The organism is Roseibium sp. AWQ4_254, from assembly GCF_056161025.1.
Genome location: NZ_JBSWYH010000025.1, coordinates 1 through 57,671, shown reverse-complemented (window position 1 = coordinate 57,671; position 57,671 = coordinate 1). Strand labels below are relative to the sequence as shown.

The 57,671-nt window shown below is 59.6% G+C and carries 47 protein-coding genes (1 of these 47 running past the window's edge); 30 read left to right on the top strand and 17 right to left on the bottom strand.

Features of this window, described 5'->3' with window-relative positions; all coding sequences use genetic code 11:
* From ACXAIC_RS18560 to ACXAIC_RS18550, 3 genes are all read left to right on the top strand, one after another.
* Window positions 1-1,170, top strand: the 3' portion of a protein-coding gene (locus tag ACXAIC_RS18560) for a methyl-accepting chemotaxis protein (RefSeq protein WP_475183612.1). The gene continues 1,152 nt to the left of window position 1, outside the view; only the last 1,170 of its 2,322 coding nucleotides appear in the window; its start codon lies off the left edge, out of view; its stop codon occupies window positions 1,168-1,170.
* An 87-nt stretch (window positions 1,171-1,257) separates the two neighbouring features.
* Window positions 1,258-2,952, top strand: coding sequence for a cisplatin damage response ATP-dependent DNA ligase (locus tag ACXAIC_RS18555; RefSeq protein WP_475183610.1), 1,695 nt, complete (start codon window positions 1,258-1,260; stop codon window positions 2,950-2,952).
* A 139-nt stretch (window positions 2,953-3,091) separates the two neighbouring features.
* Complete coding sequence (locus tag ACXAIC_RS18550; RefSeq protein WP_475183606.1) at window positions 3,092-3,643, top strand: hypothetical protein; 552 nt, start codon at window positions 3,092-3,094, stop codon at window positions 3,641-3,643.
* 186 nt (window positions 3,644-3,829) lie between these two features.
* Here the strand turns inward: ACXAIC_RS18550 and ACXAIC_RS18545 are convergent, their stop codons facing one another.
* Window positions 3,830-4,699 carry an acyl-CoA thioesterase gene (locus ACXAIC_RS18545; RefSeq protein WP_475183602.1) on the bottom strand — a complete coding sequence of 290 codons (870 nt, stop codon included), beginning with the start codon at window positions 4,697-4,699 and terminating at the stop codon, window positions 3,830-3,832.
* Between the two features lie 476 nt (window positions 4,700-5,175).
* Here ACXAIC_RS18545 and ACXAIC_RS18540 point away from each other — a divergent pair, with 476 nt between their 5' ends.
* Together ACXAIC_RS18540 and ACXAIC_RS18535 are read left to right on the top strand one after the other, a co-directional pair.
* On the top strand, window positions 5,176-5,856 hold the full coding sequence (locus ACXAIC_RS18540) for a response regulator (protein ID WP_475183599.1): 681 nt from the start codon (window positions 5,176-5,178) through the stop codon (window positions 5,854-5,856).
* 598 nt (window positions 5,857-6,454) lie between these two features.
* A complete protein-coding gene (locus ACXAIC_RS18535; protein ID WP_475183597.1) occupies window positions 6,455-8,905 on the top strand; it encodes a putative bifunctional diguanylate cyclase/phosphodiesterase in 2,451 nt (816 codons plus the stop codon).
* A gap of 51 nt (window positions 8,906-8,956) precedes the next feature.
* On the opposite strand, the gene ACXAIC_RS18530 is transcribed toward ACXAIC_RS18535, so the two are convergent.
* Window positions 8,957-12,478 carry a NahK/ErcS family hybrid sensor histidine kinase/response regulator gene (locus tag ACXAIC_RS18530; RefSeq protein WP_475183713.1) on the bottom strand — a complete coding sequence of 1,174 codons (3,522 nt, stop codon included), beginning with the start codon at window positions 12,476-12,478 and terminating at the stop codon, window positions 8,957-8,959.
* Window positions 12,479-12,710: 232 nt separating this feature from the next.
* Between ACXAIC_RS18530 and ACXAIC_RS18525 the strand changes: the two genes are divergently transcribed.
* From ACXAIC_RS18525 to ACXAIC_RS18505, 5 genes are all read left to right on the top strand, one after another.
* Window positions 12,711-13,883, top strand: coding sequence for a pyridoxal phosphate-dependent aminotransferase (locus ACXAIC_RS18525; RefSeq protein WP_475183595.1), 1,173 nt, complete (start codon window positions 12,711-12,713; stop codon window positions 13,881-13,883).
* A 73-nt stretch (window positions 13,884-13,956) separates the two neighbouring features.
* Window positions 13,957-15,120: a two-component system sensor histidine kinase NtrB gene (locus tag ACXAIC_RS18520; protein WP_475183591.1), complete on the top strand. Its 1,164-nt coding sequence runs from the start codon at window positions 13,957-13,959 to the stop codon at window positions 15,118-15,120.
* Window positions 15,121-15,162: 42 nt separating this feature from the next.
* On the top strand, window positions 15,163-15,774 hold the full coding sequence (locus ACXAIC_RS18515; RefSeq protein ID WP_475183588.1) for a response regulator transcription factor: 612 nt from the start codon (window positions 15,163-15,165) through the stop codon (window positions 15,772-15,774).
* 159 nt (window positions 15,775-15,933) lie between these two features.
* Window positions 15,934-16,275: a response regulator gene (locus ACXAIC_RS18510; RefSeq protein WP_475183586.1), complete on the top strand. Its 342-nt coding sequence runs from the start codon at window positions 15,934-15,936 to the stop codon at window positions 16,273-16,275.
* Between the two features lie 679 nt (window positions 16,276-16,954).
* Window positions 16,955-17,668, top strand: a complete 714-nt coding sequence (locus ACXAIC_RS18505) for a Crp/Fnr family transcriptional regulator (RefSeq protein ID WP_475183584.1) — start codon at window positions 16,955-16,957, stop codon at window positions 17,666-17,668.
* Between the two features lie 430 nt (window positions 17,669-18,098).
* On the opposite strand, the gene hemN is transcribed toward ACXAIC_RS18505, so the two are convergent.
* Window positions 18,099-19,484 carry an oxygen-independent coproporphyrinogen III oxidase gene (hemN, locus tag ACXAIC_RS18500; protein ID WP_475183581.1) on the bottom strand — a complete coding sequence of 462 codons (1,386 nt, stop codon included), beginning with the start codon at window positions 19,482-19,484 and terminating at the stop codon, window positions 18,099-18,101.
* A 121-nt stretch (window positions 19,485-19,605) separates the two neighbouring features.
* Between hemN and ACXAIC_RS18495 the strand changes: the two genes are divergently transcribed.
* Complete coding sequence (locus tag ACXAIC_RS18495; RefSeq protein WP_475183579.1) at window positions 19,606-20,769, top strand: AbrB family transcriptional regulator; 1,164 nt, start codon at window positions 19,606-19,608, stop codon at window positions 20,767-20,769.
* A 468-nt stretch (window positions 20,770-21,237) separates the two neighbouring features.
* On the opposite strand, the gene ACXAIC_RS18490 is transcribed toward ACXAIC_RS18495, so the two are convergent.
* From ACXAIC_RS18490 to ACXAIC_RS18470, 5 genes are all read right to left on the bottom strand, one after another.
* Entirely contained in the window at window positions 21,238-22,344 is a 1,107-nt protein-coding gene (locus ACXAIC_RS18490) for a hypothetical protein (RefSeq protein WP_475183576.1), read from the bottom strand.
* On the bottom strand, window positions 22,344-22,952 hold the full coding sequence (locus tag ACXAIC_RS18485) for a 5-bromo-4-chloroindolyl phosphate hydrolysis family protein (RefSeq protein ID WP_475183573.1): 609 nt from the start codon (window positions 22,950-22,952) through the stop codon (window positions 22,344-22,346). Before ACXAIC_RS18485 ends, ACXAIC_RS18490 begins: the two co-directional genes overlap by 1 nt.
* 4 nt (window positions 22,953-22,956) lie before the next feature.
* On the bottom strand, window positions 22,957-24,540 hold the full coding sequence (locus ACXAIC_RS18480; RefSeq protein WP_475183571.1) for a substrate-binding domain-containing protein: 1,584 nt from the start codon (window positions 24,538-24,540) through the stop codon (window positions 22,957-22,959).
* Between the two features lie 12 nt (window positions 24,541-24,552).
* The gene (locus ACXAIC_RS18475) at window positions 24,553-25,632 is read right to left on the bottom strand and encodes a toxic anion resistance protein (protein WP_475183568.1); all 1,080 of its coding nucleotides are present in this window, start codon (window positions 25,630-25,632) and stop codon (window positions 24,553-24,555) included.
* A 255-nt stretch (window positions 25,633-25,887) separates the two neighbouring features.
* Complete coding sequence (locus ACXAIC_RS18470) at window positions 25,888-27,210, bottom strand: aminotransferase class I/II-fold pyridoxal phosphate-dependent enzyme (protein ID WP_475183567.1); 1,323 nt, start codon at window positions 27,208-27,210, stop codon at window positions 25,888-25,890.
* 101 nt (window positions 27,211-27,311) lie between these two features.
* Between ACXAIC_RS18470 and ACXAIC_RS18465 the strand changes: the two genes are divergently transcribed.
* The 9 genes from ACXAIC_RS18465 to ccoS all read left to right on the top strand — a co-directional run bounded on the left by ACXAIC_RS18465 (window position 27,312) and on the right by ccoS (window position 36,579).
* Window positions 27,312-28,199 (top strand): LysR family transcriptional regulator, encoded by an 888-nt coding sequence (locus tag ACXAIC_RS18465; RefSeq protein ID WP_475183564.1) that lies wholly within the window; start codon window positions 27,312-27,314, stop codon window positions 28,197-28,199.
* 232 nt (window positions 28,200-28,431) lie between these two features.
* Window positions 28,432-30,087: a cytochrome-c oxidase, cbb3-type subunit I gene (ccoN, locus tag ACXAIC_RS18460; RefSeq protein ID WP_475183561.1), complete on the top strand. Its 1,656-nt coding sequence runs from the start codon at window positions 28,432-28,434 to the stop codon at window positions 30,085-30,087.
* A gap of 14 nt (window positions 30,088-30,101) precedes the next feature.
* Window positions 30,102-30,836: a cytochrome-c oxidase, cbb3-type subunit II gene (gene ccoO, locus ACXAIC_RS18455; protein WP_475183559.1), complete on the top strand. Its 735-nt coding sequence runs from the start codon at window positions 30,102-30,104 to the stop codon at window positions 30,834-30,836.
* Between the two features lie 5 nt (window positions 30,837-30,841).
* Window positions 30,842-30,997 carry a cbb3-type cytochrome c oxidase subunit 3 gene (locus tag ACXAIC_RS18450; protein WP_475183557.1) on the top strand — a complete coding sequence of 52 codons (156 nt, stop codon included), beginning with the start codon at window positions 30,842-30,844 and terminating at the stop codon, window positions 30,995-30,997.
* A 3-nt stretch (window positions 30,998-31,000) separates the two neighbouring features.
* Complete coding sequence (gene ccoP, locus ACXAIC_RS18445; RefSeq protein ID WP_475183554.1) at window positions 31,001-31,879, top strand: cytochrome-c oxidase, cbb3-type subunit III; 879 nt, start codon at window positions 31,001-31,003, stop codon at window positions 31,877-31,879.
* 280 nt (window positions 31,880-32,159) lie between these two features.
* Entirely contained in the window at window positions 32,160-33,623 is a 1,464-nt protein-coding gene (gene ccoG, locus ACXAIC_RS18440; RefSeq protein ID WP_475183552.1) for a cytochrome c oxidase accessory protein CcoG, read from the top strand.
* Between the two features lie 10 nt (window positions 33,624-33,633).
* Complete coding sequence (locus ACXAIC_RS18435) at window positions 33,634-34,146, top strand: FixH family protein (RefSeq protein WP_475183550.1); 513 nt, start codon at window positions 33,634-33,636, stop codon at window positions 34,144-34,146.
* Window positions 34,147-34,159: 13 nt separating this feature from the next.
* The gene (locus ACXAIC_RS18430) at window positions 34,160-36,421 is read left to right on the top strand and encodes a heavy metal translocating P-type ATPase (RefSeq protein WP_475183548.1); all 2,262 of its coding nucleotides are present in this window, start codon (window positions 34,160-34,162) and stop codon (window positions 36,419-36,421) included.
* Window positions 36,421-36,579 carry a cbb3-type cytochrome oxidase assembly protein CcoS gene (gene ccoS, locus ACXAIC_RS18425; RefSeq protein ID WP_475183546.1) on the top strand — a complete coding sequence of 53 codons (159 nt, stop codon included), beginning with the start codon at window positions 36,421-36,423 and terminating at the stop codon, window positions 36,577-36,579. Before ACXAIC_RS18430 ends, ccoS begins: the two co-directional genes overlap by 1 nt.
* Window positions 36,580-36,668: 89 nt before the next feature.
* Here the strand turns inward: ccoS and ACXAIC_RS18420 are convergent, their stop codons facing one another.
* Complete coding sequence (locus ACXAIC_RS18420; RefSeq protein WP_475183545.1) at window positions 36,669-36,833, bottom strand: hypothetical protein; 165 nt, start codon at window positions 36,831-36,833, stop codon at window positions 36,669-36,671.
* Window positions 36,834-37,101: 268 nt separating this feature from the next.
* On the opposite strand from ACXAIC_RS18420, the gene ACXAIC_RS18415 reads away from it, so the two are divergent.
* The gene (locus ACXAIC_RS18415) at window positions 37,102-37,632 is read left to right on the top strand and encodes a response regulator (RefSeq protein ID WP_475183543.1); all 531 of its coding nucleotides are present in this window, start codon (window positions 37,102-37,104) and stop codon (window positions 37,630-37,632) included.
* A 41-nt stretch (window positions 37,633-37,673) separates the two neighbouring features.
* Here the strand turns inward: ACXAIC_RS18415 and ACXAIC_RS18410 are convergent, their stop codons facing one another.
* Window positions 37,674-37,874: a hypothetical protein gene (locus tag ACXAIC_RS18410; protein ID WP_475183541.1), complete on the bottom strand. Its 201-nt coding sequence runs from the start codon at window positions 37,872-37,874 to the stop codon at window positions 37,674-37,676.
* Window positions 37,875-38,077: 203 nt separating this feature from the next.
* Here ACXAIC_RS18410 and aroQ point away from each other — a divergent pair, with 203 nt between their 5' ends.
* Window positions 38,078-38,524: a type II 3-dehydroquinate dehydratase gene (gene aroQ / locus ACXAIC_RS18405; protein ID WP_475183539.1), complete on the top strand. Its 447-nt coding sequence runs from the start codon at window positions 38,078-38,080 to the stop codon at window positions 38,522-38,524.
* Window positions 38,525-38,570: 46 nt separating this feature from the next.
* Here the strand turns inward: aroQ and ACXAIC_RS18400 are convergent, their stop codons facing one another.
* From ACXAIC_RS18400 to urtA, 7 genes are all read right to left on the bottom strand, one after another.
* Entirely contained in the window at window positions 38,571-39,206 is a 636-nt protein-coding gene (locus ACXAIC_RS18400; RefSeq protein WP_475183537.1) for a sugar transferase, read from the bottom strand.
* 378 nt (window positions 39,207-39,584) lie between these two features.
* Window positions 39,585-40,892: a UDP-glucose dehydrogenase family protein gene (locus ACXAIC_RS18395; RefSeq protein WP_475183535.1), complete on the bottom strand. Its 1,308-nt coding sequence runs from the start codon at window positions 40,890-40,892 to the stop codon at window positions 39,585-39,587.
* Between the two features lie 162 nt (window positions 40,893-41,054).
* Window positions 41,055-41,750, bottom strand: coding sequence for an urea ABC transporter ATP-binding subunit UrtE (urtE, locus tag ACXAIC_RS18390; protein WP_475183533.1), 696 nt, complete (start codon window positions 41,748-41,750; stop codon window positions 41,055-41,057).
* Between the two features lie 71 nt (window positions 41,751-41,821).
* Window positions 41,822-42,568 carry an urea ABC transporter ATP-binding protein UrtD gene (gene urtD / locus ACXAIC_RS18385; protein ID WP_475183531.1) on the bottom strand — a complete coding sequence of 249 codons (747 nt, stop codon included), beginning with the start codon at window positions 42,566-42,568 and terminating at the stop codon, window positions 41,822-41,824.
* A gap of 3 nt (window positions 42,569-42,571) precedes the next feature.
* Window positions 42,572-43,831 carry an urea ABC transporter permease subunit UrtC gene (urtC, locus tag ACXAIC_RS18380; RefSeq protein ID WP_475183529.1) on the bottom strand — a complete coding sequence of 420 codons (1,260 nt, stop codon included), beginning with the start codon at window positions 43,829-43,831 and terminating at the stop codon, window positions 42,572-42,574.
* Window positions 43,828-45,447 carry an urea ABC transporter permease subunit UrtB gene (gene urtB, locus ACXAIC_RS18375; protein ID WP_475183527.1) on the bottom strand — a complete coding sequence of 540 codons (1,620 nt, stop codon included), beginning with the start codon at window positions 45,445-45,447 and terminating at the stop codon, window positions 43,828-43,830. The genes urtC and urtB overlap by 4 nt, the downstream gene beginning before the upstream one ends.
* A gap of 182 nt (window positions 45,448-45,629) precedes the next feature.
* Complete coding sequence (gene urtA / locus ACXAIC_RS18370) at window positions 45,630-46,913, bottom strand: urea ABC transporter substrate-binding protein (RefSeq protein ID WP_475183525.1); 1,284 nt, start codon at window positions 46,911-46,913, stop codon at window positions 45,630-45,632.
* Window positions 46,914-47,304: 391 nt separating this feature from the next.
* Between urtA and ACXAIC_RS18365 the strand changes: the two genes are divergently transcribed.
* The 8 genes from ACXAIC_RS18365 to ACXAIC_RS18330 form a co-directional block, all read left to right on the top strand.
* Window positions 47,305-48,624, top strand: coding sequence for a hypothetical protein (locus ACXAIC_RS18365; RefSeq protein WP_475183523.1), 1,320 nt, complete (start codon window positions 47,305-47,307; stop codon window positions 48,622-48,624).
* 240 nt (window positions 48,625-48,864) lie between these two features.
* Window positions 48,865-52,254, top strand: a complete 3,390-nt coding sequence (locus tag ACXAIC_RS18360) for a hybrid sensor histidine kinase/response regulator (protein WP_475183520.1) — start codon at window positions 48,865-48,867, stop codon at window positions 52,252-52,254.
* Window positions 52,244-53,158, top strand: a complete 915-nt coding sequence (locus ACXAIC_RS18355; RefSeq protein WP_475183518.1) for a response regulator — start codon at window positions 52,244-52,246, stop codon at window positions 53,156-53,158. Before ACXAIC_RS18360 ends, ACXAIC_RS18355 begins: the two co-directional genes overlap by 11 nt.
* A 602-nt stretch (window positions 53,159-53,760) precedes the next feature.
* Window positions 53,761-54,663: a metal ABC transporter substrate-binding protein gene (locus ACXAIC_RS18350; protein WP_475183516.1), complete on the top strand. Its 903-nt coding sequence runs from the start codon at window positions 53,761-53,763 to the stop codon at window positions 54,661-54,663.
* A gap of 108 nt (window positions 54,664-54,771) precedes the next feature.
* Window positions 54,772-55,644 carry a manganese/iron ABC transporter ATP-binding protein gene (locus ACXAIC_RS18345; RefSeq protein WP_475183710.1) on the top strand — a complete coding sequence of 291 codons (873 nt, stop codon included), beginning with the start codon at window positions 54,772-54,774 and terminating at the stop codon, window positions 55,642-55,644.
* Window positions 55,645-55,679: 35 nt separating this feature from the next.
* The gene (locus tag ACXAIC_RS18340) at window positions 55,680-56,549 is read left to right on the top strand and encodes a metal ABC transporter permease (RefSeq protein WP_475183707.1); all 870 of its coding nucleotides are present in this window, start codon (window positions 55,680-55,682) and stop codon (window positions 56,547-56,549) included.
* On the top strand, window positions 56,549-57,403 hold the full coding sequence (locus ACXAIC_RS18335; protein ID WP_475183513.1) for a metal ABC transporter permease: 855 nt from the start codon (window positions 56,549-56,551) through the stop codon (window positions 57,401-57,403). Before ACXAIC_RS18340 ends, ACXAIC_RS18335 begins: the two co-directional genes overlap by 1 nt.
* 69 nt (window positions 57,404-57,472) lie before the next feature.
* Window positions 57,473-57,671, top strand: a 199-nt coding sequence (locus tag ACXAIC_RS18330; protein ID WP_475183511.1) for a transposase, incomplete at its 3' end; no start/stop codon positions are given.

Genomic DNA, 57,671 nt, shown 5'->3' with positions numbered 1-57,671 from the left:
CGGCAGCAGCTTGAAGAAGAAGCGGCCAAGGAGCGGGACCGGGAGCGCATGCGGCAGAACCACGTGGAAGGCCTGATCAACCGCTTTCGCGGTCTGATGGAAAATGTAACGGCGGATGTGCACGAAAAAACCGGTGTCATGACCGAGATTGCCGCGCGCGTCCGTTCCATTTCCCAAGAGGCATCCGGCGCGGCGGCACAGGCGCGGGATGCTTCTGCGTCCTCCTCGGACAATGTCCAAACCGTGGCTGCGGCCGCAGAGGAAATGTCTGCCGCGATCCATGAAATCATGAACCAGTCCGAACGGGCCAGCGGTGTGATCGGGACTGCTACGGGCGTTGCCCAGAAAACGGACGATAGCGTCTCAAGTCTTGCGGCGGCCGTTGAAAAGATCGGCACGGTGGTGGAAATGATCCGTGCCATTGCGGAACAGACGAACCTGCTTGCGCTGAATGCGACGATCGAGGCGGCCCGTGCAGGGGAGGCCGGCAAAGGTTTTGCGGTTGTTGCCGCAGAGGTCAAGGAACTGTCGACCCAGACCGCCAAGGCCACGGAGGAAATTTCCAGTCAGATCTCGGCGGTTCAGGGTCTCACCAACGACGCTGTGGCGTCGATCCGCGAGATTTCCGGATCCATCGAGATGATCACCGAAGTCACAGGGGCGATCACCACCGCGGTGGGCGAGCAAAGCATTGCCACGCAGGAGATCTCCCAGAGCATCACCATGGCCTCAACGGAAACCGGCAACGCGGTGGCCAGTGCAGAAACGGTGGACCGTGCCATTCAGGCAACTGCCGGAGAAGCGGAAACGGTCGACACCGTGTCCAGCGAAGTCAAGAAGGTCGCCGAGGAGATGGCCAAGGGCATTGCCGGGTTCCTGGAAGAAATGGCCCACGATGTTCGGGAACGCCGCCAGGCGAGCCGGAAACAGGAAATGGGCCAGAGTGTTTCATTCACCCTTGCCAATGGCCAGGAGGTTTCCGCGCAGCTGCTCAACAGTTCAGAGGGCGGCATCGCCGTTGCTGCCTTCAGCGGAGCAACTGTCGGAGCAAGGGTGACCTTTGAGGACCATGACGGCAACCGGTCCCCCATGGAAATAAAATGGGTGCAAGACGGAACAGTTGGTCTGCAATTTTCCGCTGACACCAGACAGCAGCGTGCAGCAGCCTGACGGAAACGCGCCTTGAGGCCGTTCGGTTGACGCACACCTTGCCGGGAAAGACTTGCCCCACATGTCTTTCCCGGCTTTTCTTCTTGAATGCATGCTTTTGCCACCCTTCTTGACCGGTTGTCTCTGGAACCCCGCCGCCTCGGCAAGGAGGCGCTGCTGGTCCGGTACTTTCAGACGGTCCCGGATCCGGACAGAGGCTACGCCCTGGCAGCGCTGACCGGCAGTCTCAGCTTCCGCAATGCCAAACCTGCCGTGCTCCGGGCCCTGGCCGCCGAGCGCATGGATGAGCATCTTTTTGCGCTGTCCTATGACTTTGTAGGTGATCTCTCCGAAACGATCGCGCTGCTATGGCCCGCTCCCAACGCAGGTCCCGGCGCAGACAACGCAGCAGTCTCTCCGGCTTTGGCAGATGTTGTGACAACCCTGTCCGGCGCTGGAAAAGCCGATGTTCCGATGCAGCTGAGCGTGTGGCTGGACCAGCTCGATGAGACCGGGCGCTGGGCTTTGCTGAAGCTTGTTACCGGGGGCTTGCGGGTCGGGGTGTCCGCTCGTCTTGCCAAGGCGGCCGTTGCCCGGCTGGGCGCGCTGGAGCTTGCGGAGATCGAAGAAGTCTGGCACGGGCTCACGCCGCCTTATGACGCGCTTTTCGCCTGGGCTGACGGCCGGAGCGGGCGGCCCGTCAATCTGGATCCGGCTCCGTTCCGCCCTGTCATGCTGGCGCATCCCCTGGATGAGGAAAGGGATATTGAGCTGCTGGCCGCTGAAGACTTTGCTGTGGAATGGAAATGGGACGGCATCAGGATTCAGGCCGCAGCGGGAAAATCTCCGGAAGGGGATGAGGTCCGGCGGCTCTACAGCCGCACGGGCGAGGATATTTCAAAGGCGTTTCCGGATATTCTGGAGGTCCTGGATTTCGACGCATGCCTTGATGGTGAGTTGCTTGTTGTCAAAGGGGGGCAGGTGCGGCCCTTTGCCGATTTGCAAAAGAGGCTGAACCGGAAAACCGCCGGTGCGAAGTTGCTCAAGGACTATCCGGCAGCAATCAAGGCCTATGATCTGTTGTCTCTGAAGGGAGAAGACCTCAGAAACCTGACCTTTGAGGCGCGGCGCGCCAGGCTGGAAGACTTTGTTGCGGAGATCGGGCAGGAGCGGCTCAGCCTGTCTCCCAGGGTTGCGGTGTCAAGCTGGGCGGAGATGGCACATGCGCGCGCAAACCCGCAGGCCTTTCTGGACGAAAAGGAGGCCGGGGCGGTGGAAGGGCTCATGCTGAAGCACAGGACATCCGCCTATGTCAGCGGCCGTCCAAAGGGGTTTTGGTTCAAGTGGAAACGGGATCCCTATTTGATTGATGCCGTCCTGATGTATGCCCAAAGGGGGCATGGCAAACGGTCTTCCTTTTATTCCGATTACACATTCGGGGTCTGGCGCAGTCGGCCAGAGGAGGCGGGTCCGCACGGGGACGTGCAAAAGTTGGATGAGCTTGTGCCGGTTGGAAAAGCCTATTTTGGCTTTACCGATGAGGAACTGCGGGAGATCGACCGGTTTGTGCGCACCAACACCATCAACCGGTTTGGACCCGTAAGGGAGGTTGAGCACGGCAGGGAGGCCGGGCTTGTGCTGGAAGTCGCCTTCGAAGGGCTGAACCGCTCTCGTCGTCACAAGTCGGGCCTGGCGATGCGCTTTCCCCGGATCTCCCGTCTGCGCTGGGACAAGCCCCCGGCAGAAGCCGACCGGCTCGAGACACTGGAAAGCCTGTTGCCAGAAGACGGGAAGGGGCAGTGAGCTTTCCCCGGAAGGTCTGATCAAAAAACGGATTGGCCGTGCTTTGGCCATGGAAATGTGCCACAGATTTTGTCATCAGGGATTGGGACGGGCCGAAGGGCCCGTCAGCAGAGGCCGGAGAAAGGCCCGGAGACAGGTAATGACCGCGCGCAGCACGATTTTAAGGGCCCCCTTCGGCATCCTGGCAGCCTTTTGGGTGGTGTCCACAGGCCCGGTTTGGGCCGAGAGCTCCATTTCAGCCGGTGAGGCTGAGGCGGTGACGGAAGGGCAGCCTGGCCGCTATTCTCTTGTGAAGTCCGATGGCGATGTGCTCCGCATTGACCGGCAAAATGGCACTGTGTCCGTCTGCCGGGAAAAGTCGGGGGCTTGGCGCTGCGCTCCGGTGCCTCTGGCCGAAGACGCCTATCAGGCCGAAATCAGCGAGCTTGCGGCGGAAGTGGACCGTTTGACGGCGCGCCTTGAGACGCTGGACCCGGACGACGGTGCCGCTGAGCCCGGTGACGCTGGCAAGGCTCTGGGGGATGCCGAAACAACGGAAGGGCAGGGCAGCGGTGAACGCAGGGAGCACGGTAAGGGCAAGAGCGTGGAGGATGAGGAGCTGGAGCAGGTCCTCTCTTTCACGGAAAGCGCCATGCGCCGGTTTTTCGGAATGGTGCGCGATCTTCAGAAAGACTTTGAAGACAATAACTGACGCAAGCTGGACGAGTTCAAGGCCGCTTGCGCCAGCGGGATCTTTCTGATCCGCCTTTCAGGCGCTGACTGCAGGAGATGGATCCAAGAGCGTGCCGCGCCCATGCGGACGCAGACTGCTTTGTCTTTTGCGTTGAAATCTCTGATTCCAGGCTGCGAAAGACAATCCGGTCAAATGCAATCCGCCCTAGTCAATAAGCATCTTTGAGATGCTGCTATGGGCCTCTTCCGGCAGAGGAACGGCCTTGCGGGAGGCAAGATCCATGGTCATGGCGACCACATCCAGGGTGGCGGCCAGGCGCGCTGTCCTGCTTTCAAAAAGATGATGGCGCATCGTGAAAATGTTCGCGCCAACACTTGTAAAACCGGTGGCCACCACGACTGTATCGCCGGATTTGAGCGGCGTTGCCCAGGTCAGCTTCATCTCTGCCGCAACCCGGCCGTAGCCATTTTCCTGAAGATAGGAATGGTTCATGGGGGTGCGCTGCCACACATGGGCGACCCCGTCTGTGCAGCTGGACAGCGCATAAAGATCATCCGCCTTGCCATCCGGCCCGAGATCCCGGGGCAGCACAGTGCCCTTGAAGCAGACTTCCGCGCCCTGGGAAAGCAAGCCTTGTAAGGCGGCTTTCTGCCCGGCCGGCCCGGACTTGATACCACGCGGAGCCGCTTCGGCAATCATGGGGGTCTGGAATTGCTTGAACCGCTGACGCAGCGATTTGGCTGAGTTCGGGTTCGGCTCATAGCCGTCAAGAGCGGTGGCAGCCAGGACGCCTGTGCTGCCGTCCCGCATTTCATGGACGACGGTCAGCATATGCGGTCCGTCAAAAGCGATGCTGGAATGTACTGTTATGAGATCTCCGGTCCGCAATTCCTTGTGATAGCGCACATGCCGGACCCGGCGCGCGCCCACCAGCGTTTCACTCAGGCCGCACATCAGCCGGAACTGACGGTCGGCTTCCTCGAAGCGGCTGAAATAGAACTGGACGTTCAGGTGATCGTTCTCATCACATTCCCAGCGATTTACAAATGAATAAAGAGTATCATGAATGGACATTGTTAAATTCATCTTCTCAGTGATTTATTTATAGATTGAGAGGTCACCTAAGTTCATTAGTCGCGCCCTTTTGAGGCATTATCAATGAGAAATGTAGTCTGTGGAAAAAATATTTCTAAAAGTGCAAATGATACCTACTAAAATGAATAAGCTACTGCGTAAGTCTTGAATTAAACTTTTGGTTGCGATCTTAGGTGTCGAGAAGCCGGGTTTTTATATTAAAACTCAAAAAATCGATTGGTGTAAAAAGTTTCGCTAGGGAAAGAGGGGCTGGTTTGCGCTTTGGCGTCCGGCGCTTAGCCATCTGTCCGCAAAGCATAGTTTGACTTGCGCGCGCACCATGATGCAAACATACTTAGAGCTAGGCCGCTTTCGAAAGGGAGGCAGAAACGGACCTGGAAGCGCAGAAAAAATCAGCGCTCGGTCCCGGCTGACCGTTCAAGCGGGAGAAAGACCGTTGAGGGAGGAAAAACAACGTGTCGTCGACCTCGTATCGATTTATCATCGCAGATGACCATCCCCTGTTCCGGGGCGCACTGCGCCAGACGTTGGAGAGCCAATACCCGGAAGCATCCATCGAGGAGGCGGGAGCCCTTGAGGATGTGACTTCCCGGCTGGAGCAGGATGGGGAAGCGGATCTGATCCTGCTGGACCTGACCATGCCGGGAATGCGCGGGTTTTCCGGGCTCATGTATCTGCGCGCGCAATTTGCCGGTGTGCCGGTTGTGGTGGTCTCGGCAAATGAAGACCCGCAGGCGATCCGCCGGGCTGTTGAGTTCGGCGCCTCCGGTTTCATCCCCAAGTCTCATGGCATTGATGTCATCCGCGAGGCCATTTCCGAAGTCATGGCGGGCAACATGTGGACGCCGCCGGACATCGACCTGTCCTCTGAAGAGGGCGGGGATGATCTGGTCCACCGGCTGGCAACCCTGACACCGCAGCAGGTCCGGGTTCTGATGATGCTTTCGGAAGGGCTCTTGAACAAACAGATCGCTTATGAGCTGTCGGTCTCTGAAGCGACCGTAAAAGCGCATGTGTCGGCGATCCTGCAAAAGCTCGGTGTGGAAAGCCGGACCCAGGCTGTGATCGCCGCTTCCAAGATTGAAGCCGGGCAGTGGCAAGCCGGTACGGAAGCACGCCAGGCCGCGGGTGCCTGAGACCAACGTCAATAGATAGAAACCCATCTGATGGCGCTGGTCCGGATTGGCCGGCAAGGCGCGTTGCGCAGGACGGCCTTTATGGCCGTTCAAGCGGCGCAACTCAGTCCGGCGGGCCGGAGCAGGCCACCGAGGCCGTGTTTGAGGACTGTTCAGCTGCGTCCCAGGTTTTGAACGATAAACCATATCGCCCTGCAACCTGCTCCTTGACGAACAGTCCCCAAACACGGTCAGATCGGTTCCTATCTATTGAGCTTGGTATGAGACCCGCCCCGCAGAGAGAAAGAAATATACGAGAGGCAGCTCAGCCCAACGGAAAAGACTGCGGGCAGTCTTTTCCGTCAAACCCCTTTGTGCATCCTGGCCAAGATTTATTTTCAAGCTGGAAGAGCAGGATAATCTTTAGGGTCTCAGCCAAATCTTCCGTAAAGGGAAAAATTAACCCTGACGGCCATTTGATCAAATTTTCCTAACACTTTCGAACAATGTGGCAGCAGATCCTGGACCTCTTTACCTCAAGTTCAGGGAATACCCGTAGATGTGCGGGCAAAGAGCTGTGGCACGTGCTGCAGCGGCACAGACCCGATGCGGAGACACAATGCGGCCCGGCGCCAACTGGAACCTGATCCTGAGAACGATTGTCTTGGCGTTGCTGTCTCCGGGAACCACCTTCAAACCGGCGGCGGAGGACGCCATGGGCGGGTCCTGTAACCGACCCGAGCGCTCGCTTCTGCTGGCCTTTGGGCATCCGGTGGTGGATCAATATCTGGCCTGCAAGGTGCGGGCGGCGCAAATTTCCTCCATTGCCCGGCTCACGCCGCTGACGGTTATGGCAAATACGGTCAACGTCATCGTTGTGGCCCCGGTACTGGGCCTCGCTCTGCCCTCCTCCTATGTTGGAATTTGGGGATGTGCGGTGCTGGGGCTCATGGCCATCACGGCGATCAAGTGGTTCCTGACCAAACAGGCCAAGGTCGAATTGGCCTCCCAGCGGGCGATCTCGGCAGCTGTGCGGCATGCCACCTTGTTGAGTGCCCTGTGGGCGGTGGTGCCCATTGCCGCCTTCGCCCATGGTGATCTCAACGGTATCTGGATCGCATCCTGTGTGACAACGGCGATGATCTGCGGGGGCGGGTTTGCGCTGGCAACCGTGCCCCAGGCGGCGTTCCGATGGGTCGGCATCTTGTTTTCCGCATCGATTGTGGCGCTGATTGTCGGCGAGGGGCCGATGATGTGGCCGCTTCTGTTCCTGCTGACCAGCTATACCTTTATCGTGATCGGCAGCACCACGGCGGCAGGCTGGTTGTTCGCGTCTCACTTTCTGGCCGAAGCGGAACTGGAGCAGCGCGGCGAGCTGATTGCCCTTCTTCTGAACGAGTTTGAGGAAAAGTCGAGCGACTGGATCTGGGAAACGGATGAGGCTGGCAACTTCCGAAATGTGTCGGAGCGGTTCCTGAGCGCCAGCGGCCGGAGCAAACCGGAGCTGGAGTCCATGCGCATGGTGGATCTGGCCCATTCGCTTGACACAAAAGAAGCGCGCGCGGCCGTTCAGCAGCTGGAAAAAGCGGTGGGGCTGCAAAAGTCGTTCCGCGACATTGCCATCGGGCTGCAGGCGAAGGGGAAAGAGCATTGGTGGTCCCTGGCTGCCAGGCCGGTTTATGATGATAATGGCTCTTTTGCCGGCTACCGGGGTGTTGCGTCGGATGTAACCGAAGCCCATCAGGCCAGTGCCCTGGTCTCGCATCTTGCCGAACATGACAGCCTGACCGGGATCGGCAACCGGAGCTGGTTCCTGAAACAGGCTGAAAAGCTGCTGAAAGACCAGAAGCGGACGGGTCAGAAAGCACTGACGCTGTTTCTGATCGATCTGGACAACTTCAAAGTGGTGAACGACACCAGCGGCCATCCGGCAGGCGACGAACTGCTGCAGCAAGTAGCAGCGCGCTTTACGGAAATCAGTGAGGGCCGGACGGTTCTTGCCCGCTTTGGCGGGGACGAATTTGCCGCGCTCGGCCATTTTGTCAGCGATCAGGCCGCCGGTGTCTTTGCCGAAGAGCTGGTCAATGTCACCCGGAAACCGTTCCGGATCGGCCGGCGGGACTTCGCCATCGGCGCCACAATCGGCTTCATCCGTCTGCGGGACGATGGCGACACGGTTGATGACCTGATGCGCAAGGCTGACATTGCTCTCTACAAGGCCAAGGAAAGCGGCCGGGGCCGGGCGCTGGCCTTTGAAACCGACATGGAGCGGGAAGTGCGCGAGCGCCGGGAACTGGAAGCGGATCTCCGGGAGGCCTTCGAATATGGCAAGCTCAGCGTCGAGTTTCAGCCCATCGTCAACGCCAAAACCGGACGGGTCGTCTCAAGCGAGGTTCTGATCCGCTGGTACCATCCGACCCGGGGGGAGGTTGGTCCCGATACATTCATTCCGATTGCCGAACATGCCGGATTGATCCTGCCGCTCGGCAACTGGGTGCTGAAAAAGGCCTGTACAGCTGCAGCCCAATGCCCGGAACTGGACAGCGTGGCGGTGAACCTGTCAACCGTTCAGTTCATGGACCCGAACCTTGTGTCCCATGTCTCGGCCGTGCTGGAGGAGACTGGCTTTCCGCCGGAGCGCCTGGTTCTGGAAGTGACGGAATCCGTCTTTTTGCGTGATCTGGGCGCCGCGGAGGACAAGCTTAAAAAGCTGCGCGATCTCGGGATCAAGATTTCCCTGGACGATTTCGGCACCGGCTATTCCTCGCTGTCCTATCTGCGCCGCTACAAGTTCGACAAGATCAAGATCGACAAGTCCTTTGTGGACGAGATCGGCGAGCGCAGTGATGGTCTTGCGATCATCTCGGCCGTGATTGCCCTGGCCCATAATCTGGGCATTGAGGTGACGGCGGAAGGGGTGGAACGCCAATTCCAGGTAGAAGCGCTGCGGTCTTTGGGCTGCGACACGCTGCAGGGTTATTTTGTCGGCAAGCCGGACGCAAATCCCCTGAAGATCATGCAGATCGAAACCGAACATTGGGATGAGCCGAGCCCGGCAGCTGCTCCTTAGCGCACGATACTCTAGCCGCTGGTCTGGACGTTCTATCAATTGAGATTGGGATTACTCCGCCGCTTGGCCCGCCTGACAGCGGGTGAGCTGGGCGCGCAGGGCGGCTGGTTTCAAAGGCTTGTTGAAGAAGGTGATATCCTTGTCTTCGGCTTCGGACCGCACGGGCCGGCTCCGGTCTGCGGTGATCAGAATGGCCGGTATGTGGCTGCCGAACTTCCAGCGCAACCGGACAATGGCCTCAATGCCCGTGCCATTGTCCAGATGATAATCCGCCAGGATGACATCCGGGGCGAGCCCGGCCGCGTGCAATTTCTCAGCGGCCTCCTGGTCGTCGGCCGCAGTGAAAACCGTGCAGGACCAGTTTGTCAGGAGATGCTGCATACCGCTCAGGATATCCGGCTCATTGTCGATGGCGACCACGCAGAGCCCGTCCAGAGCGCCGACGGACGCTGGAGCCAGCTTGGCAGGCGCAGCTCTTGGCACGGCCGCTGCGCGCGGTAGATCGACTGAAAAACACGATCCTTTGCCAGTTTCCGACCGCAGATGGACCGGATGATCGAGCACATGGCTGATCCGTTCGACGATGGACAGGCCAAGGCCCAGCCCTTTGGCGACCCGCATCCCGTCATCCAACCGGTGAAACTCCTGGAAGATCGCCCGTTGTTTGCCTGTTGGAATGCCCATGCCCGTGTCATGAATTTCAACGCAAACCCTGTTTCCCTGCAGCCGGCAGCCGACAAGAACCCGCCCGTACTGGGTGTATTTCAGGGCGTTGGAAATGAGGTTCTGCAACAGCCGGCGCAGCAGCCTGCGGTCCGAGCGGACAGACACGGAAGTGGGCACGAAGCGCAGCTCCAGGCCCTTCTCGCGGGCGATGGGATGGAAATCGAGGGCCAGGCCCCGCAGCACCTCTTCCAGACGGAAAACACTGGGCTCAGGCTTCAGGGCCCCCGTATCAAGGCGGGAAATGTCGAGCACGGCGCCGATAATGTCTTCCACCGATTCCAGCGCCGATTCCACGTTGCGCACAAGCTCGCCATCGTCACCTTCCTTCAACTTGTCGACCAGAACCGACGCATAGAGCCGGGCCGCATTGAGCGGCTGCAGGATGTCGTGGCCCGCAGCAGCCAGAAACCGCGTCTTGCCGATATTGGCCTCTTCTGCCTCCCGGGTCGCTTCCACCAGGCGCTCATTCACATGGGTCAGCTCTTCCGTGCGTTCGCGCACGCGCCGTTCCAGGGTCTCATTGGCACGTGCCAGGGCTTCTTCGGCCATCACCCGCTCGGTAATGTCCGTATAGGTGGTGACGATACCGCCATCGGGCATGGGGCTGATACGGACCTCGAAAACGGTCCCGCTTGAGTCCAGCCGTTCCTGGAAGGTTTCCTGGATCAGTACCAGTTTTTCGATCCGGTCGGCGACAATCGCCTCAACGGCGCCATAGCCGAATTCCCCCCGTTCGGCATTGAAGCGCAGGATCGCATCCAGCGTGGTGCCGACCTGGCCATATTCGGCTGGCAGGCCCAGAAGGTCGCGGAACTGCCGGTTCCAGCAAATCAGGCGCAGATCCCGGTCAAAAACGCCGATCCCCTGGCGCACCTGGTTCAAGGCTGTTTGAAGCAGGTCCCGGTTGTACTGGATCGCGATGGAGGCATCATCCAGCAGCTTCACGGCGCCCTTGGTGGACGGGTCATGGCGCTTGAGCATCAAGGTCAGGACAAGCCGGGACGAGGCGGCTCCGATGGCGCTGGCCAGAAGCTGCTCGGAAAAACGCAACAGGTTGGCGTCGGCCAGCATGGTGGGATCAAGCGAAATGCCCCGTTCCCTGGCAAATCGCTTGAACGAGCGTTCCGTGCGCTCTTCCCCCAGATAGCGCGCGACTGTCGATTGCAGGTCTCCGGCCGTCACTGACGTACGCCAGTATCTGAGGCTGGGGGAAGGGCTGAGTTCAGCCGGTACGAACACATTGGCCTGAAGCGTCTCGGCGGGCAGCGGCTTGCGCACGAAGGAAAAGCCGATAAAGAGCACGATATTGACGATCAGGCTCCACAAGGTCCCGTGAATGAACGGGTCGATGTTCAGGCCGAACAGCGCCTGGGGCTTCAGGGCGCTGATCCCGAAGGGGCCGGTTTCCAGAACGCCGGAGGAAATGATCCCGGACTGGGCGAAGGTGGGCAGCAGCAGGGTGTAGGCCCAGAGCAGAAACCCGCCGCTCAGCCCGGCCAGCGCGCCGACGGCGGTTGCCCGCCGCCACACAAGCGCGCCGATAAACGCGGGGGCGAACTGGGCAATGGCGGCAAAGGACAAAAGGCCAATGGACACAAGGGCCGCCGTATCTCCGGCGGCCTTGTAGTAGGCATAGGCGAGCAGAAGGATGGCGAAGATCGCCAGACGGCGGATCGTCAGCAGCTGGCGGCTCATGTCCCGCCCGTGTGTGTTGACCAGTTCGTCCTCGCTATGGCGGCGCAGCAGCAGCGGCACCACAATGTCATTGGAGATCATGATGGCCAGGGCAACTGTGGCCACGATCACCATGGCGGTTGCAGCGGACAGGCCGCCAATGAAGACAAACAGCGCCAGCCAGTCCTGGCCTGCATCAATGGGCAGGGCCAGAACGAAGGTGTCCGGATTGATGTCCTGTCCGAAGCGCAGCATCCCGGCGGCGGCAATCGGGATCACGAACAGGTTGATCAGCACCAGATAGAGCGGAAACAGCCATGTGGCGCAGCGCAGCTCCGCATCCGAATTGTTTTCCGTTACCGTAACGTGAAACTGGCGCGGCAGCATCAACACGGCAAAGCTGGACAGGATGGAGAGGATCAGCCAGTTGCTCACATTAACCGGCTGCTCGAAGACATCGGCCACTTCCGGCGCTTCGGAAATGGCGCGGATCAGGTCAAACGGCCCGTCGAAAAGCCAGTAGGTGACCCAGACGCCGACCGCGAGAAAGGCGATCAGCTTGACGATGGCCTCGGCCGCAATCGCCAGCATGAGCCCTTCCTGGTGCTCGGTCGCATCGATATGGCGGGTGCCAAAGGCCCAGCTGAAAATCGCCATGCCAAGGGCGATCATCAAGGTGATGTCGTAAAAGACGGGCGGCAGAATGTTGCCCGGCACGATAAGCGACCCGACCATAGTTCCGACAGAAAGCGATACGGCCTTCAATTGCAGGGCAATGTAAGGGATCACGCCGATCACCGCGATCAGGGTGGCCAGGGCTGCCACCGACTGGCTCTTGCCGTAGCGGGCGCCGATAAAATCGGCGATGGAGGTGATGCTTTCCGTTTTAGAAATCTGGATGATGCGCCTGAGGAGCGGATAGCCGAGCAAAAAGACCAGCAAGGGGCCGATATAGATGGTCAGAAATTCGGCCCCGCTGCGGCTGGCATTGCCGACCGACCCGAAAAAGGTCCAGGACGTGCAGTAGACGGAGAGGGACAGGGCATAGATGAACGGGCGGCCACCGGCGCGTGACGACCTGCGCCGGGTCATGCGGTCGCCATAGCTGGCAATCGCAAACAGCAGCAGGATATAGGCCGTGGCGGCCAGAATCACGATCCATCCGTGCAGCATGGCGTCGTCCACCGTCCTCCCAACCGGTATGCGCGGACCCGTTTTGCCTGATCGGATCACAAGGCGGAAGGTCTGTCTATCCGCCTTGCGGCCAAGTCCGTAGAGCTGGACAATGGTCAGGCTTTGCACGCCGTTGTCACATTCTTTGATGGAATTTACCAGTGCATTCAGGCTACTACACCGTCTTGGCAGGGGCGGGACGATATGCAAGGGCCCCGGAAAGGATGAGGACGTGCCCAGGCTGATCGAGCAACTGAGTGCAGGAGCAAGACATGCTCCGGAAAGCGGAATTGTCGAAATTGTCAATGCGGGACGCACCCACCCGCAGCTGATCCCGCTGTGGGCGGGGGAAGGGGACCTGCCGACGCCGGACTTCATCTGCCGGGCAGCCACCGCCTCCATGGAGCGGGGCGAAACCTTCTACACCTATCAGCGCGGTATCCCCGAATTGCGGGCAGCCCTGGCCTCTTATCATCACGGTCTTTATGACAGGCCGTTCGCGCCGGAGACTTTCTTTGTCACCGGATCGGGCATGCAGGCGATCCAGCTTGCGGTTCAGGCGGTGGCCGGACCGGGGGCAGACGTGCTGGTGCCGTCGCCTGCGTGGCCGAATATCAGCGCGTGCCTGGAGATCCAGGGCGCGCGGCCGGTGCCAGTGCCCATGCGGGAAGAGGGCGGCGGCTGGCGGCTGGACGTGGGGGATCTTGCGTCTGCGGTGACGCCTGCAACCCGGGCGCTCTTCCTCAATTCACCCAGCAACCCAACCGGATGGGTGGCGGACAAGGATCTGCTGCGGGATATCCTGGCAATGGCGCGCAAATACGGGCTCTGGATCATCGCCGACGAAATCTATGCACTATATTTTTACGGTGACGGTAGGCGGGCCCCGTCGTTCTATGATGTCGCCGATCCGGACGACCAGATCGTTTTCGTAAACACCCTTTCGAAAAACTGGGCCATGACCGGCTGGCGAATCGGCTGGATCTCCGCGCCGCCCAGCCTGGGGCAGGTATTTGAAAACCTGATCCAGTATTCCACATCGGGTGTGCCGGCCTTTGCGCAATGGGGAGCGGTTGCCGCCTTGAACGAGGGGAGTGCTTTTCTGGACTGCCAGATCGAGCGCGCCCGCAAAGGCCGTGAGGTGGTGCTCAAGGGGATGGCCGCCAATGCGCGGATCCGGGCGGCAGCGCCTGAGGGAGCGTTCTATCTTTTCTTTACGGTTGAAGGTGTCTGCGACACCCGCCAGTTTGCCCTTGATCTTGTAAAGGAAACCGGTGTCGGCCTGGCGCCGGGCACAGCGTTCGGGCCAGGGGGCGAAGGCTATATGCGGCTCTGTTATGCCCGCCGCGCGGACCACCTAGAGGAAGCCATGCGGCGAATTAGCGCTTGGCTTCCAGAGATTTAAGTCCCGTATGGGTTGCTGGGCTAAGTAAAACCCCTTAAACCAGAGATGGATGTGACTTCCATGTGGATACCGGATGCCGGACGACAGTTTAATCGAACTTGGGAAAGAGGCCGCTGCTGTGTCGGAAGCCCGGCTCGCTAGCGTTTTCAATACGGCGGTCGACGGGATCATCGTCATCAATGAGTGCGGACAGGTGCTGGCTTTCAACAAGGCCTGCGAGGAGCTGTTCGGCTATGAGGCAGCTGATCTTCTGGGGCGCAATGTCAAGCGGATCATGCCGGCCGATTATGCCCATGCTCATGACAGCTATATCGAGAACTACAAATCAACCGGCAAGAAGAAGATCATCGGCATTGGCCGGGAGGTGCAGGCCCAGCACAAGGACGGCACGGTCTTCCCGATTGAATTGTCTGTCGGGGAAGCCGAAACACCGGACGGGCGCCAGTTCATTGGCATCTTGAGGGATCTGCGCTCCCGCCGGCGCATCGAGGACCGGCTGGCCAAGACCCAGGCCCAGCTGCTTCATGTGACCCGGCTGAGCGCGCTCGACGAGATGGGAGCTGCCATTGCCCATGAGCTGAACCAGCCGCTGACGGCGGTTCTGCTTTATCTGCAATCCGTGTCGCGCAAGGCCAAAGCAGAAGACTCTCTCGATCCGATGATCCTTTCGGTCCTTGATAAGGCGGTCCGGGAAGCGGAGCGGGCCGGGGAGATCATTCAGCGCATGCGGCAGCTGGTGGAGAAAAAGGCGCCCGAACGGGAAACGGTGGATGTGGCCGAACTTGTCAGCGCCTGTCTGGAAATGGCGGAACTGGGCAGCGGGGAAACCCGCTCCTTTCTGTCTTCCACGGTTGAGCCTGGCCTGCCGCCGCTTCAGGCCGACCCGGTCCAGATCCGCCAGATTCTCATCAATCTTTTGCGCAACGCCCGCGAAGCGGTGGCAGACCTGCCGGATAAATCGGTGAAACTGTCAGTGACACAGAATAACGGCTTGCTAGAATTCCGGGTGGCGGATAATGGACCGGGTGTGCCAGCAGAGCTGGTTGACGGGTTGTTCCGGGCGTTCACCGGCGCCAAGCACAAGGGGGTTGGCCTTGGGCTGGCAATTTCCCGCTCAATCGCCCAGAACCATGGCGGCGACTTGCGACTTGAACCCACCGGTCCGGGCGGCGGAGCATCGTTCCTGCTGACCCTGCCGGTTCATCCGGACGAAAAGATGCCGGATGGACTTTTCTGACGTAAAAAAGAAAAAAGACCCAACATCAAGGATCTGATTGAAATGGAAGCTGATGCACAGGCCGTTTACATCGTTGATGATGATCCTGCGGTGCGCGATGCGCTGTCTGTCTTGTTCAACATGGAAGGTTATGTCGTCGAAACCTTTTCCGACGGCGATACCTTCACCCAATCGGCCAGCAAAGCCACGCCTGCCTGCGTGATGCTGGACGTGCACATGCCCGGCCGCTCAGGGATCGAGATCCTTAAGGCCCTCAACGCAGAGAACTATCCGGCGCCGATCTTCATCATTTCCGGCCAGGGCGATATTCCGATGGCCATTGAGGCGATCCGAAACGGCGCGTTTGATTTCATCGAAAAGCCGTTTTCCGCCGAAGCGGTGCTGGAGCGGGTCCGAGACGCGATTGCCGCCATGAAACAGCGGGCCGCAGCCGACACGTCCCAGACGTTCAAGGGAGCAGATCTTCTAACCCGCCGGGAAATGGAAGTGCTGAAGGAGATCACTGACGGGGCCTCCAACAAGGAAGCGGGACGATCACTGGGCATCAGCCCGCGCACGGTAGAAGTACACCGGGCCCGCATCATGGAAAAACTCGGCGCGCGCAATGCGGCGGATCTGGTGCGAATCGTGCTGGGGCATCCGGCGTCCGGGTGAACACGTGGTGGCAGAAATGCTGCGCTGAATACTTATGCGCGAAGGCAATCTTGAGAAAAGACACGAAAAGACGTAATACTGCGTACTCACGCGGGCTTAAAACTAGCGTATTTTCTGGGAGAACCTTGGCAATGCCGCCGGTTCCAGGAGACCGCGTGTTTGGTTGTTCACATTATCGAAGATGACAGGGCTGTTGCCGATGCTCTGGCGTTTGCGCTGGAGGATCTTGATCATCTCACCCGGATCTATCATGACGGCGAAAGCTTTCAGGCCCAGGCGACCCTGTCTGAGGGCGACTGGGTGATCGTCGATCTTGGCCTTCCAGGGGTGAGCGGCGCCGAGATCGTCCGCGAGCTGAACACCTTGAACGCCCCCCCGAAAATGATCGCGATTTCCGGCAAGTCCCGGATGAATATCCAGCGGTATATTCAAGAATTGGATGGACTGACCGTGCTGCGCAAACCATTGTCCATCGACATGCTGTCCACCGCCATGGCCTGATCTGGAGCTGTGGCGGGGCTGTGTCCCTGTAACTTTACCGGTCCTGTGCCATTTGGAGCATCGTGCGACAAGTCTGCACCATTTGACGGGATCTGCTTTGTCTGCTGAGGAGGCGGATCGCGCGCCTTGGTGTTTCCCACCACAAGTGTGATCCAACGATGTCAGCGGGCAAAGCAGACTGGCCCCTCAGGTGATGGAAAGCAGCCCATCGGCCGCGTTGCGTCGCTTGCCCGATATACCGCATCGCGCTGCGCGAAGCGCCTTGCCGAAGGATCTGCTTTCCAGCATCAAATGGCGCAAACTTGTCGCACGATGCTCTCGCCGTTTCCCGCATGCCCTCCAGATCTTGTGTCTTTCCCCATAGCCAGGCTCTGCGAAGGAGATCCAACAGATTGGGCGCGCGCAAAAAAATGTTTGCCGCACACGCAGGGACAAATGGACGGCAACAGATCTGCGTCCTTTGAGCGCATATGTAGTTTCTCTTACGCAGTCGACCGAATTCCTTCAATACTTTCTGAGCTTTAGAGTACTGACTGTAAGTTTCAAGACGTCGGACGGGGCGTCTTGAAACTAAAGGGTGCTTCGTCTTGTCCGTTGCCACCGGAAGTCCGGTGTTTCGAAGCGGGGAAGAAGGCCCCTTGGAGCAGAAAGCCGTGCAGATCTGCACGAAGGAGGGATTATGGCTTATTTGGAAGCAGGTGTTTCAGGGCAAGGCGCTGTTGCTGGCTCGTCCGGCTCGGCCATGTGCGCGCCCGGAAAGTCGAACTTTTCCGAATTTGGTGGCAAGACCCACGAATATGAAACCCATTCGGTGATCTATTACGAAGGTGACCCCGCACGGCGGCTCTATGAGCTGGTGCGCGGCTCGGTCATGCTCTACAAGCTTCTTCCCGATGGCCGCCGTCAGGTGGTGGAAGTGCTGCGGCCTGGTGATATCTTCGGTCTGGCCAGCAGCAACGAAAGTGATTGCACGGCGGAAACGCTGACGGAGTGCGTGGTTCAGGAAATCGAGCTGCGGCAGGTGGAGCGCTCAGACCAGCTCCAGCGGACCCTCACAAAATGCCTGACCAACCAGATGCGTGTTCTGCATGAACATGCAGTGCTGCTGGGGCGCAAGTCGGCGGTTGAGCGGGTCGCCAGCTTTCTGATGCATCTTGTCCCGGACCGGGGCGGTCTCGGCTGTGTCGGCCCGCGTGATGAAGCGGCCGATTGTTACGACATTCAGCTGCATATGACCCGCCAGGAAATTGCCGATTATCTGGGCTTGACCATCGAGACCGTCAGCCGGGTTGTCTCCGACCTGAAGCGGCGCGGGGTGATCCGGGTCGACAAGGCGGACAAGATCCACCTGAACAAGGTCTGCACCCTTTGTCAGATGACAGGGATGCACTGACCCGCGCTCCATCAGCTATCGGCAAGTGTTTTCAAAGGCTGCGGAACTCCGCAGCCTTTGACTTTGGTCAGAGCTGAAAGCGTGCTGCCTTCTTGCGGATGGCCATTCCCGTTGACATTCACGATGTCATACCAACCTCACTAGATAGGAACCGATCTGACCGTGTTTGGGGACTGTTCGGCAAGGAGCAGGTTGCAGGGCGATATGGTTTATCGTTCAAAACCTGGGACGCAGCTGAACAGTCCTCAAACACGGCCTTGGTGGCCTGCTCCGGCCCGCCGGACTGCGTTGCGCCGCTTGAACGGCCAAAAAGGCCGTCCTGCGCAACGCGCCTTGCCGGCCAATCCAGACCAGCGCCATCAGATGGGTTTCTATCTATTGAGGTTGGTATCAAGCAGCGGAAGGCGTCACAACTTGAGAGCAGCACACACTAAACAGCTGCGGAATGCCGGGCTCTTCCGGAGGCCTGGCTGTCAGCCAGATAGGCATCGAAAGCGGCTGCGGCGAGGCGGACATAGGGGCGCCCGGTCTTGGTCACCCGAAGCGTGAGGCCGTTCTCCGGCCCGGCCCCGGCAGTGTCCAGCACCACCAGGTTGTCCCGGACAAGATCCTCAAGTGCAGTGAACGCATCGCCAAGCGCCTGAAGCGACAGGCCGTGGAGCGAGCAGGCCGCCGCCAGATCGCATTCATAGTTGGTCATCAGATCTTCAATGATATGCGCCCGCAAGCGGTCGTCAGGGGTCAGCGCCAAGCCCTTGGCGATCGGCAATTCGCCCGCCAGGATGCTGCGCCGCCAGCTGCCCACGTCGGAGAAGGTCTGGATGTATCCGTTGGTCAGCCGACCGATGGAGGAAACGCCAAATCCGATCAGCTGTTCACCTTGATCCGTCGTGTAGCCCTGGAAATTCCGCTTCAGGCTGCCCTTGGCAAGCGCACTGGCCATGCTGTCATCATGTCTGGCGAAATGGTCGAGCCCGATGGCGATGTATCCGGCCTTCAGGAGAGCGGCCCGCGCCAGGTCCGCCAGTTCGAGCCGTTCGGCCGCAGAGGGAAGGGCGGTTTCGTCAATCAGCCGCTGGTGCTTGCGCATCCACGGCACATGGGCATAGCCGAACAGTGCGATCCGTCCGGGCGCTAGCGCAACCGTCTTGTCAACCGTATCGAGGATCGTGTCGGGTGTCTGGCCCGGCAGCCCGTACATCAGATCAAAATTGAGCGCCTCAAGCCCGGCAGCGCGCAGGAAGCCCGCCGCCTGTACCACAACCTGATAGGGCTGAACCCGGCCGATGGCCTTTTGGACGTTCAGATCAAAATCCTGTACCCCGAGGCTCGCTCGATTGACCCCGATCAGCGCCAGCATCTCAGCCAGGTCTTCCGTCACCAGCCTTGGGTCGAGCTCGATGGCATGTTCCAGATCTGGAGCAAACTCGAACAGGACCCGCATCAGGCCGGTCAGGTTCAAGAAGCTGTCTTTCGGCAAGAGGCTGGGCGTGCCGCCGCCCCAGTGGATATGTCGTACGGGCCCGGCGTGCTCCAGGAATCTGGCCACCATGCTGATTTCCTGGCCAAGCGTGGCCGCATAGGCCTTCAAGGGGGCGTCCTGCCGGGTTGCCTTGGTATGGCAGCCGCAATAATGGCACAGCTCCCGGCAATAGGGCACATGCAGATAGAGTGACAGGCTGTCCTCCGGCCCGATGGCCCGGAGCCAGTCCGCATAAACCTCAGAGGTGACGCCGCGATGAAAATGCGGAGCTGTCGGATAGCTGGTGTAGCGCGGGACATTGCGCAGTGCATAGGAAAGCGGATCTTGGGTCATGGGGCCATGATCCGGGCAAATGGGCGGCGATGCCTTGATATCGCTCAAGACCGGACGGATTTGGGGCGCGCGCGCCTGCACCCTCTGGCGCAAGTTTATATGTTGATCGATGCAATCCATCATGACGGCAGGAATCAATGCCGCTAGAAAGGGCTGCAAACGACTGGCCGTCCGCTTGCGCCGGACAAAACTCTATGTGTGCATGACCCCTGACATCAAAACCAGCCCTGTTCTTGCTTTGTGTCTAACCGTGGTGGTGGCCGCGTTTGGGGCCTGGGGGTTTTATCTGCTGGATTTGCCCGCCGCCTGGCTCTCCGGCGCCATGGTGTTTGTGGCGATTGCCACCTTTTCCGGAATGCCCACAGCCATTCCGGACCGGCTCCGGGACGGGCTGTTTGTCGTGATAGGAATATCCATGGGCCAGGGGGTGCGCCCCGAAGTGGTGGAGCGCATCGGTGATTGGCCGGTCTCCATGGCTCTGTTGCTGGTGGTGGTCGTCAGCGTCACCCTGGCGGGCTATGCTGTTCTGCATTTTGGCGCCAAATGGTCCAGGGAGACAGCCTTTTTTGGAGCGATCCCCGGGGCCTTGTCCTATGTGATTGCGCTGGCGACGGACCGGGGGGCTGATCTGCCGCGCATTGCCTCAAGCCAGTCACTGCGGCTTTTTGTTCTGGTGGCTGTTCTTCCCTATGTCATCGCGCACAGCAGCGGGACGCTGGACCCCTCAGGTGCGGCCGCTGCCGTGTCGAACTGGTACGAGATCGCCCTTGGCGGTGGGCTGTGTGTGCTGGCAAGCCTGCTGACGGTGTGGTTCAAGGTACCGGGCGGCTGGATGACCGGCGCGTTTTTCATGAGCGCGGGATTGAATGCATCCGGCGCCATGACCCTGGTGCTGCCGCCGGTCCTGATTGTGCCCTGTTTCACCCTGATGGGAGCCATGATCGGCTGCCGCTTTGCCAGCATGACCTTCCGCCAGTTTGTCAGCGTGCTCGGGGCCTCCTGTGCCGCCTTTGCGGCGGCCTTTGGCACCTCGGTTGCCGGCGCATTGCTGGCCTCGTTTCTGGTGGGTATTCCCTTCGGACAGGCGCTGCTGGCCTATGCGCCCGGTGGCCTGGAAGTCATGACGCTTCTGGCCTTCATGCTGCACCTGGACCCGGCCTTTGTCGCGGCTCATCAGATCGCCCGGTATACGGGTATGGTCCTGCTGCTGCCGGCGATCACCAGCCTGGTGCTGGGCAAGACCAGGGCGGAAGCCGGCCGGGGAACGCCCCGGACGACGGATTGAAAACGTCCGGATTCCAGAGCATCGTGCAGACTTATTGCAAGATGCCATAGGCAGCAGCGGTCAGGAAAAAAGCCGAGGATATGCGCAAGCTGCGGACCTGTGCCGTCCACGGTACCCCAACCCGTCACTCCGCAGCGTGATGCGGTGGGGTCCACCATCTGAGCGGGTGGCAATGGCCTTTGGGAGGATTCCACTTCGGAGCCCGGAAGAATTGCCCCGTCATAGACAATCGTGCTGCCGCTTTTCAACTGGGGAGAATGATGGGCAGCTTTCCGCTGTCGAGATTTCCTGGCGGCGATCTTTCCAGCAAGGCTTTCAGGAGATCAGAAGAGGGCCCCGCAATACTCTCAAGCGCGGCATATGCCGCTTCCGTCCAGTTCTGCATGCCGTCTGCCAAGGCTTCGGTGTAAGGCCGCACCTGAAGTCTCTGTAAAAACAGAAGGCTGCTTGCTTTGCTAAGGATCGGGGCTAAGCGCTCATTTGATTCAAAAACGCCAGCATGACATCGGCAGAGGGCATTGGCAGAATCGCGCTGACGGTTTCCGGCAGCAGCCCGGCTACCTCTTGGTTCGCAAGCCCGGTTACCGCACCAAGCGGGCCGCGGAAACCATGGTTTTTCCAGGCAAGTTCCTGGAGGCTCGGGCTCAGCAGGGCCTCCAGCAATCTGTCACTTTCTGGTGCGATTGTAATGAGCGGATGGGCGGAAAACGCGGTTGGACGGGGATAAAGCACGGCTGGTTTGGGACCGTTGCTCCCAAGGACACGCTGCCAGCGGGCCGGATCTGCCAGAATCCATTCAACAAGCTGGTTTTCGTAACCAACGACCATCGGTTCCGCACCGAAACCGCCGGACAGATACTGATCAAACAGTTTCCCGGAGGACGAGGACTTTAGTCCCATGCCACGGAAAACCTCCGCTGCCCGTTCGCCATGTTCTGCCAAAGCAGCCTTGTCCGCGACATCTCCGGTGAGAAGGCTGAGGACCAGACCGGCAAACATAAACCCAGAATTGGAGCGGTTGGGATCGGTTGAGACGATCCGGGCCTTCCCATAGAGCCCGTCGACCCCGAGGCCCGACCAGTCTTCTCCTGAAAGAACTGCGTCCAGATAGGCGGCCAGGTCGAAGGCGTTGTGCCCCTGCGCAGTCACGCTGACCAGCCCGTTCTTTTTCAACCCTTCGACGACAGGTTCCCAGGAGTAGACCACGATCGGCGAGTTCAAAATGACTTGGTCCCGGCGGATCTTAACCCCGTTTTGCCGCGCGATATCGACCATGGTGGCAGACGAGGGCCAAAGGAATTGCGGGTTTTGCGCGAGGATCGCTGGCTCGCGCACCATTTCGACTGACCCCGCGACCCTCGCATCCAGGGTGAGCCCCCAGCCGCGCAGGGCGCTTTCAACGGACGGGTCCTCAATGAAGGAGCGTTTTTCCCCCCCAAGGAAGCCGAAAAGATGTGTCTTTTCCCCCAGAAGGCCCTGGAGTTCCGGCTGGTCTTTCAGGGCCACATAAGCACCGGTTCCAGCAGCGCTCAAGCCGAGCAATCCCAATCCGAAAGTGCGCCGTGAAAGTGCCATTAACGCTCCAGATCTTCTTTCAGGGAGGCTTCCAGCAGCCTCAGGTCAACATCCAGGGTGCCTAGCTCTGTCTCTGCGAGCGAATCCGCATAATGCACAAAGGCATCTTCCAGCTTTTGGATCACCTTCGTTACCTCGCCAACACGGTCCGGGTTGGGGGAACGCTTGCGTTCCAGCACCACGTAGCCTTCGGAAATATCGGCTGCCTTGGGTAAATAATAGCTCAAGAAGCGGCGCACTGATGAGGCCGTCGCGGGATTGGCCTCTACACGGGCAAAGATGTCAGAAGCGATCTCGGACAGATGGGCGACCTGATGTTTTACTTGCGCGTTTGCAATCGTCCGGGCGGCCTGATCGAGGCGCTCTGCGGAAGGGGCGGCTTCGGAAAGCAGATCTCTGGCAAAGGCGAGCCGTTGTTTGCCGATCCCTGCGACGTTGAAACCTTCAAACAGACGCTTTGGGGCCAGCAGGATCACAAGCCCGGCAAAGGCTGTCAGAACAACGGGCAGGGCGATGACAAACGGCATACCCAGCCAGATGAACGCGGGCAATCCAAGAGCCGCAACAAGGCCGGCCACGATCCAGTTGGCATCCTTTCCCAACATCATGAGCCTAGTTGTATCCGCGTGCGGAGCGGAAGGCTCCTGCCAAATTCTTCTGGCCGTCAAAAACCCGGGCAGATGTGGCGGCCGCAAGCGCTTCCAGCTGGCTCTTGTCAGCATTGCCAAAGGTGATCCCGAAGACAGGAACTTTCGGGGAGGTTGCCTTCCACAGGGACAGGAACCGTTTGAGGTCGCCATCACTCTTGCCATCTGTCAACATGACGATGGCGGGCAGATAACTGGTCACATCAGCAGTAGCGGCAATATCCTTCAGTGCGGTTTCCGCGCAGGCATACATGTTGGTCCCACCGTCAGCCTGTTCAAATCTGAGTTGGCTCAAAAGGGTCTTCTGGTCTTGCGGGTTGCCGCTCGCGTCCTTCCGGTTCCGGACCCTGGAGGCGAATGGATAGACAAGGATCTTGTCCTTTGGGGACCATTGCACCAGTACTTTGCTGGCTTCTTCCGGGGTGAACAAAAATCCCATGGCTTGATTTAGCTGCTTGACGCCCTGGCCTTGCATGGATCCGGAAAAGTCCAGGCAGAGGGCGGTCAGGGACGGTTTGCGCAGGGCGCTTTGATAGAGATCCAAGGCCTGCCTGATCACGGCCGGTTCGGGTTTGCGGATGGCGGTTACCATACGTTCAGGATCAAAATTCCAGTCCGGCTCCTTTGGAGCTGAAATCTCCGGGCCTGCAAGAGGTATGCGCCGGCCGGTCTGGGCTATGCGCTTTGCGGTCGCCTCGGACTGCAGATAAGTCACAAGCTCTGTAAAGAAGGTTTCGACTTCCTTCCCGCGTCCGCGATCGACAAACCCTAGTGGAGAATCGGCAATTGCAACACCATCGGCCGGATAGACTGCATAGAGAAGTTCATCGCCCGATTGCCGGAGCTGGTCATTGGTCTCCTTCAGCACGGCCTCATAGTTCCACATCGCATCGAAATGCGTGCCTTCGGCTGCAGATTTGACATAAAGATCGGCCAGCCAGCCGGAGGACCCGGAAGACCGGGCCACACCGGACAGCAGCTCGCTCACCGTGCGTTGCACATCGGGTTTGTCGAGATCGCCCGGTTCGATCACAGCGGAAGCCCCGCCAAGGGCGCTCGACAGCATGGCGAGATAGGCGCTGGCGCCGGAATTTGACTGAGTTGCCGATGTCATCAGGAATTTGAGCTGGCCGGAGCGCACGGCTTTCAGAATATCGTCCATGCGGACATCGGTTCCGACCCAGCCAAGTTCCTGCGCCTTGGACGTGCGGACCCCGAGAATGACGGGCATTTGAGCAATGGAGGTGGCGTGTTTGACGCTGCGGCCGGTGTCGAACAGGTCGATCCACACGCTGGACGCCGGCCAGACCGCATCACTGTCGATGCCCTCCTGGCTGCCGAGCGCAAGGCCGATGTCCAAAGACCCTTGATAGGCAAAGGTACAGTCCATGCCGTTTTCGCTGCAGAATTCTTCTACGATGGGCTGCAGCACCCGGTTTTCCGAACCGGCAGTAATCTTGAACGGTGTAGCGGGGCCAACATTGCAGCTGGCAAGGGCGAGGCAAGCGACGGCCGTCAGAAAGCCGTTCAGATTCAGACGAAGGGGCATAAGCCTGCTCCCCTAGTTGGCGCTGGTCAGGGCGGATTTCAGTTCTGCAGTCATGGTCTCCATCTGCCGTTCCGCATCCGCGCGTTTCCGGCGGCCGTCCTCCTGAACGCGCAACACTCCCTGGATCGTGTCGATCAGGTCCGTGTTCGCCTGCTGAAGTGTTTCGATATCGACAATACCGCGCTGGGATTGCTCTTCAATGGAAATCGCCTGATCCTTCATCATCTGGCTGGCTTCGCGGATCATCTGGTTCGTGGTGTCTGTCACCTGCTTTTGCATATCGAGTGCCGCTTTCTGCCGGTTGAGCCCGAGCAGAATAACCATCTTTTGTTTCCAAGCCGGAACGGTGAGGGTCGAGGTGGCTTGCAGGTTCTCAATCAGGGTTTCATCACCAGCTTGCACGATACGGATTTGCGGCAATTGCTGGATACCGAGCTGGCGGGCTTGCTGGAGATAGAAGATCCTTTTTTCAAGCCGGTCGATCGCCTGAACCGCGTCCTGATAGGATTGGGCTTCCAGAAGGCCGTCATGGGAGCCAGTCTGTTCAGCGGCCGCTTTCAGCTTCGGCAGCTCTTCGCTCCGGTAGCGCTCGGCAAAGGCTTTGCCTGCCTCCACATGGGCATCCAGCTTCAAGATGGACTGCGTGGTTTCCTCATGCAGGTCATCCAGCATGGCAATGTCCCGCCGCAACGTGTCCTTGTGCTTGTCCAATTCCAGCCCGATCCGGTCGATCTGACCGGACACATCCTCAAATTCCTGCTTGAACCGCTCAAGTCTTGCTTTGGCGGAGCCGAAGATACGGGACAAAAACCCTTTTTGCTGCAGCGATGCAGGATCCAGGCTCTTGGCCTTCAGAAGAATGTCGCTGAGAAGCTGTCCGGTATCACCTATGTCCTTGTTGCGGATCTGGCCCAGAATACGGTCGGCATAGTCGGTCACGGACTTTTGGGCCCCATCGCCGAAAACCGAAATACCGGCTCGGTCGGACAAATCAATCCGCTCTCCGATCCGGGCAATCTCGGCAGGGTCAGCCTTGACCATCGGCAGGGTTTGCGATGGTGCCGCAAGAGGGGTCGGATCGGATGATGCCATTCAACGGGCCTTTCAAAACATAGATTTCAGCAAACTCAGATCGGATTTCTCACATATCTTTTCAAGCAGCGCTTGAAATGGGGGTGAGACTTTCTGCACCGTTCCAATTCGGCGCCAAAGTGTCAAGGTGATGTGATCGTTCGATGACACTCCTGTATCCGTGCAAAACTTTGCAAGGAAAACGGTTGTCCGGGCCGCAGGTGTTACGCCGAGTTCCGGAGCGCCTGGGGGCGCCAAGTTGCCCCTCAACTCCTCTCATTCATGGATAAAATGCAGCTGGTTAAAGCTCCGGCGCCAGTCCGCAACGCGCCCGGCCATGCCGGCCGGGTTGTTGGAGCGCAGGGCTTCGGCCACAAGCCTGGCCAGACGGGGCATGTCCTCAACCGTCATGCCCCAGCGCACAATCTCCGGTGTGCCGAGGCGCAATCCGTTCATGTCGCCGTCCACCGTGGCAAGAGGCAGGCCGATGCCGCAGGCCAGAAAGCCTGCCTGCCGCAGCTTCTTCGCAACATTTTGCCCGCCACCAAAGGCGGCAGCTTCCAGGGCGAACTGGTGGGAGGCCGTCGCGCCTTGGGAGGTTGTGAAGACCGGCAGGCCTTCCCCAGCCAGCGCGGCTGCAAGCGCCTTGGCTGTGGCGGCCATTTCCTGCGCATAGGCGGCCCCATGGTCTTGCCAGTCCAGAAGGGAGACGGCCAGGGCTGCGGATTTGGCCGCATCGAAATTTGCCGTCAGGCCGGGAAAGGCGATGGCATCGAGCCGCTCGGAGAGGCTTTGCTCATTGGTCACGATCAGCCCGCTGGCCGGGCCGCCAAGGCTTTTATAGGTGCTCATGGTCATCAGATGAGCGCCTTCTTCCAGCGGATTGGCAAAGACGCCGCCAGCGATCATGCCGCATTGATGGGCCGCGTCGAACAGGACAAGAGCCCCTACTTCATCGGCGATCGCCCGGATCTCTGAGACCGGGTGGGGAAAGAGGTTCAGGCTCATGCCGATGGTGATGAGCTTGGGGCGCAGGTCCAGGGCCTGGGCCCGCAAGCCTTCCAGATCAACCGAATAACCATCCGCATCAACCGGCGCTTCATATATGTCCAGCCCATAAAGACCGGCGCAGCCAGGGGCATGATGGGTCACATGCCCGCCAATGCGCGCAGGGGGCGCGATAATCCTGTCTCCGGGTTTGGTGACCGCCATAAAGGCATAGAGATTGGCAAGGGCGCCAGAGGCTACGCGGATTTCCGCATAGTTGGCCTTGAACACCGCCCGGGCAAGTTCGGCGGCGATCACCTCGATTTCCTCAATGGCTTCCAGTCCGGTTTCGTATTTGTCCCCCGGATAGCCAAGCGAAGGCCGGGAGCCGAGACCGCTGGCCAGAAGCGCTTCTGCGCGCGGGTTCATCACATTGGTGGCCGGATTGAGATTGAAGCAGTCCTGCTCGTGGATTTTGCAGTTCTCCGCCACAAGCTGTTCGATCCGCGCGGCGATCTGGCCGGAGGACAGCAGACGCAGGCTGCTGGTGATGTCATCAATGCGAGTGGCCACATCTTTCGGCAGCCAGGGTCTGAGGTTTGTTACGGGCATAGCACGGTCTCCAACAAGGTCGATGCAAGGGTGGCGCGGCTCTTGCCAGGCTGCAAATCAGATTTTAGAAAAATAAGGGCTAAAAAAAATAGGTCTTAGAGATGCCCGTTTCCCCTCCGGTCCCCAGGCTGCCGTCCTTGAATGCATTGCGGGCCTTTGAAGCTGCCGCCAGATTGGGGGGATTTGCCCTGGCCGCCGAGGAGCTTGGTGTGACATCCGGGGCTGTGTCTGCGCAGATCAAGTCGCTGGAAGAGGAGATCGGAGCTGCGCTTTTTGCCCGCAGCGCAAAAGGCGTGCAGCTCACTGCGGTGGGGCAAAGGGCCTTGCCGTCCTTCGTGGACGTGTTTGATGCCCTTAGTCAGGCGGTGCGCGATTTGCGTCAGGATGGTGCGCCTCACAAGGTGCATATTGCCGCGCTGCCCGCGCTGGCACAGCTCTGGCTTGCGCCCCGCCTGCCAGTGTTGCGGCGAAAGCTTCCCGGTATCGACATATCCATCACCGCCATGGAAAAGCCGCCCAACCTCAAGCGAACTCCCTTTGATCTATGCCTGTTTTATCTGGATGATGCCGGTGGCCCGGAGAGAACCACCATCAGGGACGACGTGCTTCCGGTCTGCACTCCGGAAATTGCCGAAGGTTTGACACGCCCGGAAGACTTGGCGTCCGCCATCTGTCTGACGGATGCCACCTGGAAAAACGATTGGGCGCTGTGGCTCGACCATGTGCTGCCCGGCAAGGCGCTTGTACCCAAGGGGCCGGTTTTCTCGCTTTATGCTGTGGCGGTTCAGGAAGCCCTGAACGGGGCTGGAGTTTTGATGGCGCACCGGTCTCTTGTGGCAGCCCATCTGGAAACGGGCGAATTGGTGGCGCCGTTCCAGCTCGCGGTGCCTTTGCATGAGCAAATAACGCTCTGGAAGCAGCCTGGAAGCCATCAGAACCAAATGCTTGAAAAGATTATTGAGTATCTGGAACTATCCGAAGTGGACTAACTACATGAGGGAGATTGAGTATCATTTGAAGCAGCTTTTGGTTGACCTGGAAAAAGGCGGGGAGAACGTTTCACGCGCCTGTGGTTTAGCTGCGGCATCTTGGCAAAACCGGCCGTGTTCCGGACTGTCCACACCCGCTTCTTGACATGGATCAACGCGCCCCGGGCGGACTCATGCGCAAGGTCGTCCCATCATTGGCACCTTTCATAGGTTCTAAAATTTGGGGCGCGAAATGGCACAAAATAAGGCCGGACTGGTCTCGCTCGAGGAGGGGGGCTTCGCCATCTTCCTTGTGTTGCTTGCATTCGCCTGCATCATCATCGCAGGCAAGACGTTCGATCAGGTAATGGCATTTCACGCAGGTCTCGGCGCCTTGTTCGCCGCGGTCAGCGTGTTCCTGATCTTCAAGAATTACTTTGAGGACGGTGGGGAGCCGGTCCCTCAGGAGATCGGCGGAAAGCCGAATTACAATCTCGGTCCGGTCAAGTTTGCCTCGGCAGCGGCCATGTTCTGGGGCATTGCCGGATTTCTGGTGGGGCTCATCATTGCCCTGCAGCTGGCCTGGCCGGTTCTGAACTTTGATCTGCCTTGGACGAATTTCGGCCGTTTGCGGCCGCTGCACACCTCAGCGGTGATCTTTGCCTTTGGCGGCAATGTGCTGCTGGCCACCTCCATGTATGTGGTTCAGCGCACCTGCCGTGCGCGCATGCCGGGCAAGGTGCTGCCCTGGTTCATTGTGCTCGGCTACAACGTTTTCATTGTGATTGCGGGTACGGGCTATCTGCTGGGAACCACCCAGGGCAAGGAATATGCCGAGCCGGAATGGTATGCCGACCTGTGGCTGACCATTGTCTGGGTCTGCTACCTGCTGCTGTTCCTGGGCACCCTCTGGAAGCGCAAGGAGCCGCATATCTATGTGGCCAACTGGTTCTATCTCGCGTTCATCGTGACGATTGCGGTTTTGCACCTGACCAACAACATGACCATTCCGGTCTCGATCTACTCGACCAAGTCCTACATTGTCTGGTCCGGGGTTCAGGACGCTATGGTACAGTGGTGGTATGGCCACAACGCGGTTGGCTTCTTCCTGACCGCCGGCTTTCTGGCCATCATGTATTATTTCATTCCCAAGCGGGCCGAACGGCCGGTCTATTCCTACCGGTTGTCCATCGTGCACTTCTGGGCACTGATCTTCATCTACATCTGGGCCGGACCGCACCATCTGCATTACACGGCTCTGCCGCAATGGGCCTCCACCCTCGGCGCGACCTTCTCGATCATTTTGTGGATGCCCTCCTGGGGCGGCATGATCAACGGGTTGATGACCCTGTCGGGTGCCTGGGACAAGCTCAGAACCGACCCGGTGCTGCGCATGATGGTGGTCTCTGTCGCCTTTTACGGCATGTCGACTTTCGAAGGCCCTCTGATGAGCCTGCGATCAGTCAACTCCCTGTCGCATTATACGGACTGGACCATCGGCCACGTGCATTCCGGGGCCCTGGGCTGGGTCGGCTACATTTCCTTCGGGGCGCTGTACTGCCTGATTCCCTGGCTGTGGAACAAGAAGGGCCTTTACTCGCTGAAGCTGGTGAACTGGCACTTCTGGCTGTCCACGCTCGGCATCGTTCTCTACATCACAGCCATGTGGGTGTCCGGGATCATGCAGGGCCTGATGTGGCGCGCCTATGACAGCCTCGGCTTCCTGGAATACTCCTTCGTGGAGACCGTGGAAGCAATGCACCCCTTCTATATCATCCGTGCTCTGGGGGGCGGGCTCTTCCTCGCCGGTGCCCTGATCATGGCCTACAATCTCTGGATGACCGTCTATCGTGGCGAGGCTGAAGAAGCTGACACCACGCCTGCCGGCTCCCTGGCTCCGGCCGAATAAGGGAGGGACAGACAATGTCTGCATGGAAAAAACACGAAATCTTCGAGAAGAACTCCTTCATTCTTCTGATCGGGATCGTCGTCATGATCGCCATTGGCGGTCTGGTCGAGATTGCACCTCTCTTCTACCTGAAGAGCACGATCGAGAAGACTGAAGGCATGCGGCCCTACACGCCGCTGGAACTGGCCGGGCGGGACATTTATGTCCGCGAAGGCTGCTATCTCTGCCATTCACAGATGATCCGGCCGATGCGCGACGAACTGGAACGCTATGGTCATTATTCCCTGGCGGCGGAAAGCATGTATGACCATCCGTTCCAATGGGGCTCGAAACGCACAGGGCCGGACCTTGCCCGCGTCGGCAACAAATATTCCGACGACTGGCATGTGGAGCATTTGATCAATCCCCGCTCGCTGGTTCCGGCCTCCATCATGCCCGGTTATCCGTTCCTGGCGGCAACCAAGCTGACCACCCGGGACATCCAGGCCCATCTGTCGGTCAACTCGATTGTTGGCGTGCCCTATACCCAGGAGCAGATCGACAATGCGAAATCCGACATTCTCGGTCAGGCCATGCCGGACTCCGACGCAGCTTACGAGTTTGAGGAACGCTGGCCGGACGCAAAGATCCGCGACTTTGATGGCAATCCGAAGGAAGTCACCGAAATGGATGCTCTGGTCGCCTATCTTCAGGTACTGGGCACGATGGTCGACTTCTCGATCTACGACAACGCAGCCAACGCGAGGTAAGAGCCATGGACGAAACCTATAGCGCGTTCGCGGCCTTCGCTCAGACCTGGGGCCTCCTCTATTTCATGTTCCTGTTTGGCATCGTTCTGGCCTATGCCCTTTGGCCGCGAAACGCGAAAAAGTTCGACGATGCTGCCCAGATCCCGTTCCGGGAGGACTGAACGATGACCGATATACACGACAAGGAAGTGGACCAGATCTCGGGGGTCGAAACGACCGGCCATGAGTGGGATGGTCTGAAAGAGCTCAATAACCCGCTGCCCAAATGGTGGCTCTATATCTTCTATGCCTGCATTGTCTGGGCAGTCATCTACTGGGTGCTTTACCCGTCCTGGCCGCTGATTTCCAGCTATACGACCGGGATACTCGGGGCAAACCAGCGCCAGGAAGCGGTGGCGGCCTATGATGAAGGCGTGGCCGGGCGGGCGCAGTTTGCCGACAAGATCGTGGCAACCCCTCTTGAGGACATCACCAAGGATCAGGATCTTCTGCAATTTGCCCTGGCCAATGGCCAGGCCGCCTTTGGCGACAATTGCGCGCCATGCCACGGCTCCGGTGCCACCGGTGCGGAGGGCTATCCGAACCTTCAGGACGATACCTGGATCTGGGGCGGCACGCTGGAAGACATCTATACGACACTGCTTTACGGCATCCGCTCGGGTAATGACGACGCCCGGATCGGCGACATGCCGGCCTTTGGGGCCGATGAGCTGCTGACCCGCGAGGAGATCAGGCAGGTCTCCAACTTCGTTGCTTCGCGGGCCGGACTGGAGACCCAGGAGGGTGTCGATCTGGCTGCCGGGCAGGTGCTCTACGAGGACAACTGCGCGGCCTGCCATGGTGACAATCTGGAAGGCCTTCAGGAGGTCGGGGCACCCAGCCTGCTGTCGGCACACTACCTTTATGGAAAGTCGCTGGACCACATCAAGGCGCAGGTCACCCGTCCGCGCAACGGGGTGATGCCCGCCTGGGTCGACCGGCTCGACCCGGCCACCATCAAGTCGCTGACGGTCTATGTCCACTCCTTCGGGGGTGGTCAGTAGACCTGCGCTTGAATGAGACCTGAAACGGGGCGGGGAGGCCGGTTGAGAGGCCGGATTTCCCGGCCCATTTGATCCGGCGCAAGGTGTGACGCTTTGCACCGGTCTATTTTGAAACAACGCTGATAATTTGACCAGCGTGACGAGGCGGCTGCACTGAGCCGCTTCCGGCTTGAACTGGCTGGCGGCCATCCGGACGCACCCTCTCGGATGCAGGACTGCCGGCCGGAATCCCGGCGAACGATCCTATTGGGGCTGGATCGGTGAAGAGAGGACGGACGGTATGTCTGCGGACACCGATACGCATGAGGGCGAACACTCCGAAGAGTGGTTTGCGTCGGCCAAGAAAATCTACCCCATGGCAACACACGGTCTGTTCCGGCGGATCAAGTGGGCTTTGCTGTTCATCACTCTGGGCATCTATTATTTTCTGCCCTTCATCCGCTATGACCGCGGTCCGAACGCGCCCAGCCAGGCTGTCCTGATCGATATGGACCACCGGCGGGCCTATTTCTTCTTCATCGAGATCTGGCCGCAGGAAGTCTATTACCTGACCGGGCTTTTGATCATTGCCGCCGTCGCTCTCTTCCTGATGAACGCGGTTGCCGGGCGGATCTGGTGTGGCTACCTGTGTCCGCAAACCGTCTGGACGGATCTGTTTTTGTGGGTGGAACGCAAGGTGGAGGGGGACCGGCGCGAACGGATCGCCCTCGACAAGGATCCGTTTACATTCGACAAGCTGCGCAAACGCGCCACCAAGCACTTTCTGTGGCTGATGATAGCCTGGTGGACCGGCGGTGCCTGGGTGCTTTATTTCAACGATGCCCCGACCCTGGTCTGGCAGCTGCTGACCCTTCAGGCACCCATGGCCGCCTATGTGTGGATCGCGATCCTGACCGCGACCACCTATCTGCTCGCCGGCTTCATGCGGGAGCAGGTCTGCGTTTATATGTGCCCCTGGCCGCGCATCCAGGCGGCCTTGACCGACGAAAAGGCGCTCAATGTCACCTACCGCTGGGACCGGGGCGAACCGCGCGGATCTCTCAAGCAAAACAAGAAACTGGCTGCCCAGGGCCTGCCGGCCGGGGATTGCATCGACTGCTACCAGTGTTTTCAGGTCTGCCCAACCGGGGTTGATATCCGCAAAGGCATGCAGCTCGATTGCATTCAATGCGGTCTGTGCATTGATGCCTGCGACAACATCATGACCAGGATCGGAAAGCCGACCGGGTTGATTGGCTATGATACGGACGAGAATATCGAGCGCCGCCTGGAAGGCAAGGAGCCGGTTTACGAGATTGTCCGGACCCGAACAGTCATCTATGCGGCCGTCATCGCGGTGGTCGGGGCGATCATGCTGTTTGCGCTCATCAACCGGGATTTTGCCGATATCAGTGTCTTGCATGACCGCAATCCGGTTTTTGTCGAACAGTCCGACGGATCGGTCCGCAACGGCTATACGGTGCGCCTGTCCAACAAACGGCGCCATGACCGGGCGTTCATGCTCCATGTGGAAGGCATGCCGGCCAATACCAAGGTGGAAGCGGTCGGCGCCGAGGCTACCTTTGCCGGGCGGCCGATTATCGAGGTCGGGCCGGACACGACCCGCGAAGTGCGGGTGATTGTCGTGTCTCCTCCCTGGGAAGAGATGCCCCATTCGACCCCTGTCACCTTCCGCATCACCGAAAGCGTGATGGGGGAAGTGGTGACGGCAAAAGATACCTTCAAAGCACCAGGCAAACCCTGAGGAGGCCCGGATGACACTGGTTCAGACCCCCATGAAAGACCCCAAGCCCATAACGGGAAAAACCGTGCTGGCCTGGCTGTTAGGCTTCTTTGCCGTTGTCTTTGCTGCAAATGCGGTCTTCATCTATCTCGCGCTCGGGTCCTTCCCGGGCGTGGTGGTGGAAAGTTCCTATGAGGCGGGTCAGGCTTATAACCGGGAACTGGCGGCCGCAAAGGTCCAGGCAGGTCTGCACTGGCAGGTATCCAGCAGCGTCGAACGGACGGGAACAGGCGGTGCCCGCATTCTGGTTGAAGCGGCTGATGCTGCCGGAGTGCCGCTCTATGGGGTGGAGATCAGGGCCTATCTCAGGCATCCGGCCCACGCGCTTGCAGATGTGGACACGGTGCTAAAGGCCGATGGCGGCGGCCGCTATGTGGCGGACCTGAACGCCATTCCGGCCGGGAACTGGACGCTGATCCTGGAAATTGACCGGGATGGAGACCGCAAGTTCAAATCCGAAAACCGTATTTTCCTGAAGGACTGAAGCGACACACGCTGTGACGATACACCAAAGAGACTGGCAAGCCTTTGTCACCCCCGGACAGGAAGACGGCTCGGTTCATATGGATCTGGCCGTTGACGGGATCACCTGCGCTGCCTGTATGGGAGATATCGAGCGCGGCTTGAAACGCCTGCCCGGGATTCGCAAAGCCCGTGTCAATCTCACCAGCCAGCGGCTTGCGGTCGAGTGGGCGGAAGATCAGACGGGGGCTGATGCGATTGTCGGGGAACTGGCACGGCTCGGCTATACGGCCCATCCCTTCGACCCGGCCAGCCAGAAGGAACGCCAGGACAAGATGGGCAAACATCTGCTGCGCTGTCTGGCCGTGGCAGGGTTTGCGGGCATGAACATCATGCTCCTGTCCGTCTCGGTCTGGTCGGGCAATGCCACGGATATCACACCGGAAACCAGAGATTTCTTCCACTGGCTGTCGGCCCTGATCGCGCTGCCCACGGTCGCTTATGCGGGACGGCCTTTTGTAAAAAGCGCTTTTGGCGCACTGGCGGCCGGGCGGCTTAACATGGATGTGCCCATCGTGATCGGGGTGTTTCTGGCCGTTGCCCTCTCGGTGGTCCAGACGCTGCAGCATCAGCATCACGCCTATTTTGAATCGGCCGTCATGCTGCTGTTCTTCCTGCTGGTGGGCCGGTATCTCGACCACAATATGCGCGGGCGCACCCGATCCTTTGCAGAGAATATCGCGGCCCTCAAGGCGGAAGTCGCCGCCCGGATCGCGCCGGACGGGACCGTGCGTGAAGTGCCCCTGTCGAAGATCGTGTCCGGGGATCTGGTTCTGGTCTCAGGCGGAGACCGGGTCCCGGTTGACGGTACGGTGGAGACGGGCCAGTCGGAAATCGACCAGAGCCTTGTCACCGGAGAAAGTGTTCTGGTGCCTGTCACAGAAGGTCAAAGGGTTTATGCCGGCACCTTGAACGGGGCCGGGAGCCTGCAGGTGCGGGTCGAGGCGGCCTCGGGGGCGACCCTTCTGGATGAGGTCAACCGGCTTCTGGAAACCGCTTCCCAGGCGAAATCCGCCTATGTGCGCCTGGCAGACCGGGCGGCCCGTCTTTATGCCCCGCTGGTGCACGGGGCCGCCGCGCTCACCTTTCTGGGCTGGCTTGTGGCCGGTCTTTCCTGGCAGCCTGCCCTGGTGATTTCGATTTCCGTTTTGATCATCACCTGTCCATGTGCGTTGGGGCTTGCGGTTCCGGCGGTTCAGGTGGTTGTGTCCGGGCAGTTGTTCCGCAGGGGCGTGCTGCTCAATTCCGGCGATGCGATTGAACGGCTGGCTGAGGTTGACACGATCCTGTTTGACAAGACCGGCACTTTAACCCTTGCCGAGCCGGAGCTTTGCGGGCGGATCGATCCTGCGGATGACACGCTGGCGCTTGCCGGACGCCTGGCCCTTGCCAGCCGCCATCCGCTTTCTGCTGCGCTCGTCAAGGCGACCGGTGCGCTTGTGCCGCTGCCGGAGGTGGAGGAGATCGCGGGGGCCGGACTGGAGACAGTCTTCGCAGGAGTGTCCTTGCGGCTTGGCAGCCCGTCATTCTGCGGTGCCAGCCCTGGCAGCGTGGACAAGACCTTGAAAACCTTTCCCGATGCGTCCCTTCTGGCTGTGCGGCATGGGGAGCAGCCGGTTCGCTTGCTTGCCTTCCGTCAGCGCTTGCGGCCCGATGCGGGCACTGTTGCCAGCCTGCTGCGGGCACGCGGCTACCGGCTTGAGATTGTGTCGGGGGATACGGAACCCTCTGTGGCCGCGTGTGCAGCAGCGCTTCAGATCAGCACCTGGACGGCGGGCATGAAACCAGCGCAGAAAATTGCCCGGCTGGAGGCCTTGCAGGCGGAGGGAAGCAAGGTGCTGATGGTGGGTGACGGGCTGAATGACGCTCCGGCGCTTGCGGGCGCCCACGTGTCCCTGTCTCCGGTGTCTGCGGTGCATTTGAGCCAGGCGGCCGCAGATGCTGTCTTCCTCGGCGACCGGTTGCAGCCGGTGGCCGACGCACTGCGGCTCTCCAAAAAAGCGCGGGCGGCCATTGAACAGAACCTCTGGCTCTCGGCCCTGTACAATGTGGTGGCCGTTCCGGTGGCGGTTGCCGGGTTCGTGACACCGCTGATGGCAGCCGTTGCCATGTCCGCGTCTTCTCTGGCGGTGACTGCAAATGCCCTGAAACTAAGATGGGGCGATGGAAACAGGGCAGTATCCGTCGCCAGGGCCCCTGGCGCCGGACCGGACCTCAAGAAAGGCTTGGCAGACTGATGGATGTTCTGATTTTCCTCATCCCGATCGCGCTCCTTCTCGGCGCAATTGGCCTGCTGGCGTTCCTGTGGTCCCTCAAGACCGGTCAATATGACGATCTGGAAGGGGCCAAGTGGCGCATCCTGGAAGATGACGATTTGCCCGGCAATTCCCGCTAAAAAGGGGAAACTGAGGGCCGTTATTCAAAAAGGTCAATCGGGGAAAAGGCCAGAAAACTGGAAGAAGAGGATATTCCGGCTGGCCGGTCTCAGGCCAGGATGTTGGACAGGGCCATGGCGACGGCAAGAAGCACGAGCCCGACACCGGACAGAAGCAGCATGTTCTCCTGCAAGCCGCTGGTCCCGGGCACAGACGGTTCTTGCTCGCTTGGCTGCGGCGCCTTCTGTCTGCTGTGGTCCGTATCTGTGGTCATTGCGCTCGTGATCATTGCATTGATGCATCTTTTCGTTCGTGTGAGAGCTGAAGATGCCAGAACAGCTCTGAAAACCGCGTTAACCGATGGCACTCAAAAAGATTAATTCTTCGCAAGATTACCGGGATGTGAAGCCCGCTGAAGAAACACACATCTTCCTTCCGCCTGGCCGCTTGCCAACGCCTGTACCGCAGAGCGCGTTGGAGCGCTGCGTATAACCCATTCTTCAGATTTTTATGGGAAGACTTGCTGAACCAAGGAGGAATTGGTGAGCCTGGATCTTGCTTCTTTGACGTTTTTGCTGGTCGAAGACAGTGCCTATATGCGCACAATTCTGCGGACGATGCTGCAGGGGTTTGGTGCGCGCCGGATTGTGGAAGCCGAGGACGGAGCCTCAGGTCTGGAAGCGATGGACCGTGCCAATCCGGACATTCTGATCCTGGACTGGGTGATGCCCATTCTGGACGGAGCTGATATGGTGCGCATGATCCGCAGTCCGAACAATCCTTTCGCCTATATCCCGATCATCATGGTGACCGCGCATACGGAGCGCAGCCGCATTGTCGAGGCCCGGCGGCTCGGTGTGCATGAATTGCTGTCCAAGCCGATTTCCGCCAAATCGCTCTATCAAAGGGTGTCCAGCGTGATCCTGCAGCCGCGGGACTTCATCAAGACCGCGACCTATTTCGGTCCGGCACCGCGGGAAATCCGCAACCGTCAGAAAATTTGGCAAGGGGCTCCGGGGCAGCCTCAGGGCCAAGAGGACGGCCAGGGCGAAAACGTCACCGCTGTTGGTTGATCTCTTCGAAAAAGGGGCGTAAGCCGAATGCCTGCCCAGTCTCAGGCTGCTGAGGAAGCCCCCATCTGTGCTGCCTGTCTGGAGGCCGCATCAAGCGCGTCGGCGAACTGGGCCAGGACGTCGAGGTCAACAGTGTAATTGTCGAGAAGAAATTGAGACAGGACATCAATCGGAAGATGCTGATAGCCTTCAATTGCCGCCATCAGGGCTTCAGGTGTATCCAGCCGTTCGCGAAGCTTCATTTTTATCTTCCGCCGAATTGATCTCTTACCGACAATGAGACGACATGGTTAATACTGCGTAAAACCCCTCCGTGCAAGCGCCCGGCGCGCACTGTGGGAATGTGTGATCAATCGTCCACAGCCTTTTGTGGGAATGCCGTAAGAACTACTGGTAAAAGCCATGAATAAGTCGCAATTTCACAATGTTTTTCACGAGGAACTTCATGGCAAATTCCGTTTATATACTGAATGGTCCGAATCTTAACCTGCTAGGCCAGCGGCAGCCGGAGATCTACGGCCATCAAACTTTGGACGACGTTCGTCAGCTTTGTGAAGAGCAGGCCGGGGCAGCGGGAATGCAGCTTGTGTTCCGTCAGAGCAATGCGGAACATGACCTTGTGGACTGGATACAGGAAGCTCGGCAACAGGCGGGGGCGATCATCATCAACCCGGCGGCCTATTCCCATACGTCCGTGGCCATTCTGGATGCGCTTAATGCCTGCGACTGCCCGGTTGTGGAGGTGCATATCTCCAACATCCACAAACGCGAGGAGTTCCGGCACCATTCCTACGTGTCCCGGCGCGCCGACGCCGTGATCGCGGGCTGCGGCACCGAGGGCTATCTCCTGGCTTTGCAGTGGGCTGCAAAGCGGCTGGGCAGCAAGGATTAGAGTATGGTGCAGACTTAGCGCACGATACTCTAAACAAGGCTGATGTTCAGTAGCCGTTTCCGCGGAAGAATTCGCGCACGACCGTCTTCCAGAGGATCTGCAGATCCAGGAGGAAGGACTGCCTTTGCAGATATAGAAGATCATAGTCCAGCCGCATGCGGGCGGAGAGCGCATTGACTGTCTCACCCCGGAAACCGTTGACCTGAGCCAGACCGGTGATGCCGGGCCGGACTTTGTGCCGCTTCATGTAACGTGTGTCGAACTGCTCATAGGGCAGACCGGCTGCCAGCATTCCAGGTACATGCGGACGAGGCCCGACCAGGGACATGTCGCCTGTCAGCACATTCACCAGTTGCGGCAATTCGTCGAGATTGCTCCTGCGCAGAAATGACCCGGCCAGCGTGACACGGGGGTCGTTTGTGACGGTCTGGGTGACGCCGGAGCGGTCGCACATATCGACCCGCATGGAGCGGAATTTCAAAATTGTAAAAGGCACACCGTCTTTGCCGTAGCGCTGCTGGCGGAAAAGCACGGGCCCCTTGCTTGTTGCCTTTATGGCAAGGGCAATAAGGGCAAAGAGGGGGGCCAGAAGGACCAGTCCAGCGCCTGCGCCGCAGACATCGAAACAACGCTTTAAGAACGCTTTGGCACGGCCCGGAGCCGAATAGGTGCTGGGGGGCACATTGTCCTGTCCAAACAGGGGCGGATGCAGGGGAACCGGGGCAGACGCATCACGTGGCAGATGGCGCCTTGTGTCGTCGTATCTTACGGATTCATTTGCCAAATTCAGCAAGCCTCAAGCCTGTGCGCACGGTCCAAACGGGTCTGGAAGCAACTTAGAGGAATGTGCTTTTGCGCGCTATGAAATCATTAATAAGTGGTTAATTGAAAGCGTAAAATCCTTTTTGAATTGGCGTCTTGTTAGCACTGCAGTTCAGATGCCGCAACGGTGCTGGAGCGGTTTGTCTGGTAAAATTTTGTAAGAATAGAAAAAAACTGCCGGCGCCAGTGGCGCCGGCAGTTTTGAATGGCATCGCTCTTGGATGTCTTGGTTGTTTTCTTAGTAGCTGCGACCAACACTTGTGTAATCGAAGCCGCGGGTCTCCATGTAGTCCGGCTTATAGATGTTTCTGAGATCCACCACTTTCGGGGTCTTGACCAGCTTTTTGACCCGCTCCAGATCAAGGGCGCGGAACTGGTCCCATTCTGTCACGATGACAACCACATCGGCATTTTCAATCGCGTGGTAGGGGCCGTCGCAGAATAGGACGTCAGTCATCATTTTCCCGGCCTCTTCCATGCTGGCTGGGTCATAGGCGCGCACCGTTGCCCCGGCTGCCTGCAATTTTGCGACAATGTCAATGCTCGGCGCTTCGCGCATGTCATCCGTGTTCGGCTTGAAGGCGAGTCCAAGCAGCGCGATCGTCTTGCCGGCCACGTCTCCACCCATGAAGTCGATGACCTTGTCCGCCATCTTCTTCTTGCGCTCTGCATTCACCTCGATCACGGAATCCACGATCTTGAGGCTGGAATTGGCGTCGGCCGCGATCTTGGAAAGGGCCAGCGTGTCCTTCGGAAAGCAGGAGCCGCCATAGCCAGGACCCGCATGCAGGAATTTCGAGCCGATCCGGTTGTCCAAACCGATACCGCGGGAAACCTCCTGAACATTGGCTCCGACGCTTTCGCACAGATCCGCAATCTCGTTGATGAAGGTGATCTTGACCGCAAGAAACGCATTGGCGGCGTATTTGATGAGTTCCGATGTGCGACGGCGTGTCACGATGATCGGCGTCTCATTCAGATAGAGCGGGCGGTAAAGTTCGCGCATGACCTCGGCCGCCGCTTCATCATCCGTGCCAACCACAACCCGGTCCGGGCGTTTGAAATCGTTGATCGCAGCGCCTTCGCGCAGGAATTCCGGGTTGGACACAACCGCAAACTTGGCGTCTGGATTGGTCTTGCGGATGATCGCCTCCACCTCGTCACCGGTTCCGACCGGCACGGTCGATTTGGTCACAATCACCGTGAAGCCTTCGATCAGGCCTGCGATTTCTTCTGCGGCCGCGTAGACATAGGACAGGTCCGCATGGCCATCGCCCCGGCGGGTCGGGGTGCCGACCGCGATGAACACCGCATCGGCCTGGCGGATGGCCTCGCTCGGATCGGTCGTGAAATAGAGCCGCTCTTCGGATACGTTCTTGGCCACGAGATCCTGAAGACCGGGCTCATAGATCGGAATGCGCCCGTCGTTCAAAGCATCAATCTTGGAGGCGTCTTTATCAATACAGGTCACCACGTGACCGAAATCGGCAAAACATGTTCCGGAAACGAGACCGACATAGCCGGTCCCAATCATTGCAACGCGCATGGTAAAATTCCAGTTTCTGACGTTGACCCAAGGCCTGAAGCTCAAGCGCCCTGCGTGACAGCGGGCTGAGAGCTTAACAGCCCGTAGCACGACTTGAGAACCGATGGCTAGTCCCAAAGCCGTCGCAGTCAGGTGTGCTGCAGACCGGGCGGACCTGCGGCGCTAGACAGTCAGAAACCGCCGGACCTCGGTTTCCGACAGATCTGCGCCGGAGCCGGACAGAACGATTTCGCCCCGGTCCATGACGGCATAGTCATCGGCAAGGTCACGGGCAAACTCGAAATACTGCTCCACCAGCACAATCGCCATGGTGCCCTGGTCGCGCAGCCAGGTGATGGCCCGGCCGATATCCTTGATGATCGAAGGCTGAATGCCCTCTGTCGGCTCGTCCAGGACCAGCAGCCGGGGCCGGGTCACGAGCGCCCGGGCGATGGCAAGCTGCTGCTGCTGGCCCCCCGACAGGTCGCCGCCGCGTCGGCCAAGCATGTCTTTGAGCACCGGGAACAAGTCGAAAATCGTCTCGGGAATGAACCTGTCCTTGCGGCTGATCGGGGCATAGCCGGTTTCCAGATTTTCCTTCACCGAAAGTAGAGGGAAGATCTCCCGGCCCTGGGGAACCAGCGCAATGCCTTTGCGGGCCCGGGCATGGGCGGGCAGGTTGGAGATATCCTCACCCTCCCAAAGGATCCGGCCGCTGCTGATGCCATGCTGCCCGGCAACAGCGCGCAAGGTGGAGGTCTTGCCGACCCCGTTGCGGCCCATGAGACAGGTGACTTTGCCGGTTTCAGCGGTCAGCGAGATCCCTTTGAGCGCCTGGGCGGCGCCGTAGTGAAGATTGATGTTTTCGACTTCAAGCATTGTCTTGGACCTTCGGTCAAACGGGAAGCGGCCTGAAAGCCTCTCCTTGGTAAACAGGGACAGGACCTGCTCTAGCGGCCCAGATAGACTTCAACGACCCGCTCGTCGGCAGACACATGATCCAGCGAGCCTTCCGCCAGAACGGAACCTTCGTGCAACACGGTGACCTTCACGCCGAGCGAGCGCACAAAATCCATGTCGTGCTCCACGACAACAATCGAATGATCCTTGGCGATGTCCTTCAAAAGATCCGCCGTTTCCGCCGTTTCCGCATCAGTCATTCCGGCTGCCGGTTCGTCGACGAGAAGAAGCTTCGGATCTTGCGCCAGAAGCATTCCGATCTCCAGCCACTGTTTCTGCCCGTGGCTGAGATTGGCTGCCAGGTCATCCCGCTTTCCGGTCAGCCGGATCAGCTCCAGCAGGGCGTCGATCCTTTTTTTCTCAGCGCCGGTGATAACGTGAAACAAGGTGGCGAAAGGGCCGCGCGGGGCTTTCAGGGCCAGATCCAGATTGTCCCAGACCGTGTGGCTTTCAAACACGGTCGGCTTTTGAAACTTCCGGCCGATGCCGAGTTCGGCAATGGAGGCTTCATCTTCGCCGGTCAGATCGATGGTGCCGTTGAAAAAGACATCGCCTGTGTCCGGCCGGGTCTTGCCGGTGATCACATCCATCATCGTGGTCTTGCCGGCCCCGTTGGGGCCGATAATGGCGCGCATTTCACCCGGCACCACGGTCAGGGACAATTCGTTGAGCGCCTTGAAACCGTCAAAGGACACCGAGACCCCGTCCAGGTAAAGCAGGCTGCTGGTGCGTGTCATGATCTACTCCGCTGGCTGAGGCTGCGGGCCACCGGCAGGCTTTGCCGGTGCGTCGGGGAGGGCGCCGGACACAGCCGGGTCCTTTGGCGTCAAAGGGGCAGGGTCCGCCTTGACCGGTGGCGCCGGAGGCGTGCTGCTGTCTTCTCCCGAGCCGGTCCTGGAAGAGCGGTTGCGCCTGGACGACCAGAGAGAGCCCAGGGTGCCGACAATGCCCTTGGGCAGGAACAGGGTGACGACCACAAAGAGACCGCCCAGAGCGAACAGCCAGATATCGGGCAGGGCGGCGGTGAACCATGTCTTGGCAAAATTCACCAGAACGGCCCCAAGCACGGCACCCACAAGGGTCCCCCGGCCGCCAACCGCGACCCAGATCACCACTTCGATCGAATTGGCGGGGGCAAATTCCCCCGGATTGATGATGCCGACCTGCGGCACATAAAGCGCGCCGGCGATCCCTGCCATCATGGCAGAGAGGGTCCAGACAAACAGCTTGTAGTGCTCCACCCGGTAGCCCAGGAACCGGGTTCTGCTTTCCGCATCGCGCACGGCAACCAGGACCTTGCCCAGCTTGGAGCGGGTGATGGCCCGGCAGATCACGAAACATGCCATCAAGGCCACCCCGGAGGCGGCGAACAGACCGGCCCGCGTCGTGTCGGCCTGAATACCGAAGCCTAAAATGTCCTTGAAATCGGTCAGGCCATTGTTACCGCCAAAGCCCATGTCATTGCGGAAAAAGGCCAGCAGCAACGCATAGGTCAGTGCCTGGGTGATGATGGACAGGTAGACACCGGTCACGCGGGAGCGGAAGGCAAACCAGCCGAATATGAACGCCAGCAGGCCGGGCACCAGCAGCACCATCAGCGCCGCAAACCAGAACATGTCGAATCCGTACCAGTACCAGGGCAGCTCCTGCCAGTTCAGGAACACCATGAAATCGGGCAGGACCGGATCCCCATAGACCCCACGGGTGCCGATCTGGCGCATCAGATACATGCCCATGGCATAGCCGCCGAGGGCGAAAAACGCCGCGTGGCCCAGCGAAAGAATACCGCAATAACCCCAGACCAGATCAACCGCGAGGGCGAGCAGGGCATAGGTCAGATATTTGCCCATCAAGGTGACTGCATAGGTGGGCACATGGAAAGGGGAGCCTTCCGGCACCAGCAGATTGCCGGCCGGCACCAGAATGATCACGGCGGCCATGATGGCCAGAAACAGACTGGCCCGGGCATCCATGGCACGGAAGAGAAAGGAGGACATCATGCTTCGACTGCCCGGCCCTTGAGGGCGAACAGGCCCCTTGGACGCTTCTGGATAAACAGGATGATGAAGACGAGCACAAAGATCTTGCCGAGAACCGCCCCGGCATAAGGCTCAAGGAACTTATTGACGACGCCGAGGGTGAGTGCGCCGACCAGAGTGCCCCACAGATTGCCGACACCACCAAAAACGACCACCATGAAGCTGTCGATGATGTAGCCTTGGCCCAGATTGGGCGACACATTGTCGATCTGGGAAAGGGCAACCCCTGCAATTCCGGCAATACCGGAGCCGAGGCCGAAGGTGAGGGCGTCAATCCAGGGCGTGCGGATGCCCATGGAGGCAGCCATGCGCCGGTTCTGGGTCACGGCCCGTGTGTAAAGGCCGAAGGGGGTTCTCTTCAGAACCAGCATCAAACCGGCAAAAACCAGCAGGGCAAAGACAACAATCCACATCCGGTTATAGGTGATGGTCATCTGGCCAAGTTCGAAGGCTCCGGACATCCACTCCGGATTGCCGACTTCCCGGTTGGTGGGGCCAAACAGCGAGCGCACGGCCTGCTGCAGGATCAGCGAGATGCCCCACGTGGCCAGAAGTGTTTCCAGCGGGCGGCCGTAAAGCCAGCGGATCACGCCTCGTTCAATGGCAATGCCGATGCTGCCCGAGACCAGAAAGGCGAGCGGCAGGGCGATGAACAGGGAATAGTCGAACAGGTCAGGGGCGGAGGTGCGGATCAGCTCCTGAACCACAAAGGTCACATATGCCCCGATCATCACCATTTCCCCGTGGGCCATGTTGATCACGCCCATGACGCCGAAGGTAATCGCAAGGCCAATGGCGGCCAACAGCAGCACGGAGCCGAGGGAAATGCCGTACCAGACATTTTGCGCCGCATCCCAGGCGGCGATGGATTTTTCAATGTCTGCCGCCGCCTTCTGGGCTGCGTCTTTGACCGGCCCCTCCGCAGACTGATGCACGGAAAGCAGCAGGGACAGGGCGTCGCGGTTGCCCATTTCGGCCAAAGTGCTGATCGCGTCAAGTTTCTGCGAGGCCTCCAGTTTGGAGGAGAGCACGGCTGCGGCCCGGGCCTGTTCCATGGCCTGGCGCACCTTCGGGTCGGTTTCGGCGGCGAGCGCCGTATCAAGGGCGTCGATGCTCTCGGGATTGCTGGACTTGAAGATGGCTTTTGCCGCCGACAGGCGCACGGCCGGGTCCGCGGCCATGAGCGTCAGCGAGCCAAGCGCGCTGCGGATCACCCGGCGCAGCTTGTTGTTGACCTTGATCTTCTTGACCTCGCGCCGGCCCGCATCGCCCGCCGCTTCCAGGGTCAGGGGATCTGTCAGCGTGAACCGCTTGCCGGCTTTCTTCGCAATGAAGACATCGCCGTCCGACTTGCGGACATAAAGGTCTCCGGCGCCGAGAGCTTCCAGGGCCGGGGCAACGGCCGGGTCTCCAGTGGCGGCCAGCGCGCCGATCTGCTGTTCGGTTTCGGCATATTTGCCCTTGGCCAGCTCGTTGATCAGGGGCCTAAGGGCCTCAGGAGCGCTCTGGGCATGGACGGCCCCGGTGCACAGGACAGCCAGCAGCAGTGAGGCTAAAAAGGATTTCAAGAAGGACATCGGTCCACCAGCGTTGGAATTCAGGTGCCCTCAGTCTTGGGAACGGGCCTTTGACGGCCCCCGGGCTGAGGCGGCTGGTTGTCTGATGGGGGCTTCCCGGACCGGGTTGAAAGGGGCCGGGAAGACCAAACCGGATCAGGACGGGCTCAGACAAGCCCGCCCCGTCAGTGGCGGTTCGGGCCTTAGGAGCCGGATCCGCCGCACTTGCCGGTGGCCGTGTTGAAGTTGCCGCAGGACAGTGGCGCCCGCCAATCGGAGATCAGGTCCTTGGAACCGTCCAGATAGTCGGACCAGGCATCGCCAACTACGAGGCCGGAGGTCTCCCATACGGTTTCGAACTGGCCATCATCCTGAATCTCGCCGATCAGGACCGGCTTGGTGATGTGATGGTTCGGCATCATGGCGGAGTAACCGCCGGTCAGATTGGGAACCGAGACGCCGACAATAGCGTCGATCACCGCATCCGCATCGGTGGTGCCTGCCTTTTCGACCGCTTTCACCCACATGTTGAAGCCAATGAAATGAGCTTCCATCGGGTCGTTGGTCACGCGCTCGTCACTGCCGATATAGGCGTGCCAGGCGTCGATGAACTCGGCATTGATGTCGGTGTCGGCGGACTGGAAGTAGTTCCAGGCAGCCAGATGGCCGACGAGAGGTCCGGTGTCGAGACCGGCCAGTTCCTCTTCCCCGACGGAGAAGGCGACAACCGGAATGTCTTCCGCCTTGATGCCCGCATTGGCCAGTTCCTTGTAGAAGGGAACGTTGGCGTCGCCGTTGATGGTGGAGACCACGGCGGTTTTCTTGCCTGCGGAACCGAATGTCTTGATGTCGGACACGATCGTCTGCCAGTCGGAATGACCGAACGGCGTGTAGTTGATCATGATGTCTTCTTCAGCCACACCCTTGGACTTCAGATAGGCCTCCAGGATCTTGTTGGTCGTACGCGGATAGACATAGTCGGTACCGGCCAGAACCCAGCGCTCAACACCTTCTTCATTCATCAGGTAGTCGACGGCCGGAATGGCCTGCTGGTTCGGAGCAGCGCCTGTGTAGAAGACGTTGCGCTGGGATTCTTCGCCCTCATACTGGACCGGGTAGAACAGCAGCGAGTTCAGCTCTTCAAAGACCGGCAGAACGGACTTGCGCGACACGGACGTCCAGCAGCCGAACACAGCATCCACATCGTTCACTTCGATCAGCTCACGGGCCTTTTCGGCAAACAGCGGCCAGTCGGAGGCCGGGTCGACCACAACGGCTTCCAGCTTTTTGCCCAGAAGGCCGCCTTTTTTGTTCTGCTCTTCAATGAGCATCAGCATGGCGTCTTTCAGCGTGGTTTCCGAAATGGCCATGGTGCCGGACAGCGAATGCAGAATGCCGACCTTGATGGTCTCTTCAGCGGAGGCGCCACCAATCATGGTGGAGGTCATCAGGCCTGCCAAAGCAAATTTCGTGAGAGTTTTTTTCATGCCTTTTCCCCTTTTCAAAAGGCACCGGTTCCCGGCCGGTGCTGGGCGGCTGGAAGGTCTGCCGCCGTCGGGGAAGGATCGTGCGCCGGATCGGCCGCACTGCAACATACGTCAATTGACGTAATTGAGGTGCGTAAAACAGCGATTTCCTTAAAATGGCAATGTGATGGAATTAAATTTAAAGTTGAAAACAGTCATTGTGCCATGTAGTTTCTTGTCTGGATCCCACTGAAAATAACGGCCGTCATATCCAGAGAGGCTCCTGCTCCGGCGGGACGTCGCGGTCCTGCGTGTCCGGACAGGGGCAGAGGAGAGAGAGATGACTATTGGAACGTCGACCGGGCGCGTCAGTTTGTTGTGCCTGGGGTGGCTTATTGTGACTTTGGGTTGGATGTTAGAAGCGAAATCGCAATCGCTCTACGGGGACCCGCTGCCGTCAACCTTGATCAATGGCGATGCCTATCCCACCCCTGAAACAACGATTAACGGCTGGATCAATTTTGGCGGGCCGCCGGATATGAGCGCGATTGCCTCCCATGGCTGGGGGCTTTGGGCCGCCCTGACCACACCAACATCAACCCCCGTGCCGGGCTTTGAAGGCGGCCGGATCTACAACACCTGGCTGAGCCCGGAACAGGTCCGCGATCTTCCATCTGCAGCGCTGACAGCGTCGGCGGATGGGGCCAAGTCTTCACTGACCCTGACAGCACCTGCCCAATTCGCCCGCATTCCGCAACAGGCCATGGCGCTCATGGCTGAAGCCGGCAGTTCTCCGGTCCTGAACATTACTGAGAGCGTGGCCTATAGCCCGGCTGCTGCCCAGCATGCCCATTCCGCGCAGCTCTTGAAGACAAGCACGCTCTCCGGACTTCAAAAGCCCGGCCAGATCGCCAAAATCCCGGATTTTCCGTTTGATGCCATGGCGGTGAAACCGGTTTTTGCACCGATCACACAAGCCTCGCTGGAAAACGGCCTGTTCAAGATGGCTGCCTGGCCCGGAACGCCATCGCCGCCGGAAGCGTTTCCGTCCAACAAATGGGGGCAGTGTGTCTATGTGGACCCTTCCAACAATGGCAGCGGCAATGGTTCTGTGGATCCGACCTGCTCCAACCCGACGCCCGTAACCACATATAATCTCAGTGATTTCATTACCTTGACCGTCACCGATGCCAAGCAGATCGGCCTGGCGACCGGGTCCGGGGATCTGCAGCCGGGGGATTTCATGATCCTTGTTGGCATGCATGTCTCCACGCGGGAGATCACCCAGTGGACCTGGCAGTCCTTCTGGTGGACGCCAAATCCGGAGGCGCCCCACAGCCCAAGTGACGCGGTGATTGCGGCAGCGCGCCCTAGCGGCCTTGAAGCGCCTGCCAATCACTATGCCATGACAACGGCCTATATGATGGTTCTGCCAGCGCAGCCAGTGGAAGGGGGCGAAAATGTCGGCGAGCCACTGGCCGCCTATAATCCGCATCTCGAAGCGCCCTTTCCTCCAAGCGTCTTTTCCATCAAAAGGCCGATCAACGGAACGCAGATCACCGAATATGGTGTGCAGAGCAACTGCATGACCTGTCACGCCATGGCCAATTACGGCGGCAGCAGCACAAAGCTCGGCTATGGCGCCGATTTTTACATCGGGCGCGATGACCCGGCCTTTATCGATTCCGTGCAGACGGATTTTCTCTGGTCGATCCCGGACACAGCCAACTAGAAACGGCGCTGCCCGGCAGGTTTCAGGGTTTGACCCAGCGGTTTGCTTTTGCCCTGGCTGGCGGTTTTTGAAGACGCGCCAGCCAGGGGAGTTTACTGTTTCCCCCGCGCGGAGATCTGTCCGGCACGAATTGTGCTTTGGATAAAGTCTTGGCTGAAATCGGGCCTGTGATGACAAGACGCGCCAGAGCGCGCGATTAAGAATTGGGCATATGATGATTTGTTGGGCGGGGGCGCCCGTATGACCGCCCGTCAGCGCATTCTGCCGGTCCGGCGGCAATACAACAAATGGGTCAACAACCAGACCCTGGAAGACTATGCCCTGCGCTTTACCGCCAAGGGGGCGCGCCGGTTCTCCTCACGGGCCATTTCCCAGACCGCCATCGGCGCGATTTCCTTTCTGGCGCTGGAGGCCATAGGCGGCGCGATTACCCTGTCGCACGGCACGGCCAATGCTTTTGTGGCAATCCTGGTGGGCAGTCTGGTGCTGCTGGTCGTCGGTTTGCCCATCAGCCGCTATGCCATGCGTTATGGGGTGGATATCGACCTTCTGACGCGCGGGGCCGGGTTCGGCTATATCGGCTCCACGGTCACCTCGCTGATCTATGCCAGTTTCACCTTCATCCTCTTTGCCATTGAAGCCTCGATCATGTCGAGCGCGCTGGAATTCGCCTTCGGCCTGCCGCTCTGGCTCGGCTACATCATCAGCGCGGCGGCCGTTATTCCCCTTGTGACCCATGGGATCACCTGGATCAGCCGGTTTCAGCTGGCCACTCAGCCGTTCTGGATCATTCTCAACATTCTGCCCTTCGTGTTCATCGCCTTCACCGACTGGCAATCGGTCGGCACCTGGCTGGCCTTCTCCGGCATTGATCCGCAGACCCTTGCGCCCCGCGAAGATGCGGGCGGCTGGGAGAGTGTCAACCTGATCAGTTTCGGGGCGGCGACGGCGGTTATTCTCGCGCTGATGGCCCAGATCGGCGAGCAGGTCGACTTCCTGCGCTTTTTGCCCGCCGACGACTTCAAGCGCCGGCGGCACCGCCTTGCCCTGTTTCTGGCGGGGCCCGGCTGGGTGGTGCTGGGGGCGCCCAAGATGATCGCAGGCTCGTTTCTGGCGGTTCTGGTGTTGTCCCACGGGGTGCCTGTCGGCCATGCGGACGAGCCTTCGCGCATGTATGCGGTCGCCTTCGGCTACATGATCCCCAACGAGACCTTGGTGCTGCTGCTGATGGCTGCTTTTGTGGTGGTAGCCCAGCTCAAGATCAACGTGATGAACGCTTATGCGGGCTCGCTTGCCTGGTCGAATTTCTTCTCCCGCCTGACCCATTCCCATCCCGGCCGGGTGGTCTGGCTGGTCTTCAATGTGGGCATTGCGCTTCTCCTCATGGAACTGGGGATCTATCGGCTCCTTGAAGAGACGCTGGGAATTTTCTCCATCATAGCCATGGCCTGGCTGTCGGCGATTTCCGCCGATCTGTTCATCAACAAGCCGCTCGGCCGGTCGCCACCGGGGATCGAATTCAAACGGGCCCATCTTTACGACATCAACCCGGTTGGCACGGGCGCCATGCTGCTGGCCGCCGGGCTGGCACTTGCGGCCCATTTCGGCCAGTTCGGTGATCTTGCCGCCGCTTTGGCAACCTTTCTGGCCATGGCGGTGGCCTTTGTGGCGGCGCCGCTGATCGCACTGGCGACCAAGGGCCGGTTCTATCTGGCCCGCAAGCCCCGCGCCGGTTGGCAGACGCGGGAGCACATTGCCTGCTCGATTTGTGAAAACCCGTTTGAGCCGGAAGACATGGCCTATTGCCCGGCCTATCAGGCGCCGATCTGCTCGCTCTGCTGCTCGCTGGATGCGCGGTGTCATGATGCCTGCAAGCCCAAGGCCCGGGCGGCCCACCAGGTGGGCACTGTCGCTGCGCTGGTGCTGCCGGGCCGCGTTCTGGCCCAGCTCGGCACCCGTCTGGGACGCTATGCGCTGGCCTCGATCTTTTCCGTAACCGGTCTCGGGCTGGTGCTCTTCACGATCTATTCCCAGGCCGAAAGCCGGTTGGGGGACCCGACGGGTCTCATGGCCCAGACCGTGACCCTGATCTTCTTTGTCTTTGCGATTGTGGCCGGGATCGCCTGCTGGTTTTTGGTGCTGGCCCATGACACGCGGCGGGTCGCGGAAGAAGAATCCGCGCGTCAGAATGCGCTGTTGCAAAAGGAAATCGATGCGCACCGGGCCACAGATGCGGCTCTGCAAAAGGCCAAGGAGGACGCCGAAGCAGCCAATCTGGCCAAAAGCCGCTATGTGGTTGGCCTCAGTCACGAACTCAGGACACCGCTCAATGCTGTGCTCGGCTATGCCCAGGTGCTGGAGCGGGATGAAACGGTGCCGGAACAGCGGCGGCCTGCGGTCAGCACCATCCGTCGAAGCGCCGAGCACCTGTCAGGCCTGATCGACGGCCTTCTGGACATTTCCCGGATCGAGGCCGGGCGCCTGCAGATCTACTCCAACGAAATCAATATTCACGAGTTCCTGGATCAGATCGTCGATATGTTCAAGATGCAGGCGAGCGCGAAGGGGCTTGGGTTTGACTTTGAAAGAGCGCCCAATCTGCCTGTTTTTGTGCGCACGGACGAAAAGCGCCTGCGCCAGATTCTGGTCAACCTCCTGTCCAATGCCATCAAGTTCACCGAGACGGGTGGCGTGCGTTTCAAGGTCACTTACCGCTCCCAGGTGGCCAGCTTCACCGTTGCCGATACCGGACCGGGCATTACGCTGGACGAGCAGGCCAAGGTGTTCGAGCCGTTCGGGCGCAGCAAGGCGGCGGGAAGCTCGAAAGTGCCGGGGCTTGGATTGGGTCTGACCATCACCAAATTGCTGACCGAAACCATGGGCGGGGCGATTGCGCTGGCCAGTGAGCCGGGCAAGGGGGCCTCCTTCGAGGTACGGCTGATGCTGGCCGCGGTCGACCGGCCGGTTGACCCCGTGCGGCTGGAGCGTCAGGTCCGGGGCTATCTGGGCGCGCGCAGATCGGTTGCCGTGGTCGATGACAATCCCGATCACAGGGCGCTGGTCCGCGATGTGCTCAAACCCCTCGGCTTCACCGTCTGGGAAGCGGAAAACGGGGCTGCCTGCCTTGCCAGCCTGTCGGACATTGCGCCCGATCTCTACCTGATCGACATCCTGATGCCCGGTATGAATGGCTGGGCGCTGGCGGCAACCTTGAGGTCAAAAGACGTCAGCGCACCGATTGTCATGCTGTCGGCCAATATTGGCGATGCGGCCCTGCGTCCGGAAGGTCCGGCCCATCACGATGCAACCCTGGCGAAGCCCTTTGATGTGGGGCGCCTGCTGGACCTTCTGCAAAAGCACATGGGGCTGACCTGGACCGAAACCCCGCTGGACGAGGGGGGCGGCCAACAGGCAACGGGCCGGTTGCATTCGCCTGGCGCAAAACATGTTGCCGATCTGATGTCCCTGGCAGACATTGGCTATGTGGAGGGGATTGAAGCCAAATTGCAGGAACTGGCGGGAACGCCGAAAAACAAGCCGCTTGTGGAGGCGCTGAACCGCCATCTCCACCGGTTTGACTTCGATGCCTACAGGGATGTCTTGAGCAAATTGGAAACCCATGACGGATGAACGCCGCGATACGGTTCTGGTGGTGGATGACAGCCCGCAAACGCTGGGCTTTGTCACCGAAGCCCTGAAAAAGACCGGGATTGCCGTTCTGGTGGCCACCAGCGGCGAGGCGGCGCTGAAAGTGTGTGACCGGGTCACGCCGGACACGATTTTAATGGATGCGGTCATGCCGGGGCTCGACGGGTTCGAGACCTGCCGGACACTCAAGCAAAACCCGATGTTGCAGCATGTGCCGGTGATTTTCATGACAGGGCTGTCGGAAACCGAACACATCATCAAGGCTCTGGAATCGGGTGGGGTCGATTTCCTGACCAAACCGATTGACGTTGACGAGCTGCAGGCCCGCATCAAGGTGCATTTGAAAAATGCCCGGTCTGTGCAAAGCGCCCATGTGGCCCTGGATGCGTCCGGCCGCCATCTTGTCGCTGTCAGCTCGAAGGGCACGGTGCTCTGGTCAACGCCGCAGATTCAGTCGCTGCTTGCGCGGGCTGGGGATGTGGACACGGTTTTAAGCCAGCTTGGCCGCGCCTTGGGGGACTGGCTTCAGGGCGCCGATGCGCAGGCGGGCAGCCGCCGCCCGTTCATGCTGCCCTTGCCGAATGACCTGTCCGTGCAGCTGCATCCTCTGGGTGGGGTCGGGCCGGATGAAAACCTTTTCCGCGTGACCGCCGAAGACGAGGCTGGCCAGATCGGGGCGCTGCAGGCGCGGTTTGACCTGACACAGCGTGAGGCCGAAGTGCTGATCTGGATCGCCAAGGGCAAGTCCAACAAGGATATCGGTGAGATCCTTGGCCTGTCGCCGCGCACGGTCAACAAGCATCTGGAACAAATCTTCGTCAAACTGGGCGTTGAAAACCGGGCCTCTGCTGCGGTGCGGGCGGCGGAAGTCATCTACGCTTTTTAAGACTGTGTCGTGGTCACGCCGCAGGCAAAGCGCTTTGCCTGCAGCACTGAAATCTCTGATGTCAGGCAGCGGGCGGCACATCCGGCGAAACGCCTTGGTCTCACGGGCGCTGCCGTATGCGGAAAGCGCAGGATCAGAAAAACGCAGTGTCTTCGTTTTCGGGTTGCTTATAGCGGAGCGCCGGGCTTTGAAAAACGCGGGCCCGCCGCCCTCTGGCCGTCTGATACCAACCTCAATAGATAGAAACCCATCTGATGGCGCTGGTCCGGATTGGCCGGCAAGGCGCGTTGCGCAGGACGGCCTTTTTGGCCGTTCAAGCGGCGCAACGCAGTCCGGCGGGCCGGAGCAGGCCACCGAGGCCGTGTTTGGGGACTGTTCAGCTGCGTCCCAGGTTTTGAACGATAAACCATATCGCCCTGCAACCTGCTCCTTACCGAACAGTCCCCAAACACGGTCAGATCGGTTCCTAGCTATCGAGGTTGGTATGAGCCTCAAACGTGGAGCGGCTGAAGCTGCGAACCGTTCGCAACAAGCTTGACAGTTGCAAATGATTTGCAATATCAATTGCAGAAATCGCGTAACCCCCCTCTCAGGAGTTTGGAATGGTCAAGAAATTGGTTCTGGCGGCTGCGCTGGCGGCCATGCTGTCCTCTATTACGGGCGCTGCACAGGCCGCGGACAAGATGAAGGTGGTGACAACCTTCACTGTGATTGCGGATATGGCGAAGAATGTTGCCGGGAATGCAGCCGACGTGGTGTCCATTACCAAGCCGGGCGCGGAAATTCATGGCTACCAGCCCACACCGCAGGATATCGTCCGGGCATCTGATGCGGATCTGATCCTGTGGAACGGGCTGAATCTGGAGCGCTGGTTCAAGCAGTTCGTCGCCCAGATCGGTGACGTGCCGTCTGTCACCGTGAGTGATGGTATCAAACCGATTGCCATCAACTCCGGCGCCTATAAGGGCAAACCCAATCCCCATGCCTGGATGGGGCTCGAAAATGCCCAGATCTATGTCGACAACATCGTGACGGCGTTTTCCAGGCAGGACCCGGCCAATGCGGCGGTCTACAAGAAAAACGGCGAGGCCTATAAGGCAAAGCTGCGCGCGGCCATCGGCCCCTTGCGAAAGAGCGTGGCCGCAATCCCCGAAGGGCAGCGCTGGCTGGTCACCTGCGAAGGCGCGTTCAGCTATCTGGCCCGGGACTTCGATATGAAGGAGCTCTATCTGTGGCCGATCAATGCGGATCACATGGGCACTCCCCAGCAGGTGCGCAAGGTGATTGACGGGGTGAAAGAGCATCATATCCCGGTGGTATTTTGCGAAAGCACGGTAAACACGGCGCCAGCCAAGCAGGTCGCCCGGGAGACCGGTGCGAAGTATGGCGGGGAGCTTTATGTGGATTCTCTGAGCAAGCCCGGCGGCAAGGTGCCGACCTATCTGGACCTTCTGAAGGTGACCGCCGGAACTGTCGCCAACGGACTGAAATCGGCCGCGCATTGAGGCCTGTGCACGGCCTCGTGGCTCTGCGCTGCGAGGCCGCAATTGTGATGTCATGAATTGTGCTCTTTAATGGGAACCCCCGTGCTGCAAATTCTCAAGGACCCGGAAATGGATGTGACCGCGCCAGCGGAGACCGGCGGCCTCTCCGCCGAAGATGTGACCGTGACCTACCGGAACGGCCACACGGCCCTGTGGAATGCCAGTTTCGCCATACCGCGCGGCACGGTCACGGCGCTGGTCGGGGTCAACGGGGCAGGCAAATCCACCTTGTTCAAGGCCATCATGGGTTTCGTTCCGGCGGCCAGCGGGCGGATACGCATTCTGGATCTGCCGGTAGAAGACGCTTTAAGGCGCAATCTGGTGGCCTATGTGCCCCAGTCCGAAGAAGTCGATTGGTCTTTTCCGGTGCTGGTGGAAGACGTGGTCATGATGGGCCGCTATGGCCATATGGGCTTTTTCCGCCGGCCCCGGCAGGAAGACCGGGAGGCGGTCGATCAGGCGCTTCTAAGGGTCAACATGCAGGACTTCCGGCACCGCCAGATCGGCGAATTGTCCGGCGGCCAGCGCAAGCGGGTGTTTTTGGCGCGGGCTCTGGCCCAGGACGGCCAGGTGATCCTGCTGGATGAGCCCTTTACCGGCGTGGATGTGAAAACGGAAGACCAGATCGTCGCGCTTTTGAAAGAGCTGCGCGACGAGGGCCGGGTGATGCTGGTCTCAACCCACAATCTCGGATCGGTTCCCGAATTCTGCGACCGTACGGTTCTGGTCAAAGGCACGGTGCTGGCCTATGGCGCAACGGCGGCGATCTTTACCCGGGCCAATCTGGAACAGGCCTTTGGCGGTGTGCTGCGCCACTTCACCATCTCCGACGAGACCCTGCATACGGATGGCGATCCGCGCAAGGTCACCATCCTGACCGATGACGAGCGGCCTTTCGTGCAATATGGCGATGAGGTTCAAACAACGGAGGGCGGCCGGTGATCGATCTCCTCACGGAACCTTTCGGCTATGCCTACATGCTCAATGCCATGTGGGTGTCGGCACTGGTGGGCGGGGTCTGCGCGTTTCTGTCCGCCTATCTGATGCTGAAGGGCTGGTCGCTGATCGGCGATGCCCTGTCCCATTCCGTGGTGCCGGGGGTCGCGGGAGCCTATATTCTCGGCCTGCCGTTTTCGCTCGGCGCTTTTCTGGCGGGCGGGATGGCGGCGGCCGCCATGCTGTTCCTGTCCGAACGCTCCGGCCTCAAGGTGGACGTGATCATCGGGCTGATCTTCACCGCTTTTTTCGGGCTTGGGCTGTTCATCGTGTCGGTCAATCCGGTCTCCGTGTCCATTCAGACCATCACCATGGGCAATATTCTGGCGATCACGCCGGAGGACACGCTTCAGCTTGCCATTATCGGGTTTGTGTCCCTGGCGGTGCTGCTGGCCAAGTGGAAGGACCTGATGGTGACCTTCTTCGATGAAAGCCACGCGCGCACCATCGGCCTGAAGCCGGGGCTGCTGAAGGCGGTTTTTTTCGTGCTTCTGTCCGCCTGCGTGGTGGCGGCCATGCAGACGGTCGGCGCCTTTCTGGTGATTGCCATGGTGGTCACGCCGGGGGCGACCGCCTATCTGTTGTGCGACCGGTTTCCCCGGCTGATTGCCCTGTCGGTGGCTATCGGGACCCTTACCAGTTTTTCCGGCGCCTATATCAGCTATTTTCTGGACGGGGCGACCGGCGGCATCATTGTCGTATTGCAAACCCTGGTCTTCCTGGCCACCTTTTTGCTGGCACCCAAACATGGGCTGCTGGCGGCTCGCCGCAAGGCGGCGGACGCGCTCAGGAAGGGACCTCAGCCGGCCGCTGCCGTGACTGACGCGGCCGCGCGCGGGGAGGGGGCTTGATGGATCTCGACACGCTCTTGCTGCCCTTCCGGTTTCCCTTCATGCAGAACGCTTTCCTGATCTGCATCATCGTCTCCATTCCCACAGCGCTGCTGTCCTGTTTTCTGGTGGTCAAGGGTTGGGCCCTGATGGGAGATGCGGTCAGTCATGCCATCCTGCCCGGCATCGTGATTGCCTATATTCTCGGAATACCGCTCCTGATCGGGGCCTTTGCCGCCGGGATGGTCTGTGCGCTGGCCACCGGCTATCTGTCCGGCAACAGCCGGGTGAAGCAGGACACGGTCATGGGCGTCGTCTTTTCCGGCATGTTCGGGCTGGGCATCGTGCTCTACGTGTCCATCGAATCCAGCGTGCATCTGGATCACATCCTGTTTGGCAACATGCTGGGGGTCGGGATACAGGATCTTTTGACGGCTGGTGTCATTGCCATACTGGTTGGCGGTGCGCTGGTCCTGAAATGGAAGGATCTGGTCCTGCACAGTTTTGATGCGGCCCAGGCGCGGGCCTCGGGCCTGCCTGTCAATCTGCTCCATTATGGGCTTCTGGCGGCCCTGTCGCTGACCATCGTGGCGACCCTGTCCGCTGCCGGGCTGATCCTGGCCGTCGGCCTGCTGATCTCGCCCGGCGCGATTGCCTTCCTGCTGGTACGGACCTTCCGCACGATGCTCTGGGTGTCCGTTCTGGTATGCATGTCCGCCATGCTGGCAGGCACCTATGCCTCGTTCTTTCTGGACAGCGCCACCGCCCCGACGATTATCCTGATCTTGACGGCCATCTTTGTGGCGGCCTTCGCGCGTCGCCAGATCCTGACGCGCCGCGACTCCCAGCAGCAGATCCAGCTGGAGAGGACCTAGAGTCTGTGGACATATAGGATTCACAGATCGTGTTTTTTGTGATTCAAGCTTCCTTTTGAGGAGGCTCCCATGCGCAGCGAACGTTTTGTCATCACGGATAGGAGCTGGGCGGTCATAGAACCGTTGCTTCCCGGTAGCATCCGGGATCGAGGCCGGACAGCAAGGGACAACCGACTATTTCTTGAAGCGGTGCTGTGGAAGGTTCGCGTTGGCGGTCCCTGGCGAGATCTCCCATCAGGATTTGGCGAATGGAACAGTGTGTTTCGGC

Coding starts and splice junctions, on each gene's coding strand:
- ACXAIC_RS18480 (WP_475183571.1), bottom strand. CDS start 24,540: ATGCCCCTTCGTCTGAATCTGAACGGCTTTCTGACGGCCGTCGCTTGC.
- ACXAIC_RS18420 (WP_475183545.1), bottom strand. CDS start 36,833: ATGACCACAGATACGGACCACAGCAGACAGAAGGCGCCGCAGCCAAGC.
- ACXAIC_RS18485 (WP_475183573.1), bottom strand. CDS start 22,952: ATGATGTTGGGAAAGGATGCCAACTGGATCGTGGCCGGCCTTGTTGCG.
- urtB (WP_475183527.1), bottom strand. CDS start 45,447: ATGTCCTTCTTGAAATCCTTTTTAGCCTCACTGCTGCTGGCTGTCCTG.
- urtA (WP_475183525.1), bottom strand. CDS start 46,913: ATGAAAAAAACTCTCACGAAATTTGCTTTGGCAGGCCTGATGACCTCC.
- urtD (WP_475183531.1), bottom strand. CDS start 42,568: ATGACACGCACCAGCAGCCTGCTTTACCTGGACGGGGTCTCGGTGTCC.
- ACXAIC_RS18535 (WP_475183597.1), top strand. CDS start 6,455: ATGCGGCCCGGCGCCAACTGGAACCTGATCCTGAGAACGATTGTCTTG.
- ACXAIC_RS18360 (WP_475183520.1), top strand. CDS start 48,865: ATGACCGCCCGTCAGCGCATTCTGCCGGTCCGGCGGCAATACAACAAA.
- ACXAIC_RS18340 (WP_475183707.1), top strand. CDS start 55,680: ATGCTCAATGCCATGTGGGTGTCGGCACTGGTGGGCGGGGTCTGCGCG.
- ACXAIC_RS18475 (WP_475183568.1), bottom strand. CDS start 25,632: ATGGCATCATCCGATCCGACCCCTCTTGCGGCACCATCGCAAACCCTG.
- ACXAIC_RS18515 (WP_475183588.1), top strand. CDS start 15,163: ATGGAAGCTGATGCACAGGCCGTTTACATCGTTGATGATGATCCTGCG.
- ACXAIC_RS18550 (WP_475183606.1), top strand. CDS start 3,092: ATGACCGCGCGCAGCACGATTTTAAGGGCCCCCTTCGGCATCCTGGCA.
- ACXAIC_RS18545 (WP_475183602.1), bottom strand. CDS start 4,699: ATGTCCATTCATGATACTCTTTATTCATTTGTAAATCGCTGGGAATGT.
- urtC (WP_475183529.1), bottom strand. CDS start 43,831: ATGATGTCCTCCTTTCTCTTCCGTGCCATGGATGCCCGGGCCAGTCTG.
- ACXAIC_RS18465 (WP_475183564.1), top strand. CDS start 27,312: ATGCCCGTTTCCCCTCCGGTCCCCAGGCTGCCGTCCTTGAATGCATTG.
- ACXAIC_RS18395 (WP_475183535.1), bottom strand. CDS start 40,892: ATGCGCGTTGCAATGATTGGGACCGGCTATGTCGGTCTCGTTTCCGGA.
- ACXAIC_RS18355 (WP_475183518.1), top strand. CDS start 52,244: ATGACGGATGAACGCCGCGATACGGTTCTGGTGGTGGATGACAGCCCG.
- ACXAIC_RS18365 (WP_475183523.1), top strand. CDS start 47,305: ATGTTAGAAGCGAAATCGCAATCGCTCTACGGGGACCCGCTGCCGTCA.
- aroQ (WP_475183539.1), top strand. CDS start 38,078: ATGGCAAATTCCGTTTATATACTGAATGGTCCGAATCTTAACCTGCTA.
- ccoN (WP_475183561.1), top strand. CDS start 28,432: ATGGCACAAAATAAGGCCGGACTGGTCTCGCTCGAGGAGGGGGGCTTC.
- urtE (WP_475183533.1), bottom strand. CDS start 41,750: ATGCTTGAAGTCGAAAACATCAATCTTCACTACGGCGCCGCCCAGGCG.
- ACXAIC_RS18490 (WP_475183576.1), bottom strand. CDS start 22,344: ATGGCACTTTCACGGCGCACTTTCGGATTGGGATTGCTCGGCTTGAGC.
- ACXAIC_RS18410 (WP_475183541.1), bottom strand. CDS start 37,874: ATGAAGCTTCGCGAACGGCTGGATACACCTGAAGCCCTGATGGCGGCA.
- ACXAIC_RS18470 (WP_475183567.1), bottom strand. CDS start 27,210: ATGCCCGTAACAAACCTCAGACCCTGGCTGCCGAAAGATGTGGCCACT.
- ccoP (WP_475183554.1), top strand. CDS start 31,001: ATGACCGATATACACGACAAGGAAGTGGACCAGATCTCGGGGGTCGAA.
- ACXAIC_RS18345 (WP_475183710.1), top strand. CDS start 54,772: ATGGATGTGACCGCGCCAGCGGAGACCGGCGGCCTCTCCGCCGAAGAT.
- ccoS (WP_475183546.1), top strand. CDS start 36,421: ATGGATGTTCTGATTTTCCTCATCCCGATCGCGCTCCTTCTCGGCGCA.
- ACXAIC_RS18450 (WP_475183557.1), top strand. CDS start 30,842: ATGGACGAAACCTATAGCGCGTTCGCGGCCTTCGCTCAGACCTGGGGC.
- ACXAIC_RS18335 (WP_475183513.1), top strand. CDS start 56,549: ATGGATCTCGACACGCTCTTGCTGCCCTTCCGGTTTCCCTTCATGCAG.
- ACXAIC_RS18520 (WP_475183591.1), top strand. CDS start 13,957: ATGCCGGACGACAGTTTAATCGAACTTGGGAAAGAGGCCGCTGCTGTG.
- ACXAIC_RS18350 (WP_475183516.1), top strand. CDS start 53,761: ATGGTCAAGAAATTGGTTCTGGCGGCTGCGCTGGCGGCCATGCTGTCC.
- ACXAIC_RS18555 (WP_475183610.1), top strand. CDS start 1,258: ATGCATGCTTTTGCCACCCTTCTTGACCGGTTGTCTCTGGAACCCCGC.
- hemN (WP_475183581.1), bottom strand. CDS start 19,484: ATGACCCAAGATCCGCTTTCCTATGCACTGCGCAATGTCCCGCGCTAC.
- ccoG (WP_475183552.1), top strand. CDS start 32,160: ATGTCTGCGGACACCGATACGCATGAGGGCGAACACTCCGAAGAGTGG.
- ACXAIC_RS18435 (WP_475183550.1), top strand. CDS start 33,634: ATGACACTGGTTCAGACCCCCATGAAAGACCCCAAGCCCATAACGGGA.
- ACXAIC_RS18530 (WP_475183713.1), bottom strand. CDS start 12,478: ATGCTGCACGGATGGATCGTGATTCTGGCCGCCACGGCCTATATCCTG.
- ccoO (WP_475183559.1), top strand. CDS start 30,102: ATGTCTGCATGGAAAAAACACGAAATCTTCGAGAAGAACTCCTTCATT.
- ACXAIC_RS18495 (WP_475183579.1), top strand. CDS start 19,606: ATGACGGCAGGAATCAATGCCGCTAGAAAGGGCTGCAAACGACTGGCC.
- ACXAIC_RS18505 (WP_475183584.1), top strand. CDS start 16,955: ATGGCTTATTTGGAAGCAGGTGTTTCAGGGCAAGGCGCTGTTGCTGGC.